This window comes from Pseudomonas sp. FSL W5-0299, from assembly GCF_005930655.1.
Classification (GTDB): Bacteria; Pseudomonadota; Gammaproteobacteria; order Pseudomonadales; family Pseudomonadaceae; genus Aquipseudomonas; species Aquipseudomonas mandelii.
Genome location: NZ_RXHX01000044.1, coordinates 1 through 47,515, shown reverse-complemented (window position 1 = coordinate 47,515; position 47,515 = coordinate 1). Strand labels below are relative to the sequence as shown.

The 47,515-nt window shown below is 58.9% G+C and carries 44 protein-coding genes and 1 pseudogene; 20 read left to right on the top strand and 25 right to left on the bottom strand.

Annotation, left to right across the window (positions count from 1 at the left end; genetic code table 11):
* Positions 1-367 precede the first annotated feature (367 nt).
* Both FHL16_RS30350 and FHL16_RS30345 read left to right on the top strand, forming a co-directional pair.
* Entirely contained in the window at positions 368-1,342 is a 975-nt protein-coding gene (locus tag FHL16_RS30350; protein ID WP_077750202.1) for a 2-hydroxyacid dehydrogenase, read from the top strand.
* Positions 1,343-1,484: 142 nt separating this feature from the next.
* Positions 1,485-1,994, top strand: coding sequence for a DUF2165 family protein (locus FHL16_RS30345; protein WP_010463155.1), 510 nt, complete (start codon positions 1,485-1,487; stop codon positions 1,992-1,994).
* Positions 1,995-2,015: 21 nt separating this feature from the next.
* Here the strand turns inward: FHL16_RS30345 and FHL16_RS30340 are convergent, their stop codons facing one another.
* Positions 2,016-2,918: a DMT family transporter gene (locus FHL16_RS30340; protein ID WP_010463157.1), complete on the bottom strand. Its 903-nt coding sequence runs from the start codon at positions 2,916-2,918 to the stop codon at positions 2,016-2,018.
* 292 nt (positions 2,919-3,210) lie between these two features.
* Here FHL16_RS30340 and FHL16_RS30335 point away from each other — a divergent pair, with 292 nt between their 5' ends.
* The gene (locus FHL16_RS30335; RefSeq protein ID WP_238706206.1) at positions 3,211-4,092 is read left to right on the top strand and encodes an AraC family transcriptional regulator; all 882 of its coding nucleotides are present in this window, start codon (positions 3,211-3,213) and stop codon (positions 4,090-4,092) included.
* 118 nt (positions 4,093-4,210) lie between these two features.
* Here the strand turns inward: FHL16_RS30335 and FHL16_RS30330 are convergent, their stop codons facing one another.
* From FHL16_RS30330 to FHL16_RS30295, 8 genes are all read right to left on the bottom strand, one after another.
* Complete coding sequence (locus FHL16_RS30330) at positions 4,211-6,640, bottom strand: TonB-dependent siderophore receptor (RefSeq protein ID WP_077750201.1); 2,430 nt, start codon at positions 6,638-6,640, stop codon at positions 4,211-4,213.
* A 217-nt stretch (positions 6,641-6,857) separates the two neighbouring features.
* Positions 6,858-7,847 carry a FecR family protein gene (locus FHL16_RS30325; protein ID WP_077750200.1) on the bottom strand — a complete coding sequence of 330 codons (990 nt, stop codon included), beginning with the start codon at positions 7,845-7,847 and terminating at the stop codon, positions 6,858-6,860.
* Positions 7,844-8,410 carry an RNA polymerase sigma factor gene (locus FHL16_RS30320; protein WP_042932359.1) on the bottom strand — a complete coding sequence of 189 codons (567 nt, stop codon included), beginning with the start codon at positions 8,408-8,410 and terminating at the stop codon, positions 7,844-7,846. The genes FHL16_RS30325 and FHL16_RS30320 overlap by 4 nt, the downstream gene beginning before the upstream one ends.
* A complete protein-coding gene (locus FHL16_RS30315) occupies positions 8,407-8,730 on the bottom strand; it encodes a DUF3325 domain-containing protein (RefSeq protein ID WP_077750199.1) in 324 nt (107 codons plus the stop codon). Before FHL16_RS30315 ends, FHL16_RS30320 begins: the two co-directional genes overlap by 4 nt.
* Entirely contained in the window at positions 8,731-10,311 is a 1,581-nt protein-coding gene (locus tag FHL16_RS30310) for a PepSY-associated TM helix domain-containing protein (RefSeq protein ID WP_077750198.1), read from the bottom strand.
* The gene (locus tag FHL16_RS30305; RefSeq protein WP_010463172.1) at positions 10,308-10,613 is read right to left on the bottom strand and encodes a DUF3649 domain-containing protein; all 306 of its coding nucleotides are present in this window, start codon (positions 10,611-10,613) and stop codon (positions 10,308-10,310) included. Before FHL16_RS30305 ends, FHL16_RS30310 begins: the two co-directional genes overlap by 4 nt.
* 265 nt (positions 10,614-10,878) lie before the next feature.
* A complete protein-coding gene (locus FHL16_RS30300; protein WP_010463173.1) occupies positions 10,879-11,286 on the bottom strand; it encodes an HPF/RaiA family ribosome-associated protein in 408 nt (135 codons plus the stop codon).
* Positions 11,287-11,499: 213 nt separating this feature from the next.
* Positions 11,500-12,447 carry a LysR substrate-binding domain-containing protein gene (locus FHL16_RS30295; protein WP_077750197.1) on the bottom strand — a complete coding sequence of 316 codons (948 nt, stop codon included), beginning with the start codon at positions 12,445-12,447 and terminating at the stop codon, positions 11,500-11,502.
* Positions 12,448-12,582: 135 nt separating this feature from the next.
* On the opposite strand from FHL16_RS30295, the gene FHL16_RS30290 reads away from it, so the two are divergent.
* The 3 genes from FHL16_RS30290 to FHL16_RS30280 all read left to right on the top strand — a co-directional run bounded on the left by FHL16_RS30290 (position 12,583) and on the right by FHL16_RS30280 (position 15,857).
* Complete coding sequence (locus tag FHL16_RS30290; protein ID WP_077750196.1) at positions 12,583-13,959, top strand: L-serine ammonia-lyase; 1,377 nt, start codon at positions 12,583-12,585, stop codon at positions 13,957-13,959.
* 62 nt (positions 13,960-14,021) lie between these two features.
* The gene (locus FHL16_RS30285) at positions 14,022-15,323 is read left to right on the top strand and encodes an HAAAP family serine/threonine permease (protein ID WP_010463179.1); all 1,302 of its coding nucleotides are present in this window, start codon (positions 14,022-14,024) and stop codon (positions 15,321-15,323) included.
* 216 nt (positions 15,324-15,539) lie between these two features.
* Positions 15,540-15,857 (top strand): DUF3509 domain-containing protein, encoded by a 318-nt coding sequence (locus FHL16_RS30280; protein WP_010463182.1) that lies wholly within the window; start codon positions 15,540-15,542, stop codon positions 15,855-15,857.
* Here FHL16_RS30280 and FHL16_RS30275 read toward each other — a convergent pair.
* Positions 15,854-16,354 (bottom strand): phosphate-starvation-inducible protein PsiE, encoded by a 501-nt coding sequence (locus tag FHL16_RS30275; protein ID WP_077750195.1) that lies wholly within the window; start codon positions 16,352-16,354, stop codon positions 15,854-15,856. The genes FHL16_RS30280 and FHL16_RS30275 overlap by 4 nt on opposite strands.
* Positions 16,355-16,700: 346 nt before the next feature.
* On the opposite strand from FHL16_RS30275, the pseudogene FHL16_RS30270 reads away from it, so the two are divergent.
* A pseudogene (locus tag FHL16_RS30270) lies at positions 16,701-16,940 on the top strand (YebG family protein); the annotation flags it as partial.
* Positions 16,941-17,116: 176 nt separating this feature from the next.
* Here FHL16_RS30270 and FHL16_RS30265 read toward each other — a convergent pair.
* On the bottom strand, positions 17,117-18,136 hold the full coding sequence (locus tag FHL16_RS30265) for a Glu/Leu/Phe/Val dehydrogenase family protein (protein WP_010463187.1): 1,020 nt from the start codon (positions 18,134-18,136) through the stop codon (positions 17,117-17,119).
* Positions 18,137-18,319: 183 nt separating this feature from the next.
* Between FHL16_RS30265 and FHL16_RS30260 the strand changes: the two genes are divergently transcribed.
* The gene (locus tag FHL16_RS30260) at positions 18,320-19,123 is read left to right on the top strand and encodes a SirB1 family protein (protein WP_077750194.1); all 804 of its coding nucleotides are present in this window, start codon (positions 18,320-18,322) and stop codon (positions 19,121-19,123) included.
* 113 nt (positions 19,124-19,236) lie between these two features.
* Here FHL16_RS30260 and maiA read toward each other — a convergent pair whose 3' ends face one another.
* From maiA to hmgA, 3 genes are read right to left on the bottom strand one after another with little or no spacing between them, the layout of a single operon-like run.
* A complete protein-coding gene (maiA, locus tag FHL16_RS30255; RefSeq protein ID WP_077750193.1) occupies positions 19,237-19,872 on the bottom strand; it encodes a maleylacetoacetate isomerase in 636 nt (211 codons plus the stop codon).
* A 12-nt stretch (positions 19,873-19,884) separates the two neighbouring features.
* Entirely contained in the window at positions 19,885-21,189 is a 1,305-nt protein-coding gene (fahA, locus tag FHL16_RS30250; protein ID WP_077750192.1) for a fumarylacetoacetase, read from the bottom strand.
* A 3-nt stretch (positions 21,190-21,192) separates the two neighbouring features.
* Positions 21,193-22,497, bottom strand: coding sequence for a homogentisate 1,2-dioxygenase (gene hmgA / locus FHL16_RS30245; protein WP_010463195.1), 1,305 nt, complete (start codon positions 22,495-22,497; stop codon positions 21,193-21,195).
* Positions 22,498-22,662: 165 nt separating this feature from the next.
* Between hmgA and FHL16_RS30240 the strand changes: the two genes are divergently transcribed.
* Entirely contained in the window at positions 22,663-23,466 is an 804-nt protein-coding gene (locus FHL16_RS30240; protein ID WP_010463197.1) for an IclR family transcriptional regulator, read from the top strand.
* 52 nt (positions 23,467-23,518) lie between these two features.
* Here FHL16_RS30240 and FHL16_RS30235 read toward each other — a convergent pair whose 3' ends face one another.
* The 4 genes from FHL16_RS30235 to FHL16_RS30220 all read right to left on the bottom strand — a co-directional run bounded on the left by FHL16_RS30235 (position 23,519) and on the right by FHL16_RS30220 (position 33,284).
* The gene (locus FHL16_RS30235) at positions 23,519-27,016 is read right to left on the bottom strand and encodes a dermonecrotic toxin domain-containing protein (protein WP_077750191.1); all 3,498 of its coding nucleotides are present in this window, start codon (positions 27,014-27,016) and stop codon (positions 23,519-23,521) included.
* A 387-nt stretch (positions 27,017-27,403) separates the two neighbouring features.
* Positions 27,404-29,959: a LuxR C-terminal-related transcriptional regulator gene (locus FHL16_RS30230; protein WP_077750190.1), complete on the bottom strand. Its 2,556-nt coding sequence runs from the start codon at positions 29,957-29,959 to the stop codon at positions 27,404-27,406.
* Positions 29,960-30,099: 140 nt separating this feature from the next.
* Positions 30,100-31,467, bottom strand: coding sequence for a DUF1329 domain-containing protein (locus tag FHL16_RS30225; protein WP_077750189.1), 1,368 nt, complete (start codon positions 31,465-31,467; stop codon positions 30,100-30,102).
* Between the two features lie 23 nt (positions 31,468-31,490).
* A complete protein-coding gene (locus FHL16_RS30220) occupies positions 31,491-33,284 on the bottom strand; it encodes a DUF1302 domain-containing protein (RefSeq protein ID WP_042932362.1) in 1,794 nt (597 codons plus the stop codon).
* 716 nt (positions 33,285-34,000) lie between these two features.
* On the opposite strand from FHL16_RS30220, the gene FHL16_RS30215 reads away from it, so the two are divergent.
* Complete coding sequence (locus tag FHL16_RS30215) at positions 34,001-36,208, top strand: S-type pyocin domain-containing protein (protein WP_238706205.1); 2,208 nt, start codon at positions 34,001-34,003, stop codon at positions 36,206-36,208.
* Position 36,209: 1 nt separating this feature from the next.
* A complete protein-coding gene (locus FHL16_RS30210; protein ID WP_010463210.1) occupies positions 36,210-36,470 on the top strand; it encodes a bacteriocin immunity protein in 261 nt (86 codons plus the stop codon).
* A gap of 41 nt (positions 36,471-36,511) precedes the next feature.
* Here the strand turns inward: FHL16_RS30210 and FHL16_RS30205 are convergent, their stop codons facing one another.
* The 5 genes from FHL16_RS30205 to FHL16_RS30185 all read right to left on the bottom strand — a co-directional run bounded on the left by FHL16_RS30205 (position 36,512) and on the right by FHL16_RS30185 (position 40,413).
* Positions 36,512-37,423 (bottom strand): SDR family oxidoreductase, encoded by a 912-nt coding sequence (locus FHL16_RS30205; RefSeq protein WP_077750186.1) that lies wholly within the window; start codon positions 37,421-37,423, stop codon positions 36,512-36,514.
* 111 nt (positions 37,424-37,534) lie between these two features.
* A complete protein-coding gene (locus FHL16_RS30200; protein WP_010463214.1) occupies positions 37,535-38,437 on the bottom strand; it encodes an alpha/beta fold hydrolase in 903 nt (300 codons plus the stop codon).
* On the bottom strand, positions 38,437-39,219 hold the full coding sequence (locus FHL16_RS30195) for a class II aldolase/adducin family protein (protein ID WP_077750185.1): 783 nt from the start codon (positions 39,217-39,219) through the stop codon (positions 38,437-38,439). Before FHL16_RS30195 ends, FHL16_RS30200 begins: the two co-directional genes overlap by 1 nt.
* 131 nt (positions 39,220-39,350) lie before the next feature.
* Positions 39,351-40,037 (bottom strand): LrgB family protein, encoded by a 687-nt coding sequence (locus tag FHL16_RS30190; protein ID WP_010463218.1) that lies wholly within the window; start codon positions 40,035-40,037, stop codon positions 39,351-39,353.
* On the bottom strand, positions 40,027-40,413 hold the full coding sequence (locus FHL16_RS30185) for a CidA/LrgA family protein (protein WP_010463220.1): 387 nt from the start codon (positions 40,411-40,413) through the stop codon (positions 40,027-40,029). Before FHL16_RS30185 ends, FHL16_RS30190 begins: the two co-directional genes overlap by 11 nt.
* Positions 40,414-40,509: 96 nt before the next feature.
* Here FHL16_RS30185 and FHL16_RS30180 point away from each other — a divergent pair, with 96 nt between their 5' ends.
* Entirely contained in the window at positions 40,510-41,406 is an 897-nt protein-coding gene (locus tag FHL16_RS30180; protein WP_010463222.1) for a LysR family transcriptional regulator, read from the top strand.
* Here FHL16_RS30180 and FHL16_RS30175 read toward each other — a convergent pair.
* Complete coding sequence (locus tag FHL16_RS30175) at positions 41,387-41,842, bottom strand: flavodoxin (protein WP_077750184.1); 456 nt, start codon at positions 41,840-41,842, stop codon at positions 41,387-41,389. The two genes, FHL16_RS30180 and FHL16_RS30175, sit on opposite strands and share 20 nt — an antisense overlap.
* Before the next feature lie 99 nt (positions 41,843-41,941).
* Here FHL16_RS30175 and FHL16_RS30170 point away from each other — a divergent pair, with 99 nt between their 5' ends.
* On the top strand, positions 41,942-42,421 hold the full coding sequence (locus tag FHL16_RS30170) for a PAS domain-containing protein (RefSeq protein ID WP_010463226.1): 480 nt from the start codon (positions 41,942-41,944) through the stop codon (positions 42,419-42,421).
* A gap of 54 nt (positions 42,422-42,475) precedes the next feature.
* Positions 42,476-43,081, top strand: coding sequence for a hypothetical protein (locus FHL16_RS30165; protein ID WP_010463228.1), 606 nt, complete (start codon positions 42,476-42,478; stop codon positions 43,079-43,081).
* A gap of 2 nt (positions 43,082-43,083) precedes the next feature.
* Here the strand turns inward: FHL16_RS30165 and FHL16_RS30160 are convergent, their stop codons facing one another.
* Positions 43,084-44,043: a MerR family transcriptional regulator gene (locus FHL16_RS30160; protein WP_042932936.1), complete on the bottom strand. Its 960-nt coding sequence runs from the start codon at positions 44,041-44,043 to the stop codon at positions 43,084-43,086.
* A 210-nt stretch (positions 44,044-44,253) separates the two neighbouring features.
* Between FHL16_RS30160 and FHL16_RS30155 the strand changes: the two genes are divergently transcribed.
* The 6 genes from FHL16_RS30155 to FHL16_RS30130 all read left to right on the top strand — a co-directional run bounded on the left by FHL16_RS30155 (position 44,254) and on the right by FHL16_RS30130 (position 47,312).
* Positions 44,254-44,823, top strand: coding sequence for an antibiotic biosynthesis monooxygenase (locus FHL16_RS30155; RefSeq protein WP_077750183.1), 570 nt, complete (start codon positions 44,254-44,256; stop codon positions 44,821-44,823).
* Between the two features lie 81 nt (positions 44,824-44,904).
* The gene (gene folM / locus FHL16_RS30150) at positions 44,905-45,615 is read left to right on the top strand and encodes a dihydromonapterin reductase (RefSeq protein ID WP_077750182.1); all 711 of its coding nucleotides are present in this window, start codon (positions 44,905-44,907) and stop codon (positions 45,613-45,615) included.
* Positions 45,616-45,637: 22 nt separating this feature from the next.
* A complete protein-coding gene (folE, locus tag FHL16_RS30145) occupies positions 45,638-46,213 on the top strand; it encodes a GTP cyclohydrolase I FolE (RefSeq protein ID WP_010463237.1) in 576 nt (191 codons plus the stop codon).
* Positions 46,214-46,215: 2 nt separating this feature from the next.
* Positions 46,216-46,587, top strand: a complete 372-nt coding sequence (gene folX / locus FHL16_RS30140; protein ID WP_007970304.1) for a dihydroneopterin triphosphate 2'-epimerase — start codon at positions 46,216-46,218, stop codon at positions 46,585-46,587.
* Positions 46,588-46,684: 97 nt separating this feature from the next.
* Positions 46,685-46,981, top strand: a complete 297-nt coding sequence (locus FHL16_RS30135) for a DUF1244 domain-containing protein (RefSeq protein ID WP_008150700.1) — start codon at positions 46,685-46,687, stop codon at positions 46,979-46,981.
* Complete coding sequence (locus FHL16_RS30130; protein ID WP_077750181.1) at positions 46,974-47,312, top strand: HopJ type III effector protein; 339 nt, start codon at positions 46,974-46,976, stop codon at positions 47,310-47,312. Before FHL16_RS30135 ends, FHL16_RS30130 begins: the two co-directional genes overlap by 8 nt.
* Positions 47,313-47,515 lie beyond the last annotated feature (203 nt).

Genomic DNA, 47,515 nt, shown 5'->3' with positions numbered 1-47,515 from the left:
ACGCAGTCGAACACGCTGCATGTAGGTCGTCGCGAAGCAGACCGGAGGGCAGTGTCCCCGGATGGATACCGGAGCGAAGGAACGCCGAGCCTTAGCGAGGGGCCGGACGTTTGGGGCGAGCCTTTTTTTGCTTACTTTTTTTTGGCGTTTGAAAAAAAAGTGAGTCGCCGTAAGGGCGAAACCGCCAGCCGCCGTAACCGCAGGAATGGATATGTACCCGGTCAACCACAACATGGTCGCCCGAAGGCCGCCATCGCTGACAGGCCAGCGCCCACAGAAACTCCCGGGCAATCCGCGGACTCGCGCAACAACGGGGAAGAATGTTAGCGTGCTTGGCATTCACCAAGCCCCGACGAGCCCTCCTCCCATGAAAAAGACCGTCCTCGCCTTCAGCCGCGTCACCCCGGAAATGGTCGAGCGCCTCCAGCAAGACTTCGACGTCATCGTCCCCAACCCGAAAAACGGCGACATCAACGCCCAGTTCAACGAAGCGCTGCCCCACGCCCACGGCCTGATCGGTGTCGGCCGCAAACTTGGCCGCGCACAACTGGAAAACGCCGCCAAACTCGAAGTCGTCTCCAGCGTCTCCGTCGGCTACGACAACTACGACGTCGCCTACTTCAACGAACGCGGGATCATGCTGACCAACACGCCGGATGTCCTCACCGAAAGCACCGCCGACCTGGCCTTCGCCCTGCTCATGAGCAGCGCCCGCCGCGTCGCCGAGCTCGATGCCTGGACCAAGGCCGGACAATGGCAAGCCACCGTCGGCGCACCGCTGTTTGGCTGCGATGTACACGGCAAAACCCTGGGCATCGTCGGCATGGGCAACATCGGTGCGGCCATTGCCCGTCGCGGGCGGCTGGGCTTCAACATGCCGATCCTCTACAGCGGCAACAGCCGCAAGACTCAGCTGGAACAAGAACTCGGCGCGCAATTTCGCAGCCTTGACGAACTGCTGGCCGAAGCCGATTTCGTTTGCCTGGTGGTACCGCTCAGCGAGAAAACCCGGCACTTGATCAGCCACCGCGAACTGGCCCTGATGAAGCCGAGCGCCATCCTGGTCAACATCGCGCGCGGTCCGGTCGTGGATGAGGCCGCCCTGATCGAAGCGCTGCAAAACAACCGCATTCGCGGCGCCGGGCTGGACGTCTACGAGAAAGAACCATTGGCCGAGTCGCCGTTGTTCCAGCTGAAAAACGCGGTGACGTTGCCGCACATCGGCTCCGCCACCCATGAAACCCGCGAGGCCATGGCCAACCGTGCGTTGGCTAACCTGCGCAGCGCACTGCTGGGCGAGCGCCCGCAAGACCTGGTCAACCCGCAAGTGTGGAAAGGCTAACTAAAACGGGCAGAGACTTATAAAGTCTCTGCCCGCTCCTTACATAACTTGCAATTCAGTCAGCCCACTAAAATAGTTCAAGCGCTATACACTCACTATCACTTATCCGACCCACGGAAAACAGTGATGGAGCACTCTAGCCTTGAACAGTATTACTACCGACAAGATCATCAGATACAGCAAGCTGGCACTAATGACTTATATAAGCTTTTTTGGCCTGCTGGTGATGTACAGCAACTTCACCGACTACGCATCCAACTATGAGTACGTCAGTCATATCCTGAGCATGGACACCACCCGGGAAAACATCAACCTGAACTACCGGGCAATCACCTCACCCATGCTCCACCACCGAATCTATTGGTTCATCATTACACTTGAAGTGATCTATACGGCCTTCTGCCTGATTGGTGCCTATTACCTTTTCCATTACAGGAATGCGCCGGCCGAGGAATTCCATGAGGCCAAGAAGTTTTCAATCATCGGATTATTGATCGCCATATTTGTCTACTACGTTTGCCTGCAAGTGATCGGCGTTGAATGGTTCAACATGGACGAATCACAAACCTGGAATGCCAAGGACTGGGCCCGGCATATTGTCGACTTCATACTTCCGCTGCTGATATTCGTCGCACTCCGGACCGAGCGCTAAGCGCACTCGGCCCCGACGTATTCAGGCGAGTTTGCCATTGCCTTGCGCTATCGGCGCCTTGGGTTTGCGGAACACCAGTACGTTGCCAAGCATCACCAACACTAGCCCCACCAATGCCGGCGCGGTCCATTGATAGCCTTCGGCAAACGCCGAGACATTCAGCGCCACGACCGGGAACAGCACGGTGCAATAGGCCGCTCGCTCCGGGCCCATACGCCCGACCAGCGTCAAGTAAGCGGTGAAGCCGATGACCGAACCCGGAATCACCAGGTACAGCAGCGAGCCGATATAACGCGCGTTCCATTCCATGTCGAACGGAATGCCCCTGACCAGACACCACACCGACAACATCGCGGCGCCATACGCCATGCCCCAGGCGTTGGTGGTCAACGGCTTCAAACCGGCCTTCTGTTGCAGGCTCGAGAGCATGTTCCCGGCCGAGAAACACAGGGTGCCGAGCAATGCCAGGCCCAGGCCGAGCAAGGTTTCCGGGCTGGCGGTGTGGCCGGCCAACTCAGGCCAGAACAACAGGCCAAGCCCGGACAAGCCCAACGCACCGCCCATCAAAACGTTGCGGGCGATTTTCTGGCCGAAGAACACCCGTGCATTGAGCGCGTTCCACAACGTGGCCGTGGAAAACACCACGGCGACCAGCCCGCTGGGAATCCACTGACTGGCCGTCAGGAAACACATGAAATTGATGCAGAACAGGCACAAGCCCTGTGCCAGACAGATCAAATGCCCGCGACGGTTCATCACTTGCAGGCGCCGGCTGAGCAGCAACAGGACGAACAGCACCAGTGCCGCGAGGCCGAAGCGATAAACGATCGACACGGGAATGGCCACCACACCCAACTGCCATTTCAAGGCAATCCAGGTGGTGCCCCAGATCAGCACGGTCAATAAATACAGCGAAAGGTTCATGACTAAGGCTCCTCAATAGGAACTCAGTGTCCTGCGCCCAGCGTGGGCGCACTTGCATAAACTTGCGCTTTTGTCGTGGCAGAGGCTGGCAGCACAGGGCCTACGGAGTAGGATGCAAGGCGTCGGAGAGAAGCGATCATGCCCGCACGAGTGTCCTGCCTCTCAAATACGTTCCTCTTGTGACGAGGGGCTGTTGCTGTCAGGCAAGGCGCCGCGACGAGTCATGGCCCGCTATGGCGAGGAGCGGCAACGCAGCATGGCGGCAACAGGCACCGTCACAAAGGAACAATATTTGAGAGACAGGACACTTGATACCCTGCAAGTCTTTCAAGCCCTCAACCGCTCGCCCAATGCTCGTCTGGAGCAAAGCGCCGAGCTCGGTGACGGCATGGCTGCAGCCTTGTGGACCAACCATCACGACGCCCAGGATTACGAAGCGCCGAGCCACCACACACTGTCGTGCTACATCGCCGGCGGCACCGGCACGTTCCGCCGCGATCAGCCCGGCACCAAGGGCGGCCCGGACAAGCTGTGCATCCTGCCGGCCGAGCATCAGTCGGGCTGGGTGATCAACGGCGACATTCGCCTCGCCCATGTGTATTTCAGCCCCGAACAATTCGCCCTCGGCTGCGTCACGCTGCTGGACCGCGAGCCTCGCGAACTGCAATTGCGCGAAGCCACTTTCCTTGACGATCCAGCGCAGGCCCGACGCTTTCGGCAGATGCTCACCCTCAGCTGGGACGAACCCGGCGAGCGCCTGCTCACCAGCAGCCTGGCTCACGAAATGCTCAGCCACGTGTTGCTCGGCCAGGTCGGGATGCGTGAGGGCTTGCGGTTAAAAGGCGGATTGGCGGCGCACCAGCGGCGGCAGTTGGTGGAGTTCATCGACAATCAATTGGCCGAGGCGATCAGCCTAGGGCAATTGGCGGCGTTGTGTACGCTGTCGGAATATCACTTTGCGAGGATGTTTCGGGAGAGCTTTGGCTTACCGCCGCATCAGTATGTGTTGGCGCGCAGACTGGGCCGGGCGCGGGAGTTGTTGCGTTCGACATCGCAGCCTTTGGGAGAGATTGCATTGGCGTGCGGCTTTGCCAGTGCGAGCCATTTCACCAATCGGTTTCGGCAGGTTTTGGGTGGAACGCCCGGCGAGTATCGGCAGGCGTTTTTGCGTTAGTCCCGACATTTGCAGCGCCCGTCATGCCGTCTTCGCGGGCAAGCCTCGCTCCTACAAGGACAACGTAAAACGTGTAGGAGCGAGGCTTGCCCGCGAAGAACGATTACGCGGTCTGCGATCAGAATTCCAGTGTGCTGGACAACGAGATCTGCCGCGAATCCCCCATCGACACAAAGAACCGGCTCGCCGCCGAGGTGTAGTAGGTGCGGTCAAACAGGTTCTTCACGTTGAGCTGAAACTTGACCTTCTGCCCTTCGACTTTGGTGTCGTAGGTCGCGAACGCATCGGCCACGGTGTAGCTCGGCAGGTCGAAATCGTTGACCGCGTTACCCGCCCGCTCGCCAACATACCGCGCGCCCGCGCCGACCCGCAGTTGATCGCCGCCCACAATGGTGCCGAAGTCGTAGACCGCCGACAGCGAGCCGCTGTTCTTCGCGACGTTTTGCAGTTTTTTGCCCTTGTAGGTCGGGTCTTCGGTGACCTCGGCATCGGTGTAGGCATAGCTGCCGATCAGGCTCCAGCGGTCGCTGAGCTGGCCGCTCAAATCCACTTCAAGACCCCGGGAGCGTACCTCGCCGGCGGCGCTGTAAATCGTCACCGGGCCTTCGGAGTTGGCCACCAGCACGTTGCGTTTCTTGATGTCGAACAGCGCGACGTTGCCGGTCACGCGCCCTGGCATGTCGAGCTTGGCGCCGATTTCCCACGACTTGGCTTCTTCCGGCGCGACGCTGCCGTCGAGCACGGTGCTGCTGCCGCTCAACGGCGCGATGGTTGAGTTGGGTTTGAACGATTCGGTGTAGCTGCCGTAGAACGACAGTTCATCGGTGAACCGATAGACCAGACCGGCGCGCGGCACCCATTTCTGACCGTTGCTGTCGGTGTTGGCCTGGAACGGCACGCCTTTGCCGGCGTATTGGTCGTATTCCTGGAAGCGTGCGCCTGCGACGAAAATCCATTGATCGGTGAGGTGGATCGAGTCCTGCAGGAAGATCGAATCGCTGCGCAGTTCATCGGTCTGCGCACTGTCCGCCGGGCTGACCGTGGTGCCGGCGACTTCGCGGCCGTAGACCGGATTGACGTAGCTGAAGGTGCTCAGGCTTTTCTGGCGGATCAGGTCTTCGCGGTAGATCTTGCGGTATTCGTCATCGATGCCGAACACCAGGTCGTGTTGCATACCCAATACGTTCACCTTGCCTTCGAGGCTGGCGGTGGTGAAACGGTCGGTGCTGATCGCGTTTTGAGTGCCGTCCATACTGCGGGTCAGCGTGCCGCGTCGGGTGTCGATGGCGGTGACGCGCACCTGGCTGGCGTCGTAGGTTTCACGGTTCCAGCTGTAGCCGAAATGAGCGTTCCAATTGTCGTTGAGCTCGTGATCGGCCTCGAAGTGGTAAAGGTCCGAGCGGCCTTCCATGTTGTTGAAGGGCTCGTCCAGGCGTTCATTGCGCGAGATGTCCAACGGATGGTTGGTGCGCGGATCGATGACCGTGCCGCGGTCGAACGGGGTCAGGAACTCGCGGTGTTCGTAGGAAAACAACAGCGTGGTGCTTTCGCCGAACCACGCCAGCGACGGCGCCACCAGCGTATCGCGGTGGGTGCCGAAGTTGCGCCAGTAATCTTCGTCTTCGTGGTCCAGCACCATACGGTAAGCAAAGCCGGAATCACCCAGTGCGCCGGTGCTGTCGAGGCCACCGCCGCTGCCGTTTTTACCGTCGCCGTAGGTCGAACCGCGCAGTGTCAGGGCGTTGTATCGCTCAAGCTCGGGTTTCTTGCTGACCATGTTGACCACGCCGCCCGGGTCCTGGATGCCGTACAGCAGCGAGGCCGGTCCCTTGAGGACTTCGACCCGGTCCACGGTCGCATTCATGCCGCGGCCCTGCACGATCGGCATGCCGTCGCGCATGATCGAGCCGTTGCGGTTGTCGCCGAAACCGCGGGTCATCACCGAGTCCTGGGTGCTCGCCAGCGTGTTGCCCTGAGTGATGCCGCTGACGTTGGCCAGCGCATCATCCAGATTGCGCGGCGCCTGATCGCGAATGACCTGGGCCGGAATGACGTTGACGGTCTGCGGGATGTCCTGGAGCAAGGCCGACGAGCGCATCACCGAGCTGGTGGGCGGCGGCTGATAGCTCATGGACTGATCGGCCACCGAGTTGATGGTGGTGGTGCCCAGATTCAATGTGCCGGCGCTGGGCAGCGGTTCAAGCACCAGGGTGTGAGCATCGCTACGGCGGAAGGTGAAGCCCGAACCGCTGAGCAAACGCTGCAGGGCCTGCTCGGCGCTCAACGGGCCATTGACCGCCGGGGCGGTGAGCCCGTAAGGCGCTTCATCGGTGTAGACCACGCTGATTCCGGTGACGCGGCTGAAGTCGCTCAAGGCCTGGGGCAGCGGCTTGGCAGCGATGGCGAAGCTGAACGGCGTAAGCGGCTGCGTATTGCCCGCCTCAGCGGCCGATGCGACGCTCGAAGGCAGCAAGGCCAACGCCGACATACTCAGTGCAGAAGCACCCAACCACTGTTTGACCGAACCCGGTTTTGCCTTGGACTTCATTGCTCATTGACCTGTGTAGAACCTACGGGATGCGAATGACTCGCAGTTTCAGTCACTACACGGATGGGGGTTGGGTTTACCTCATCATAATTTTGAAAATAATTTTTTGCGGGGTGATGTGGCGTTAAGCCTGACGCCTTCGCGGGCAAGCCTCGCTCCTACAAGGATCGCGCGAACCTGTAGGGGGGCGGACTTGCCCGCGATGGGGCCGGCAGCCTCACCGCAAAATAATCAGATGCCCCATCACCTTGGTCTGCTCAAACCCCAAAACGCCCTGCAACGAACCCAACACCGCCTGCGGATCCTTGCTCGGAAAACTGCCACTGACCCGCCGCGCGGCCAGTTCATCGTTGAGCAGCACAATCCGCCCCGGGTAATAACGCCCCAGATCCTGCACCACATCGGCCAGGGTGACCTTGTAGTAATTGAGCCACCCCTGACGCCAGGCCAGTTGCGCTTCACTGTCAACCACACGCAGCTTTTGCGCCGAACCTTCGCCATACGCCACTTGCTGGCCAGCGGTCAGAATCTGCTGCTCGGCGTGCCTGTCCGCTGTCACGCCGACCCGTCCTGACAGGACCGTGACCTGCGCACCATGGGGCTGCAAACGTACTTCGAACTGAGTGCCGAGCACCCGGGCCTGGCCCTTTTCAGCGTCGACCACAAACGGATCGCCCGTGTGGGTCACGCTGAAGAATCCGGCACCGCGACGCAGCTGAACGTGGCGCTCGCCGCCACTGAAATCCACGGCAATGGCGCTGTCGGCGTCCAGCGTCACTTGCGACTGATCGGCCAGCGTCACGGTGCGAATTTCACCTGGCGCAGACACATAGTCCGCCCCCAGATCATCGATCCAGCGCATCGGCTGCCAACCCGCGCCGATGCCGATCATCAGCACCAGGCACGCGGCCATGGCCAGCACGCCAGACCAGCGCCGCACGCCGGTGCGTCGGGATCGGTTCATCGCATTGAGGTAACCCTGCAAGGCGAAAGCGTCTTCATCGGCCAGGGTCCGTGCGGGCATTTCGCTCAACTCCCACAGCACTTGCGCCTGGGCGTAAGCCTCGGCGTGGGCGGGATCGGCCTGGAGCCAGCGGCTGAAAGTGAGTTGATCGCCGCTGCTCGGTTGGTCATGCAACAGGCTCAGCCAGGCGAGTGCAGCCTGCTCTTGAGCGGGCGTCGGGGTGACGCGGTCGAGTTGATTCACGGTGCTTTCCCTGGCGTGCGCGTTGGCGGTTCCCGCAAACTGGCCTTGCAGGCATCGAGGGCGCGCATCATGTGTTTTTCCACGGCGCTTTGGGACAGGCCCATGGCCTTGGCGATCTCCGCGTATTTGCGGCCATGGATGCGGTTGAGCAGAAAGATTTGCCGGGTACGTTCCGGCAATGCGCGCAACGCCGCTTCGACGTGACGCAGGTCGTTGCCCGCCTCCAGCGCCGCTTGTGGTTCGCTGCCCTGGCTGTCCGGTTGATCCGGCATCCAGCCTTCGTTGACCCGCACCCGCGTGCCTTCGCTGCGCAAATGGTCGATGGCGATGTTGCCGGCGCAACGCAGCAGGTAAGTGCTGAGTTCCTCGACCTGCACCAGCGGACGCCGCCAGAAACGCAGAAACAAGTCCTGCACCAGATCGGCGGCGGTAGCGCGGCAGCCGACACGCCGGCTCACCAGCGCTTCCATCTGCGAACGCTGGGAAAGGAACACCTGAAGGAAATGCGCACGGGCGCCGCGATATTCGTCGTCGCGGGATTCCGGGGGATCGCTGGTCATCATTGCGCCAACACGGCGACGGGACTGGCAAGCAGGCTCAACCCAGCCAACGCCAGGGCCAGTCGCGGGCGATAAGGCATCAACAACACCAGCATCAAGGCGCTGAGCATCAACACCGCAAACCACTCCACCAACCCGAGCCCCCAACCGGTTTTCGCCACCGCCGCCCATAACGAAACTGCCAGCAGCAACCAGCCGCCCAGCTTGAACGTTTTGCGTCGCCGGGCAGACGGCTGGCGCCCCAGCAGTTCGCCGTGATGCCGATCCATGGATAAACACAGCGCGGTGAAACCGCCGTAGCAGAGCAGCAGGGCCAACAGCATTCAGTTCACCTTTTGCTCAAGCATGATCAATCGGGCGCGTTCTTTGGCGACGCGAACGGTCTGCCCGGTGCGCTGCATTTTCCAGGCAGCCCAGGCCAGGAACAGGCCACTGACCAGGCAGGTCAGATCGAACCCGGCGAGCGTCCAGTCACCTTGAGCCAGCGTCACGCCCAAGTGATACGGCGTGGTCAGCGCGTTCAACAGCGGCACGCCGCAGAACAGCATCGCGGCCAACGCCAATTGCTCGATCCAGGCCGCGCGACCACAACGGAACACTGCGTGAACCACGCTCAAGCCCCAGACGATGAAGAAGCTGTTCACTTCCCAATCCGCCCGGGTGGCCATCTCCACCGGCAGCAACCGATTGGCCCAGAAAAATGCCGCCACCGCGACCACCAGCCCGGACATGCTGGCAATGTTCAGCACTTCCACCAGCCGCAGTTCGAAGGGCATTACGCCGCTTTTCACATGTTTGAGCTGACGCTTGCCGAGCCAGATCACCAGACCGGTTCCGATCATCGCCGTGCTCGCCAACCCGCAGATGAAGTACAGCCAGCGCAGCACGGGGCTCGCGAAATGGCCCATGTGCAAGCCATAGAAACTGCCGGCGATGGCCATCGGCACCGGTTGCTGTGGCGTGGCGCTGAGTTGCTGGCCGGTCACGCCGTGGAAGGTCACTGCGCTGCTGGCGTCATAAATCACGCGGTCTGCATCATCCCTTGAGACGACAATCGAAGCATTCGCATCCCCCGGATTGTTCACCGTCAGCCGTTCCGCCCGGCCGCCCGACCACTGCGCGCGCGCCCGCTCCAGCAACGGCGCCATCGGTGCCAGTTCCGCCGGTTTGCCGGCCAGTTCGGGCGTGCCGGAGGCCGGGAATACCTCCGCGTAAAACGCGCGGGGATCGCCTTTGTACGAAGCCAGGATGCTCGCCGGCATCACCATCGCCATGAAAATCACCAGGCTGCTGTAGGTGATCATCAGGTGAAACGGCAACACGAGAACGCCCACCGCGTTGTGCCCGTCCAGCCAGGAACGCTGGCCTTTGCGCGGGCGGAAGGTGAAGAAGTCCTTGAAGATTTTCTTGTGGGTGATGATCCCGGTGATCAGGCCGATGAACATCACCATGGCCGCGATGGTCGACAACCAGCGGCCCCACGGATAGGGCATTTGCAGCTGGAAGTGGAAGCGATAGAAGAAATCGCCGCCCATCGATTCGCGGCCCTGCACTTCGCTGCCGGTTTGCGCGTCGAGCAGTTTCTCGGTGAATTGCCCGCGCTCGCCGGGCTTGGCCGGGGTCTGTTGCCAGCGCACTGACAGGCCCGGTTCCCGGGCACTCGGCAGGTCGATCAACCAGCGCGAGGCGCCGGCCGCATGTTGCTGGAGGTAGTCTTGCGCCAGGGTCAGACTGGCTTCGGAGGTCACCGCACGCGCCGGTATCTCGGGCTGCATCCAGTGACTGATCTCGTCCTTGAAATAGGCGAGCGTGCCGGTCAGGAAAATCGCGAACAACAACCAGCCGAAGGTCAACCCGGCCCAGGTGTGCAACCAGGCCATCGCCTGACGAAATCCCTCTTTCATGCGTGGCCCATCCAATTAGCCAACCCCGACACCGCCGCCAGCAGCAGGCTCGCCACGATCAATCCGAACCAGGCTCGCCAGGCACTGCGACAGGCAAAACACCAGAGCACCGCGATCAGGTAGGCCAGAAAAGAGCTCATCATCCCGGTCACCACCGCTTCGGCCCGGGCCATCGGCAACCATGAGCTCAAGCTGACACTGGCCAGCGCTGCGACGATATAGCCGCCCAACACCGCGGCCAGCACTCGGGAAGTGACGGCCAATCGATAAGGAACGGGGAGCGTGCGGGTTTTGCCTTTCATGGTTCGACCTTGAAACCAGGTGAGGCCGCATGAAAGTCATGGGGCCAACAAGACCGCAATATTAATGATAAATATTCTCATACGCAAAAGAGTTCCGATGAGATCGCTTGTTCCGGACAGTCCGATTGCGATGCGAGGGGTGCCGAGCCGCTGATCCGCGGGCTCGGGAACGATCAGTTGATTGATCGGCAAAACGAAAACGGGCCTGCATGTGCAGGCCCGTTTTTAAGGGTGGAGAGCGGAAAGGTTAAATGTGGATCAGGCTTCAGCCGTTTTGCGCAGCCTGTTCGTTCTCGAGAAATTCATCTTCCAGCAGCGCATCGGCAGTGGGTCTTTCGAACGGCACCAAAGCGGCACGTGGTTTGCCCCGCAGTTTGCCGAACAGATGCTCAAGCGCATGTTCGAGTTTTTCCGCCGCACCGTCGATTGCTTGCTCCAGGGTGTCGGCTTTATGAGTGACAGAAATCGGTTGGTGGCCTTTTGGCCGCGCTTCCAGTTGGCAGCGCATGTCATGGGGACCTGGCTTGTCGCCATTCTCGTCCCGCAGATGAACCTCGACGCGTGTCAGGTCCTCTTCATAACGTTCGAGCGTGCTCTCAATGGTAGTACGTACCCACTCCTCCAGTCGGATGCTGCTTTGAATATGGTTATCACTGTTGACTTGGATTTGCATAGTTCATCCCTTATTTCAGCTAGCTCGCGAGAGGCGCATCGGCTGGCCCTTGGGCGTCATCACCGTGACCTCTTACTTACACAATCGGTCTGCGCGAAGAACATTTCAACCCCTAAAAAAAGATAAATATGGATTCGCAAAAAAAGTCGGACAACCACCAAAAGCGCTGTTAAGGTCGGGAGTTGGGTCGCCTCTCTCCTCAGTCACAATTGCTCACATCTGTCGCTCCGCCAGCGGGTGCAGACTGCGGAAAATCCCCGCCTCTTCTACCAGCCAGTCATGCACCGCACGCACGCCCGGATGGCTCAGCGCCCCTGGCGCATAGAGCAGCACGTAGCGTTTGTGATTGGGCACCGCCAGCCCGAACGGCACAATCAACGTCCCCCGCTCCAGTTCATCGTTAAGCAACGTGCGCCGCGCAATTGCCACGCCCATGCCGGCAATCGCCGCTTCGATGGTGAGGTGATTGCGGTTGAAGGTATGCCCGCGCCGCACGTCCGCGCCTTCGAAGCCGATGGCACTGAGGTAGAACTCCCATTCCGCGTACTCGTAACTGCCGCGCCAGGCGGTGATGTCGTGCAGCAACGGAAAGTGCACCAGGCCCGCCGGACCGTGCAGCGGCGGTCGGCCACGTAGCAGGCTCGGGGCGCAGACCGGGAATATCTGCTCGTCGAGCAAGGTTGTGGATAACAACCCGGGATAACTGCCGTCATTCAGGTCGATCGCCAGGTCGAAGTCCCCTTCATGCAACGGCACGCTGCTGTCCTCGGCCACCAGGCGCAATTGAATGTCCGGAAAGCGCTGCTGCAAGCGTGGCAGGCGCGGGGTCAGCCACTTGCTCAGGAACGATGGAATCGAACGCACCCGCAGAATTCCGCTGATCATTCCGGCGTCCAGTCGTCGCAATTCCGCATCGATGCTGCCGTAAGCCTCGTTGACGGTGATGGCCAGTCGCTGGCCCTCGGCGCTCAATTCCACGCCGCGCGCACGACGGTGAAACAAGCGAAAGCCCAGCCGCTCTTCCAGTTGGCGGATTTGCTGACTGACCGCACCCGGCGTGATGTGCAGCTCTTCGGCGCAGCGGGTGAACGACAAGTGCCGCGCGGCACAGGAAAACACGTGCAGCCAGACGTAAGTCTGGGCGTGCAATTGGCGACTCATTGTTTAGTCCTGCTAAAGGCTGTCTTAGGAAGTTTCGTTGGTCATGTAGGACCGAGGTCGGCAGTATCGCCGACATTGCGCTTGTCCTACAAAAATGGCAGCGATTTCTCTTCCATTGCTTGTATAGGCTTTAGCATGGCTATCAGTGTTTTCGATCTCTTCAAAGTCGGCATCGGTCCGTCCAGTTCCCACACCGTCGGCCCGATGCGCGCCGCCGCGACCTTCGCCCAGGCACTGATTGACCAGAATTTGCTCGACGCCGTCCGTCGGGTAGAAATTCGTCTGTACGGCTCCCTTTCCGCCACCGGCGTCGGCCACGCGACCGACCGCGCCTGCGTGATGGGCCTGATGGGCGAATGGCCGGACAGCATCGATCCGACCACCATCGACAGCCGAATCCAGACCTTGCGCGAAACCGGCGAACTGACTCTGGCCGGCAACAAGACCATTGCCTTCAACTGGCAACGCGATCTCCTGCTGCTCGATGAGAGTCTGCCCTACCACCCCAACGCCATGTCGCTGACAGCCTTCGGCGAAACCGGTGAGCTGTCGGAGCAAACGTACTACTCGATCGGCGGCGGTTTCATCATCGAAGCGGCGGAAGCCGAGTCCGGCATTGCGCCGGCCAGCGATGTGGTGCTGCCCTACGATTTCTCCAGCGCCGCCGAATTGCTCAAGCTCTGCAACCAGCACGGCTTGCGGGTTTCCGAGTTGATGATGGCCAACGAACTGGCCTGGCGCAGCGAAGCCGAGATCCGTCAGGGCTTGCTGCACATCTGGTCGGTGATGCGTGAGTGCGTCGAGCAAGGCATGCGTCACGAAGGCATCCTGCCCGGTGGTCTGAATGTTCCGCGCCGCGCGGCGAAACTGCACCGCAGCCTGCTGGAAATCGGCAAACCGAATGTCATCACCTCCACGCTGTCGGCCATGGAGTGGGTGAACCTGTTCGCCCTCGCCGTGAACGAAGAAAACGCGGCGGGCGGGCGCATGGTCACGGCACCGACCAACGGCGCAGCAGGGATCATTCCGGCGGTGTTGCACTACTACATGAAATTCAACCCGGACGCGTCGGACGATGACGTGGTCGCCTTCTTTTTGGCCGCGGCGGCCGTAGGCATTCTCTGCAAGAAAAACGCGTCGATCTCCGGTGCCGAAGTCGGCTGCCAGGGTGAAGTCGGTTCCGCCTGCGCCATGGCCGCCGCCGGCCTGGCCGACGTGCTCGGCGCCACGCCCGAGCAACTGGAAAATGCCGCCGAAATCGGCCTGGAACACAACCTCGGCCTGACCTGCGATCCGGTCGGCGGCCTGGTGCAAGTGCCGTGCATCGAGCGCAACGCCATCGCGGCGGTGAAGGCCATCAATGCCACGCAAATGGCCCTGCGCGGCGACGGCAAACACTTCATTTCCCTGGACCGGGTGATCCGCACCATGCGCGATACCGGCGCCGACATGCATGACAAATACAAAGAGACTTCACGGGGCGGCCTGGCAGTGAGCTGGGTGGAGTGCTGAGGAGCATTCCCTGACCGCCTGCAACACGTGAGCCCGAGTAAGAACAATAACGAGGCCAAACGATGACCGATGTACGTACACCTGCTGCCGAAAATCCCGCTGTAGACCTGACACGCAATAGCGAAATAACCCACAAGGGCTGGAGCAAACACGACACCACCTGGATGCTCGGCCTCTATGGCACGGCGATTGGTGCCGGAACGCTGTTCCTGCCAATCAACGCCGGCGTGGGTGGCTTCTGGCCACTGCTGATCCTGGCAGTGCTGGCATTCCCCATGACCTACTTCGCTCACCGGGGCCTGACCCGCTTCGTGCTGTCCGGCCGTTCCGGGGACATCACCGAAGTCGTTGAAGAACACTTCGGCATCGGTGCAGGCAAGCTGATCACGCTGCTGTATTTCTTCGCGATCTTCCCGATTCTGCTGGTGTACAGCGTGGCGCTGACCAACACCTTGAGCAGCTTCATGGAGCATCAGTTGCACATCGCCCCACCACCGCGAGCGATTCTGTCGCTGGTGTTGATTCTCGGTCTGATGGCGATCGTGCGCTGCGGCCAGGGCGTCATCGTCAAATGCATGAGCGTGTTGGTTTACCCGTTCGTCGCGGCGTTGCTGCTGCTCGGCGTCAGCCTGATCCCGAACTGGAACGGCGCGTTCTTCGCCACTGCCAGCGAAGGCATGCCGTTGCCGCTGTTCTTCAAAACCCTGTGGCTGGCGATTCCGGTGATGGTGTTCTCGTTCAACCATTCGCCGATCATTTCCGCTTTCGCCGTTGACCAGAAACAGCGTTACGGCGAACAGGCCGAACGCAAGAGCAGCGGCATCCTCGCCATCGCCCACGCGATGATGGTGGTGACGGTGATGTTCTTCTGCTTCAGCTGCGTGCTGGCACTGTCCCCGGCTGACCTGGCGGCGGCGAAGGCGCAGAACATCTCGATCCTGTCGTACCTGGCCAACCACTTCCAGACCCCGGTCATCGCTTATGCCGCGCCGCTGATTGCGCTGGTGGCGATCACCAAATCCTTTCTCGGCCACTACATCGGCGCCAGCGAAGGCTTTCAGGGCCTGATCGTGAAAAGCCTGCGCGGCCGTGGCCGGGTGATGTCGGCGAGCTGGCTGAACCGCATCACGGCGCTGTTCATGATCCTCAGTTGCTGGGCCGTGGCGACCTTCAATCCGAGCATCCTCGGCATGATCGAAACCCTCGGCGGGCCGATCATTGCGTGCCTGTTGTTCCTGATGCCGATGTACGCCATCCGCCGCGTGCCGGCCTTGCGCCAGTACTCCGGGCAAGTGTCGAACGTGTTCGTGGTGTTGATCGGTTTGATTGCACTGTCTGCGATCATCTACTCGTTCATGCCCTGAAACGGGCAGGCAAAAAGAAGGCGGGCCAAGGTGCCCGCCTCTTTTTGGCCGCGATCATTGTTCGACAATTTTTCCGGCATGGCCCTTGCTACATCACCTGCGAGGCAAAAGGACTTTTGAAAACCTCAGCGAGCGGCTTGCCGATGGTCCGGTAACGCGAACCAACCCGATCATGGCCGGTCAACAACTGCACGTTCAATCAGGCGGTGACGCATCATGGACAACCCTTTTCAGCTCATTACCGATGCCTTTGCAGCGGATTATCAGATCAACCTGAGCATTCAGGGTCTGGACGGCAGCATCATGCTGACCCTCTCCAACAGCGGCCATGTGGTTGCCAAGCGGATGATCAGCGCCGAACAGCGCAATGACCCCAAGCGCCTCAAGCGCCTGGTGCAAAGCATTCAGTTCGGCATCGCCATTGAACAGGGCCACAGCGCCGTGGCCATCCTCGAAGCCATGACCGATGGCGACAATCGCAACCTGCCGCCACCCTTGGCCAAAGCCCGGCCTCGCCCGACTATGGGCCTTTAAATCTCGCCCTTCTCGACGTCTGGATGCTCACCGGAACCCGTACCGATCTTGCGTTGCGGGTGCTCGATCTTCACCGAAGGGAACTGCGACGAAGCGTAACGCACCACCAGGATCGCAAACGCCAACAGCAGAATCCCGCCGCACAGGTAGATGATCCCCAGGTCCGGCGGATTGTGGTGCGAGACGTTGGAGATCAGCAGCCGCGTCAGCGCCGTGATCGCCACGTAGATCAGGAAACGTACCGGCATGTGGTTGGTCTTGAAGTAAATCCCGACCATCGCCCCCAGTTCCAGGTAGATGAACAGCAGCAGGATGTCATCGATCTTGATGTGCCCTTCTTCGATCATCCCCAGAAATTCCATCACCGCCGCCCACGCGGTCACTGCACCGATGGCGAACAGCGCCAGGTAATGGAAGGTCTCGACGAACAGGTTGCCCAAAGACTCTGCCAATTGATGCACGTTCTGCCGCAGGTTCTCGGCCCAGTTGATTTTCACGATGATTCTTCCTTAGCTCGGTTCGAGCGGATAATGCGGTTTTGACGTGACGGTTGTTCTGCATGCAGAAAAAAGGCCAGGGGCTGTTGGGTGAGATGGCGATGGGCTGCCACGGGGCACTTTTTTGGTGTCTCGTCGCCCCCCTTCGCGGGCAAGCCTCGCTCCTACATATCACATCGACCTTTATTGCCCGCGAATGGAGCAACACGGTTTAACTGACAAATGCTGATTTCGGTCTACATTAAAAAGCCACTACCCAAAGCGCGGGGATTCGCTTATCCTTTTCGCTGTATATAAATACAGTGGTCGAAACAGACAACTAATGTGAAGGCATGTGAGGTGGTGAATGGCCGTCGAAGTGGTATACCGCAGCAGCCGAGATCTGGAGCGCTTGTTCATGGATAAAGCCGAAGCTGACCGTCATGACAAAATGCTCGAACTGGCTGAATTGCTGGCTGAAGTGTTGCAGAAAGCCGTTCCGTCCCTGACCGAACAGCAAGTGGAAGAAGCCGGGATCTACATGGCAAAGAACCGCGATGTATTTGCCAAGGCATTCAAGAGCCAGCCGGACGCGTTGTCCGAACTGCTGAATGCGCCGGTTGAAGTGGTTGAAAAGGTTGAACCGGTCGAAGAGGGTGAAGCCGCTGCGCCGACCAAGCCAGCCAAAGCCGCCAAGACACCGAAGTAAACAATGCCCGAATTGAATAGGCCCTGAGTCCAATGGACTCAGGGCCTTTTTCATGTCTGCAGTAAAGGCATGGCTCAGCGGTACAGCACTTTTTCCGCCAACTCGTCCGCCACCCGTGCCGGAGAGCGTTTTTCCGCCTGGGCATGGGCGAAGACTTCGGTCAGCCGCGAGGCGATTTTCGACAGGTGGGCGGTAATGGTTGTGAGCTCTTCGCCACGGTGTTTGAGTGAAACGTAGATCAGCCCGCCGGAATTGATCACGTAGTCCGGCGCATACAAAATGCCGCGCCGCTCCAGTTGATCGGCGACTTCCAGATGGGTCAGCTGATTGTTCGCAGAACCGGCCACTGCCGAGCAGCGCAGTTGCGTCACGCTGTGGCTGTTGAGCACACCGCCCAGGCCGCAGGGCGCGAGAATGTCGCACGGTGTACTGAGCAACGCGTCATTGGCGATCGGGTGAGCGCCCAATTGCTCCATCGCCAATTGCACCTTGCCATGATCAATATCGCTGACCAGCAGTTCGGCACCGGCCGCATGCAGCTGTTCGGCCAAGGCATAACCGACGTTACCCAGCCCCTGGATGGCCACTCGCAGGCCTTCGAGGTTATCGCTGCCCAGACGGGCCATGGCGGTGGCACGGATGCCGGTGAACACCCCCATCGCAGCGTGTGGCGCGGGGTCGCCCGCCGAGGTGGTGCTGGTGACGTGTTGGGTCTGTTGGGCGATGCAATCCATGTCCGCCACCGAGGTGCCGCTGTCGATCGCCGTGATGTAGCGCCCGTCGAGCTGATTGATGCAGCGGCCGAAGGCTTCGAACAGCGCCGCGCGGTTTTCCACATGGACCGGTCGAACAATTACCGCCACCCCGCCGCCCTGCGCCAGGCCGGCCAACGCAGCTTTGTAACTCATGCCCTGCGCCAGGCGAATGGCATCCTCGACCGCAGACTCGTCGCTGGGATAGGCAAGGTAACGACACCCCCCCAGGGCAGGCCCCAGGCGGCTGCTATGAATGGCAATGACCGCCTTCAACCCGGTGACCGGGTCGACGCTCAGATGCAGCGATTCAAGGCGAGTGCTTTGCATGAGAGCGAACATCGTCGGGCTCCCGAATCACTTCTTGTAGTCGCCAGTATAGGCTTGCGCCCAAAATTTGCAGAAGCGCACCGGAATAAGCGGCGCTGCATTGCAGGCTTTCGGGCATAACCTGCGACCTCATGTGTGCGGTACTGGACGAATGCCGGCGACGGGGCTAAAACGAGGCATTGCCCGGAGATTTCGATGACGCCGCGCCAACGTTTTTTTGACTGCCTGCAACGATCACCACCCGCGCTGTTCGAGGCCGCGCTGTGGATGGCGGCCGAACATGACAAAGAGGTGGATGCCGAGAAGGTGCTGGGAGACTTCCGAGACCTGCAACAGCGGGTCAGCCATGGCTTGCCGATGCTGCCGGTGAGCGAACTGGCCCAGCCGCTGCTGCGTCGCATGAATGACCTGGGGTTCGCCCAGGACGATTTCACCCCGTTGCGCCCGCAAGTGGCCCTGCTCAACAAAGTGCTGGAACTCAGGCGCGGCCAGCCGTTGTCCCTGGGGCTGATCGCACTGGAGTTGGCCAAGCGCCTGGAGATCCCTTTGGTCGGGGTCAATTTCCCCGGTCATTTCCTGCTGCGGGTGCCGGGCGCCGATCATCTGCTGGACCCCTGCGGTGGCCGCCGCTTGTACCCCAATGATTGCCGTGAACTGCTGCAACGCCAGTACGGCCCGAACATGCAACTCAACGCCGAGCACATGCTGACCGCCGACCCTGTGCAGATGCTGCAACGGCTGTCACGCAATCTGCGTCAGTTGCACCTTGCCCACGATGACTACATCGGCGCCTTGATCGACGCTGAACGCGTGCTGGCACTGGGCAACGCCAACGCCGCCGATTACCTGGCCCGGGCCAGCCTCTATCAACGGCTGGACTGCCCGAACGCCGAGCGTTTCGACCTGGAGCATGCGCTGCTGCTCAGTGATGACCCGATCCAGCGGATTCGCCTGACTGAACGACTGGGGCATTTGCCGCCCAACTCAATCGTCCACTAACGCCCCCTGTAGGAGCGAGGCTTGCCCGCGAACCGGGCGCCTCGGTCTGTCAGCACGACCTTGTTATCGTTCTTCGCGGGCAAGCCTCGCTCCTACAGGGGGCGCGTGGGGCTTTAAGGGGTGTCTGGCTGGTTCGCCGGGCGGGCCTTGATGAAGGCGGGATGGGTTGCGGCCAACGCCGCCACTCGGCGAATCCGTGGATACGCCTCAAGCGAAATATTGAAACGTTCGGCGGCATAGAGCTGAGGGATCAGATATACATCCGCCAAGCCTGGTTCATTGCCAAAACAGTAACCGTCATCACCGATCAACTGTTCCACCGTCGCCAGCCCCTGGCTGATCCAGTGCCCGATCCACTCCACCACCTGCGGTTCATCGTGGCCCAACTGCCGCAGCTTGTTGAGCACGCTGACGTTATGCAGCGGATGCAAGTCGCAGCCGATTACCGCCGCAACACCACGCTCATGAGCGCGCGCGGCCAGGTCTTTGGACAGCAACGGCACCTGTGGATAACGTTCCTCCAGGTACTCGATGATCGCCGGCGACTGGATCAACAGTTCGCCTTCATCGGTTCGCAAGGCCGGCACGCGCCCTTGTGGGTTGATGGCCAGATACGGCGCTTGCCGATGCTCGCCACCTGGCGGTGCGATCAGGTTGACCGGCAGTGCCTGGTAATCCAGGCCCTTGAGCGCCAACGCGATGCGCACCCGGTACGACGACGTCGAACGGTAGTAGGTATAAAGCTCCATGACCGGATCCTCTTAGCGCGCCGCGATCACTTTGCCACGGCATTCGCCGAAACCGATGGAGGCAAAACCGTCGCGGCTGCAACGGGCGCGCAGGATGATTTCGTCGCCGTCTTCGAGGAATTTGCGCACCTCGCCCGACGCCAGCTCGATCGGCTTTTTCCCGCCTTCGGTGATTTCCAGCAAGCTGCCGAATTGACCGCTTTCCGGCCCCGACAACGTGCCCGAACCAAAGAGGTCACCGGCCTGCAACTGGCAGCCGTTGACGCTGTGGTGCGCGACCATTTGCGCCACGGTCCAGTACATATGTTTGGTGTTGCTGAGGGTCAGGCGATGGGCCGGGAGTTTTTGCTCGCGCAGGCCTTCGGTGAGCAACAGCACTTCCAGCTCGATATCGAACGCTCCTGCGGCTTGATCGCGCTTGTCGAACAGATACGGCAGCGGCTGTGGATCGCCTTCCGGACGTGCCGGTTGAGCACGGCGGAACGGCTCCAGCGCTTCGGCCGTCACTACCCACGGCGAGATGCTGGTGATAAAGCTTTTTGACAGGAACGGCCCCAGCGGCTGGTATTCCCAAGCCTGGATGTCGCGCGCCGACCAGTCGTTGAGCAGGCAGAAACCGGCAATGTGATCGGCCGCATCACCAATGGCGATCGAGTCGCCCATCTCGTTGCCCGGGCCGATCCAGATGCCCAGTTCCAGCTCGTAATCCAGACGTGCGCACGGGCCGAAGGTCGGCTCGGTCTGACCGGCCGGCAAGGTCTGGCCTTTCGGGCGGCGAACGTCGGTGCCGGAGGGGCGAATGGTCGAGGCACGACCGTGATAACCAATCGGTACGTACTTGTAGTTCGGCAGCAAAGGGTTGTCGGGACGGAACAGTTTGCCGACGTTCTGTGCGTGCTCGATGCCGACGTAGAAGTCGGTGTAATCGTTGATTTTCGCCGGCAGGTGCATCTCGCAATTCGCCGCCAGTGGCAGCAGTTTTGCGCCTTGGGCTTCGATCTTGCCGTGCAGGGTGCTGCCTTCAGCGAACAGTTCCAGCAGACGTTCGCGCAGCGCCACGCGAGCCTCACGGCCCAATTCGAAAAACGCATTGAGCTGGCCGCCACGGGTGGCTTCTACGGCGGTTTTTGCCAGGCCGTCGAACAGGCCGACGTCCAGTGCCGCTTCCAGATCAAAAATATGTTCGCCAATGGCCACACCGCTGCGCGGTGCCGAACCTTTTACGCTGAACACGCCCAGCGGCAGGTTTTGCAGCGGGAAATCAGCGTGGCCGTTGGCGGAAGAAACCCAGCTACGAGTGATGGAAGTCTGAGTCATGGGTTATCTCCGGGTCGGGTCGAAAGTGGCGGGCAGCGAGGCCCAGCAGGCGTCGTAATTAGTTTGCAGTTGCGGGCAATCCAGGGCGAAACGGCTCGGGCGCAGCACCTGGCTGGTCTCGAACATGAACGCCATGGTGTTGTCGATTTTCGCCGGCGCCAAGTCAGCGTTGATTGCCTTGGTGCAGGTTTCGCCATCCGGGCCATGAGCACTCATGCAACTGTGCAACGACGCACCGCCGGGCAAGAAGCCCTCGGCCTTGGCGTCGTACTCGCCCTTGATCAGGCCCATGAATTCGTTCATCAGGTTGCGGTGAAACCACGGTGGCCGGAAGGTTTTCTCGGCCACCATCCAGCGTGGCGGGAAGATCACGAAGTCCAGATTGGCCAGACCGTGGACACTGGTCGGCGAGGTCAGGACGGTGAAGATCGAGGGATCCGGGTGATCGAAACTGACCGTGCCGATGGTGTTGAAACGGCGCAGGTCGTATTTGTAAGGCACGTTATTGCCGTGCCAGGCGACCACGTTCAGTGGTGAATGATCGAGCTCGCAGCCCCACAACTGGCCGAGGAATTTCTGTACCAGGGTGGTCGGTTGCTTGAGGTTTTCGTAATGCGCGACGGGGGTCAGGAAGTCTCGCGCGTTGGCCAGACCATTGCTGCCGATCGGCCCCAGATCCGGCAGGCGCAGTGGTGCGCCGTGGTTTTCAGCGATGTAGCCGCGAGCGTACGGGTCAAGCAATTCGACGCGGAATTTCAGACCGCGCGGCAGCACGGCGATTTCCAGCGGCTCCAGGTCCAGCAGGCCCAGTTCGGTGGCGATGCGCAGGCGACCCTGCTCGGGCACCAGCAACAGTTCACCGTCGGCATTGAAGAACACGCGTTCCATGGAACGGTTGGCGCGGTAGCTGTAGATGCTGATCCCGGCGGGTTTGTCCGCGCCCGAGTTGGCGGCCATGCTCACCAGCCCGTCGATGAAGTCGGTCGGCTCGGTCGGGATGTCCAACGGATTCCACCGCAGGCGATTGGGAGTCACTTCCCCCAACGGACCACCGGCCAGTTGCCGCTCCAGTTTGACGAACGCCGGGTGATTGGCCGACGGCTGAATGCGGTACATCCAGGTGCGTCGCGCTTCGCTGCGGGCCATGGTGAACGCGGTGCCGGAGAACAGTTCAGTGTAGAGGCCGTAAGGGGCTTTTTGCGGGGAGTTCTGGCCGACGGGCAGTGCGCCGGGCAACGCTTCGCTGCTGAATTCGTTGCCGAAGCCTGACTGATAAGCCAGCGCTGGCGCCGTTGAATCGAGGTTCATGGAGCCTCCTGAACAGGGAGTAGGCAATGGCCTGTCGCTCTGCTGCAGAGGTCTCGGCACGCCAGGGTTATTTTTATCGTAATTCGATTACGCATAACGTAATTTGATTGGTATTGACCGTCAAGCTATAAAGACGCCCATTCGTCCCGGGATCACATCGCCTCCATGGAAACGCCGCGCAACAACGATAAGCAGAAAGTCCGCTCGGCCGAGGTCGGTACCGACATCCTCAAGGCCCTGGCCGAGTTGTCGCCCTCGACCTCATTGTCGCGCCTGGCCGAACACGTGCAGATGCCAGCGAGCAAGGTCCATCGTTATTTGCAGGCGCTGATCGCCAGCGGTTTTGCCGAACAAAACGCAGCGACTAATCACTACGGCCTAGGCCGTGAAGCCTTGCGCGTCGGCCTCGCCGCCCTCAACAGTATGGACGTGCTGAAAGTCGCCGCCCTGCCCTTGGCCGAGTTGCGCGATGAACTGAACGAAACCTGCTTTCTGGCCGTATGGGGCAATCAAGGCGCGACCGTGGTGCACATCGAACCGGCGGTGCGTGCGGTGACGGTGGTGACGCAATTGGGTTCGGTGCTGCCGTTGCTCAGTTCGTCCACCGGCCTGGTGTTTGGCGCGTTTCTACCCAAGCGCGAAACCGTGGACTTGCGCGATCAGGAACTGAAAGACACTGCCGACCACGCCTTGGCGAATGATCAGGCGTATGCGCAGTTGTGCGAACAGATCCGCGAACGTGGCCTGCATCATGTGCATGGGTTATTGATGCCGGGGGTGGACGCCTTGTCGGCACCGGTATTCAACGCGGTGGGGAACGTGGCGGCGGTCTTGACCATTGTCGGCCCGACCTCACTGTTTCACGCTGACGAAAACGGCCCGGCGGCGCAGCGATTGCTGGCGGCGACACGGGCCGTGAGTTGGCGGATGGGGTATGAGACACCGCCGATGTCTGAAGATCGGAACTGATCAGCTCCGATCATTTATGCTCTGGATAACGCCTTGATGTGGGTCCCGACCATCAACCGATCACGCGGGTCGAACTCTCGGGGGTCCAGTGCGGCACAGCCACCGCAGTGACATAACTGATTCCAACCGGAACGCCCGTGACGGCCGAGAGCACGTCGGTCAGATCCCTGATTGTGGACAGCAGACCAAGTGCAGAGGCCGCCGATCCTACCGAAGCGACCTTACCCAGGTACATGAGGATTGCCCCACGCCATGCGGCAGCAAAATGCGCATTGGCGCCTGCAGAATCCCCATGGCTGGATGCAATGATGCCTTGCACGATCGAATGACTGATCTTCAACACACTGACGGCGAATCCCACCGGCGGGACAAAGATCGAGATCACATCCAATGCCACTTCGAGAAGAATCTTAGTCTCCTGCCAAAACGCTTCGACTGGCGTGGTGGTCAGGACATCCAGATCATCAAGTGCTCGATTAATCAGACTTTCGTACTCGGCCTTGAAGTTGTAGACCGGATGGGTTCCGCCCAACCCCGGTACTGGCAGCGAACCTTGCGGATCTCCGGACTTGCTGATGTAGGCGCCGACCCTGTCCTGCCCACGTAAACCGGCCAGACTCCGAAGATGCTCGCCCAAAAGTCGATCGTTCTGGATAGCCTTGGATAAATCACCGACCCAGATAAAGGACTTGCCAGGCGAATTCGGGATATAGGCAAACTTCACATGCCCCTCACCAAAAACGTAACCCCCCGCTATGCGGGCACCTTCAAGCCAGAATTCATAAACCCCTTCGCCAGGTTCACTGCCGGGTGAAACACCGTCTGGCGTCCTTGTGTCTCGATCCAGCCCCTTGATTGACTCGATCAGCCAATCATAATGCGCCGACGGCAACGTGCCATTGAGCTTTTGCGTCAGTGCCGCCCTGAACATCTCGTTTTTCTTGAGCTCCCGATACAGGTTTGCCCGCAGATCAATATCCGGCGTCCATAGAAAGTTTGATTTCAGATAATGGCTGTAATGCTTGCCTGGCATCAAGTCGATTAGCTGATTGAGCGTACTGGAATTCAGCTCAGTCATTGGCTCGCCCGTGTCCTTCCACCAGAACTCAGACACCCGGATACTGTCTCTAAGCGTATTCGATCCAGGCAGCAAGATTTTCTCGAACACATTCGTATCGCTGCGCCACAGATGCCAATTGATAAATAACTGTGTCAGCGTCATTGCGCCTTTATGAAACTTCACCATGACTCGATCAGGATCGATTCGGCGATCGCCCGCCCGGCCCAGATACTCATTCAAATGGTTCATGACCAATTCACGAGAAAACTTTTGAAGGCCCTCAATATGAAATATGTCTTTTGACGCGTTATAGATGGCCTTGAAGTCCGTGGTCAAACGATTGAACAGCCGGCGATCAGACGTAGGGGCGTTTCGGTACCAATGGGGCGTGACGGCCTTTTCTTCCGCGTCTTCCCAGTCAAGGACACTTTGAATACTGCCCTTTAACATTTCACTTTCAACCCAGGCAACAAGATTGACCTGGTCCCACCATGCTCTGCCCTGAATCCTCTCCCTCGGTTCACCACGCGGCCATTCCTTGCCGAACACTTCATGTTCCAGGTTATGTCGATCACTCACATGCACTTGGGTTCGAAGGTAGGTGCGTCCCTCTTCTTCAAGGGCCCACAACCCTATATACCGTTGCAGACTGTCCAGATCGGAGAATTCGTACCAGTCTTTATTCATCGGGGAGCCCGGTGCATAGAGCACGTACGTTTTGAGATTCGAGTCTCCTGCTTTCCTCCGGTAGACAATAAGATCCTTCAAGGGCTTGAAGTTATAGAAAGCGCTTAACGCAATCCCAGACGCTTCAATAGAGGGATCACCAAAGTTGTAACGCTGAACAATATCCTGCGCAGTCGAGGTGACATGTTTTTGCAAGATGGCGCCGAACAGGGTCAAAGCCGTCTTTCGACCCAACACTTCCCGCATCGCTTCCTTGACGTTCTGCTGGCCATACACTCGCTGCCGTGCGGGGCTGTACGCCAGACGCAGATCCAGCGTTTCAATGGCTCGCATTATGTTTTCAGGCGTCAGTCTGGCGAGGTCATAGTTTTTCTCCAGCGTAATCGTGTAGCGCCCAGCCTGATCATGTGCCCCATACATGAACGCTTGGGTCAGTGTTTTCCGCTCAATGTGTTCTACCCGTTTGCCATTCGCCATCCTGACCGAGTGCTGAATATTCACGAACACCGTGTCAGGATCGATTCGCTCGTCGGTTCCCGGCGAGATAAACGCCTCCACGGCCTGTCGGGCATAAGCTGCAAGAGTCACCACGTCTTTGGTCAACTCATGAAGCTGAATCTGGCTTTCAAGCAAGTTCTTCTCCAGACCGACATATAGCTGCTGATTGGTGACATAGGCCTTCTTAAACCACTCGGGCCGAGCGTTCTCCAGCATCGCCTTGATCAAGAGCACATTTCGCGCATTTTCAGAGCGTACAAATGTATCCATGGACAGAACAGAATCCAGCGGTACCCACGCCGCCTCGGTATGCGCGCCGACGGTCACTAATTTTCGTACTTGATAGATGACATCACGACTTTGCCTCGCCAGCACGCCGTTATTGCAATGCTCAAACAGATCTTCAAGGATTCTCGCGTAGCGAATCGCTGGAACACTCGATACCAGAGCTCGCTCGTCCTCCGGCAGCCCCTGCAAAAGTTCGGTGCGGTTTGACGCATCGGATAACCGCTGTTGCAACGTTTTATGAAGGTCACTTACGGTGCCGAATTTTTCCAATCCACCGAATGGTGAATAAAGAACAACCTCTTGACTGACTGCTGGATTCAGTTCATTTGCAACAGCGCCAGAAAGAGAAATCACAAAGGTGGATGCCAGCGTCGAAAAAACCCCCTGTTGTTTTTCAACCGAGACGGCATAGCAGGTACTTGGCAGCCCCGAACCGATTAAACCATTGATGGTCGCGACGTCGCCTTTGGACACCAGATTCTCGCTAGCCGCCAGGTCCAGTTCGCGCCAGAAAAGTCGCGCCTGAAGAGTGCGCAACTCCTGTTTAGGCGACGGTAAAGGACGATTTTTACTATCAACCAGAGAGGATACGCGCCAATATTCACCTAATACGGAACTGCATTTCTCAGGCAGGTTTTGCATCAGTTCGGCGATCATTTTTCCGACGTTTGCCACATCCAGATATTTCAGCCTGAAGGTTTCTGCGCCGATATTATCCAGCTCATACATCCCATATATATCAGCAGTGTATTGGGGTGGCCTGCCGCGCTTTAAGCACTCAAAAAACACATCTAGCAGGTTGCCGGTGGGTTCCGCAGATGTTGGACTTGCACCCGAACGAAGATTTACAAAACGGCGTGCCATAGAGCCCTCTGAATCCATCTTCTGAAATTCGGTCGTCAGGACAACCTGAAGAACCGCCTTGAACGAAGGAATTTTCCTGAGTGCTTCGAGTAAATTGTTACGTGCTTCACGTACTTGTTCCAGCATTGCATTTGTTGCTTGCTCGTCTTGCATTAGAAATCTCGTTAGTTTGATCATAAAAAACGGCACGTTGCTGCCGATTAACTTGAGACCAAACTAAAACAGATCGCCTTATTATTAAAAACTCAAAAAATCTTTCAACATTTGTACAAGCAACTTAAACACAGAAGCGACACATAAAGAAAAAACGAAATAGATGAAACCGTACCCCTCACAACAAAGCGACGCACTCAGCCACCGCTGAGTTTTACACTGTGACAACCGCCTCACCCCACCCTTCAATCAATCATTAAAACACCAGACCTTACATATAAGATGAAACATCTCCCAGTGCAATTTTCCCAACCTGAAAACAACGTAAAACAGAACCGACTATTCGCACTCTGTGGGCGCCCCCCTCAATAAAAAGTTTTGCGCTCTTCAATCCAATAAACCGACACTCTTGGCTTTCGCAACCGCCTGAGTCCGGCGCTCCACGCCCAACTTCCCGTGAATTCTCCGTGCATGTGTTTTCACCGTATGCAAGGAGATAAACAACTGCTCGGCTATTTGTTGATTCGAATTGCCCAGAGCAATCAGCTTGAGCACCTCCACTTCACGTTGACTGAGCGGATTGACTTCACTCACCTGCAGATTTTTTTCCGAACGATCCCAACCATCATCCAGTACTGGCAGAAGATCAGGCTTTCGCAATTGCAACTCAACGAGCGCTTGGCGAAGCCCATGGTGCTCAGAAAGATTCAACCCTTTGCGCAACCAATCTCGGGCACCGACGCTGTCACCGTTCTGCCACGCGACTTCGGCTGCGCCGAACAGCAATTCGACCTCCAGCGCCAGCATGCCTGCGAGCTGCGATTGTTCCAGTGCCTCGGCGAAATGGCTCAGCGGGTCTTTGGCCTGGTGCAGGTCGACCTTTGCCAACACCAACAGATAATCGATCCGTGCGATCAACATCAGGGTCGCGGGAGGCGCCTGCCGTGCATGCGGGCCACGATAGTGGCGCAGTACTCGACTGAGCGCCTCGTGGGCCAGTTCCGGGCGCCCCTGCTGTAGCCAAAATTGACTGCTGATCTGCAATAGCACACCGCGGTAAACGGTGTCGGGAATCTGCCGTTGCTGCATCAAGCGCTCGGCATCGCGAAGATAGACAAATGCTTGGGCATAGTCGCGCTGATTGGCCGCCACCTGCGCCAAACCGAGGAAACCGTAAAGCACCCGTTTGTCGTGGTTGCGCATACAGATAGACAGCCCCGCTTCGAAACACGCAACAGCCTGCGTATCCAAGCCCTGGCACAAACTCAAGCGCCCACGGTGCAAGGCAATTCGCCCCAGCAGGGGTTCGGCAAGCCGCTGCTGTTGAGTGAGCATGTTCTGAACGTTGGCGAGCAAATGGTCGGCTCGCTGAGGAGCACCACGTTGCTCCAGCAATTGCGCATGATCAAGTTCCAGCAGCCCTTCGAAAACCAGCGAGCCTTGCGCACGCGCCAGGCACAACGCATCGCGATTGATGGCTTGCGCCACTTCGAGCTCGCCCCTGAGCAGGGCCTGTTGCGTCAAACCCGACAGACACATCAAGCGCACGGGCCAGAGGTCAGGACCGAGCACGTTCAGCGCATCGAGAAAATGCGCGCTTGAACTGTCCATCCGCCCTTGAAGATGCAGCAGCCAACCCTGCTGCGCCTGCCACCGTGCGATCAGTTGCCGCTGCAGAATCGCCGAGGGCTGCGGGATGAATCGTGACAACTGCTCGATGCAATCGGCGGCTTGCTCAAACCGCCCGGCAAACAAAGACGCCGCCGTGATCAACCCGACCAGTTGCGGCGAACCGTACATCAGCGCGTCACCTTGTTGCTCGTACAACCGCAACAACAGCACGACGGTCTGCTCCTCGAATAAATGCTCGAAACTGAAATGCTGCAACAGGCTGACCGCGACCTCGAACTCTTCGGCCAGCAAGGCCTGTTCGAACGCAGCTTTCCAGTCCTGCTCGGCGGCAAACCACTGACAGGCACGGCGATGCCAGGAACGTCCGGCCGGCCATTGTTCATCGCGCATCAATTGCGTGAGTGGGGAGAAGATCTGCAGCCAGTCGGCGGAGTCCTGCCAGGGCTCGATAAAGCACCCCAGATCCTGCAACGTCTTCAGGCATTGCGCGCCCTCCCCTGCGCCAAACAGGTGATCGCACAGCCGAGCGTTGAAGCGTGGCAAATGCGCGAGTACCCGCCAGGCTTCCGTCAACTCCGGGGTCAGGCCGGAAAACAGTTCGTGCTCGAGGTAATCGAGCAATGTGTCAGGTCGGCTGTGATGCGGGTCGTTGCGCGACCAGTCGCATTTTTGCAGCAGCGCAATGCGTACACCGGCGCACCAGCCGCCACTGCGCTGGATAATCTTGCTGGCAGCGGTGCTGGCATCGGCCGGTGTCAGGTGGCGCAACAGCGAGGCAATCTCCGTTTGATTGAAGGCCAGCGTGGCGCGCTCGCATTCGTACAATTCATCATCGAGCAGCAACCGCGGCCAGTTGCATTGCGGGCGACGGCGGGCACCCAGCCACCAGGTCAGCGCCGGGCTGCTGACGGCCAGCATGCGATCCAGCAGTTGATCGAGTTCCGGGTTCGGAACGCGGCAATAGTCATCGAGAAACAGCCAGGTCGGCACCTGCAATCGAGCCAGCGCACCGAGCATCGCCGGCTCTTCTGCCGAAGCCAGCCCCAGCGCTTCTGCCACTCGCTGACGAAAATCCACCGTGCTCATCGCTATGCCAGATAACGGCAACCAGCACACCCGGCATGGCGGCGGCGCCTGTAAAAGGCAGTCGGCGAGCAGCGCAGTCTTGCCACTGCCGGCGGGCGCGCAGAGTAATTTCACCCGGGACGTGGACGCTAGCAAGGGACCGGTCAATCGATCACGCGACAGGTGATGAGAGGACAGACGGGGCAGGAATCCAGAACGGTCAAGACACGGGGTCATGGCGGTCATTGCGGCGTGCCTATTTATAATTGTCCGGCAACCCTAGCCCTCTCCAACCCGCTTGTTGAGAAGTATTCAGAACGCTGATTGGCAGCCATAAAAAAGGCGACCCACCGGTCGCCTTCTGCACTGCGAATGTATCAACGCCCTTACCGGACGCCCTCGGCACGCAACGCCGATGGCGTGTAGTCCGCCGCCTTGGCTTCGAAGCCGAATTCAAAGCTGTGCTTCTCTTCGTTCTTCATCCCCAGCGCAATGTATCGACCGGCAATGATGTCGTAGAGCGCTTCCAGGGTGTACGCCTGGGTCTGGTGATCGTAGTAATACTGGGCGTGCCCCTCGGCCACTCGCCACAGTTGACCACGACCGTCATAGTGATCCACCAGCGCCACTTGCCAGCTGTCTTCGTCGATGTACATGTGGCGTTTGGCGTAAATGTGTCGCTCGTTCGGCTTGACCGTGCCGATCACTTCCCAGACCCGGTGCAGCTCATAGCGGGTCAGGTCCTGGTTGATGTGGCCGGCCTTGATGATGTCGTCGTACTTGAGACTTGGCGAGTCGAGTTTGTAGCTGTTGTAGGGGATGTACATTTCCTTCTTGCCGACCAGTTTCCAGTCATAGCGATCCGGCGCGCCGGAGAACATGTCGAAGTTGTCGGATGTGCGCAGGCCGTCAGCGGCAGTGCCCGGCCCGTCGTAGGCGACTTGCGGGGCGCGGCGCACGCGACGTTGGCCGGCGTTGTAGATCCATGCCAGGCGCGGTTCTTTCACCTGATCGAGGGTTTCGTGCACCAGCAGCACGTTCCCCGCCAGACGCGCCGGTGCCGTTACCGACTGCTTGAAAAAGGTCAGCACGTTGGCGGCTTTTTCCGGGTCCAGGTCCTTCATCAATTGCGGAACGGCGATCTCTTCCTCAAAGCGGATCGGCGTGTAGCTGCCGTTGGTCTGCGGCGTCACCTGGGTAATGATGCGGCGCAGGTTACCGCCGTGATATCGGGTGATGTGGTTCCACAACACTTCCACGCCGTTCTTCGGAATCGGGAACGCGTAGTAGCGGTTGCCGGTGAAATTGGCCAGGCCGTTACCGTCGTTGATGCTGTTCACGTTCAGCGCGCTGCGCTTGGCCGACTCGTAGATTTCCGGTGGCACGGCCACGGTGCGGTGACTCGGGTAAACCGGGATCTTGTACGTTTCCGGGTAGCGCTTGAACATCGCCACCTGGCCTTCCGAGAGTTTGTCCTTGTACTTGTCGACGTTGGCGGGGGTGATCACGAACAGTGGTTTTTCGCTGGCGAACGGGTCAGCCAGGAAGCCTTTGCTGTCCACCGCGCCGGCGTTTTTCGGGAGGCCACCGGTCCACGCCGGGATCGAACCGTCGGCGTTACCGGCCTTCTCGGCGCCGAGCGGCGTGAGGGAAGTACCGAGTTTGTTCGCTTCGTCCGGCGACACCGCCGCCATCACGTTGGCCGCCAGCAGGCTCAAGGCCAGGGCGCCGCATTGCAGAATCATCTTGCGCATCAAATTCATCCTTCTCAGCCAGATCAGAAGTTCACGCCGAAGCTCAGTGCCAGGAAATCGCGGTCTTCCAGGGTGTTGTAGTCACCACCGAAGAAATCGGTGTAACTCAGGCTCGCGGTATAGGTGTTGCGGTAGTCGGCATCGACACCGACGCTGACCGCCTTGGCGCCTTCGTTGAACAGCCCGTTGGGGCCATAACCCGCGACGTCATGGGACCAGGACAGGTTGGGCTTGAGGTTGATCCCGCCGATCACGTTGGCGTAATCGAGGATCGCCCGGGCACGGTAGCCCCAGGAGGTCGAGGTGACGAAACCGTCGGTATCGCCGCCGAAACCATACTGGCCGTACACCGAGTCGCGGCCGTAACGCAAGTTGCTGCGCGACTCCAGGCCACCGACGTGAACCACCGCCGCTTCGCCGACCAGGGTCAAGCGCTGGGCACCCCACACTTGATCGTAGAATTGCGTGAGGGTGCTCTGGATCTGCGTGATTTCCTTGCGGCGATAGCCTTTGTTGTCAGCGCCCGGGGTGGTGGCGATCGGTGATGCAGCGCCACCGGCAATCGGGTTGAGCAAGGCCAGGGTCAGGTCGTTGGTGCTGACCTGCACGGGTGCATTCGGCCGATAGCTGATCTCGCCGCTCCACGCGGTGCCGGTCGGCAAGGTAGTGGAGAAGCTCGCGCCGTAAAGGCGAATGTCTTCCGGGTATTCGAGGTAGTACTGACCGCGCCCCAGCATCACGCTTTGCGCCAGTCCCGCACCGCTGCCCGGCGCCAGACGGTTGGCCACACTCACCATCCCCGGCAGGCTGGCCAGTGTCGACAGGCCGGCCGTGGTGGTGCCGACCGTCGGCGTGCGGCTGTGGTAGTTCATGAAATACAGGCCGTACTCGGTGTCGTCACCGAGCCAGCGCAATGCTGTGCCCCACTGCCCGGAATCCCGCGCATCACGGTCGCCACCCCGGGGAACGACCACGCCCTCGCGGGTCACCTGGAGTGGCTGACCGAAAGCCGATGCCAAGGGCGCCAAGGGTGCAATCGCCGGACTGCCGACGGTGTAATTGTTGTTGCAACCATCCGCCACCACGTCGTTGCCGAAGAAGGTGCCGCAGTTGTCGACGACGGTCTGGTCCCACTCCAGTTGATAGAAACCTTCCACCGAGAGCTGATCAGTCAGGCCCTGGGAGGCGAACAGCATGTTCACCGGAATCAGCCCTTCCTTGATCTCGGCGCCCGGCCGACGGAACGCTGAGACGTCAATCGGGTTGATGCTGTTGATCGAGTTACCGATGAAGGTACTTTCACCCCAACTCACCACCTGCTTGCCGGCACGCACGGTGCCCGGCAGATCGGCGATGGAATAGTTGTGATAAACGAAGGCATCGAGAATCTGCGCACCGGAGGACTTGGCGCCTTCCTTGCGGCCACTGTCGCTGATCGGCTTGAACTCGCGGTCTTCGTCCTTCAGCTCGAAGTCGTACCAGTACTTGCCACGGACGAAGACGCCGGTGTCACCGTATTTCAATTCGAGGTCGTGCAGGCCCTTGAAGATCTTGGAGAAGGTTTCGCCTTTCTTGAAGTTCAGCCGGCCGTCATCACCGGTCGAAGACTGACCGGTCCCGCCGTTGACGGTGCCCACCAAAGATCTATCGGCATCGCGCATGCCCCAACTCGCGCCGACGGACAGCGAGGAGTCGAACGTACCCTCGATTTCGCCAATGTTGAACGCAACAGCCTGCGCCTGGGCACAGCAGCCCAAGGCAACCGCAGCGGCCAGCGCTTGCGGTGTGAAGATGGCGCGCATTGTTGTTTTTGTCATGCGTCTTCCCCGGTGAGTGACAGAAGGCCCCACCCTACTGCCGCACGTTGGGAGCGATAAGCGCACCAAGGAGGTATTCGTGGTGTACCTCTAAAGGATGAATGGCCGGATGGGACGGGGGTTTGCGCCGGGTATGGATGGGCTGGATGGGGGACTATCAGCAGAATGCATGGCAGCAGCTGCTACAGGGGACGTGGCGCGTCGGACTATTGCTCAGACTGCAACAGTGCATGTCGCGAATCGCTGTTTTTCCTTTCAGCTCAACGGCTTATTCTTGCCGGGCTTTCACGGCAAACCGCCAGAAAGCGCGAATCGATGGCGTGTGTTCAGTCCACGCCATTGGCGACAGAATCCAGATGAATCGACGCTTTTTCGATTGATCGCCCTGTGTTCACTGACGTTGATTTGTAGCTCCTTGATCCAACGTCTTGCTTTGGCCGCTGCGTTTGCAGCGGCCTTTTTTATGGGCGACATTCCTACAAGATATTTCCTATAACAACATAAGAAATATCTCTTTACGCAAAAGACAATCCTGCCTTTATTCCTGCCTCATCGAAATTTCTCGCTGCTTTATATGTAAGGTCTGACGCAAGTCTCGGACCCAGATTTTCTACTTCTGTTGTAATTTTTAATGGCACGACGCAATAACCGACAACTATTTTTTAATGGCTGACTGGCAACACGTCATCCATATGCACATTCAAAAGGATATGAATATGCAAAAGCCTCCAAGGCCAGGTTCTCTTGATATTCGCACGCCCATCCATACGATAGGCGTTGCTCCGGACCACATGACACCCGCGCCTCTAACATCAAACATTGTCACAACGGGTCCACATGGGCACGGAATACCTGTTTATTACCAAAATCTCAATACCATTAAAGCCACCTCCCAAGCGCTGGAGCAAGAATATCAAACCAAGTCCAGCCAATTGCCGCAAACCATTGAAAATGAACTGGCCGCCACTCGGCTTGAGGGTCCAACTGATCCACTTCCACCTGCACAATCGATAATTCGCGAACTGGATGTACGAAACAGACTCACTGCTCGAAAAACAGCCGAGTTCCACAATAAAACAGCTATTGCCCATTCTTTTTATGGAGGAGATCCATTTAACAGGCACATCAACGAATTCATGAAGAAGGCTACAACTATCGAAAAGAGGCCTACACCGGACGGCGCTGCCATGCAGGCGTTGTTTCAGTCTCTTCGGGCGGCCCACGATGCAAGATTGTTGGCTCAAGGTCTCGAATTGCTCAGGCAGCAAAACGTCAATGTGCAGAACTTCCTCAGTGCTGTGCAGGCCAATGAGCAAGCCCAGCGAGCAGCTGCAGAGTTGCTACGCGTAAATGAGGAAGCAGCAATCCGGGCTCGAGAACAACAGAGACTTGCAGCATTGGAAAACGCGCAGCAGGTCGCTGCGGAACAGGCTCGTCTTGAAGCGAAAGCTCAGGCTCAGGCTCAAGAACAGGCACGTATTGCAGAATTGAATACAGCCCTGGCCGAGGCTGAGGCTAATGCGAAAGCAGCTGCTCAGCATTTCGCAGCCGAACAGGCTCGTCTCCAAGCTGAAATGGAACAGCAAATCGAGCAGATACAAAGGCAGCTAGAGACGGAAAGACAGCGTCTGGAGACTCGCCTCAAAGTCATTGATTCAGCTACTGCCGTGGCTCAACGCCACGTTCAACGGGTGAATCTGATAGTTCAGCAGTTGAAGGAAAGGCAAGCGCAAGAGCGCGAGCGGCAACAGGGTCGTCTGACGGCAGAGGATGAGACTCGACGAAAACTTGAGCAAGCCCGCCTCTTGGGGTCAGAGGAAACGGAGGCCAGGTGGCAAAGCCCTACGTTTGCCAATGTCGGTTCGACCGCAGCATTCGGCCCAGCGTTTACCGGCACGACCGGAACTATCGGCAATAGCCCTGCGACCTCTCTGGCGTTAAAGACCGCGCTTCGCACAGCCGTATCCGCTGTCACCGCAACTCTTGCGACAGCAGCCGCTCCAGTTCTCGTAGGATTCGCCGCCCTTTTCGCTCCATCACGGCTAGGTAACGGTGATCTGTTTTCTGTCAGTGTTCCGCTGTCAGAACTTTCGCCAGTTCCAACTGCCCATCTGTACGAACAAGCAGTCGCCGGGGGAACAATCGACCTGCCGGTTACCCTCGGTTCGAAGTCAATAGGTCATAGGGTTGAGATCGTCGTTGTCACCACAGACGGCGTGACAGTTCCCGCCAGTGTGCCGGTGAATCTGGCCCACTTTGATGCTGGCAAGAATGTTTACGTATCGGGCAGCACTGTCGCCAACGGTCCAGTCATCACCTGGACACCGTTGGTGGAACCCATAAACCCCTCGACTGATCTTCCGCTGACCGAAACAGATCTGCCGATCTATGAAGGCGCTACTGTCACTCCCAACACCGGACGAGTGAATCCATTTCCAGAGCTGGATCGCTACGGGTTTGGCGGATTCATCACCGTCTTTCCGATCGACTCAGGCCTTCCACCGATCTTCACCCTGCTCAGGGATCGACGGCAGGATCCTGGTATTGCCAGCGGGAATGGAGAGTTCGTTTCAGGAATCTGGCTAGGGACGAGGTCACGGTCGGGAGGTGCACCGATTCCCAAGCAGATTGCGGATAAACTTCGGGGACGGGAGTTTTCGAATTTCAGAGCGTTCAGGGAAGCGCTCTGGAGAGCGGTTTCAGACGATTTGGAGTTGGCGACACAATTCACAGCCAACAATGTTCAAGAAATGAGTAACGGCCGAGCCCCTTTTTCTCGTAAAGCGGACAGATTAGGTGGCCAAGTAAAACTTGAGCTACACCATGTGAACCAAATTTCAAGAGATGGCGAGATATTTGACATGGACAACATCCGAATCGTCACCCCGAAACGACACTCAGAAATACACAAAGGAGATAAATGACATGAGCCTCTTTGACCTCTCCGACTACACCGAAACAGAATTCCTTAAGTTCGTTTCCAGAATCTGCCAATCAGAATACCCGACAGAGAAGGAACAGATTGATGCAGTACTTTTGTTTGAAGAACTAACAGAGCACCCCGACGGATCCGACTTGATTTACTACGCAGATTCAGACGAAGAATCAACACCCGAAGCTATCGTTGCGAAAGTTAAATCTTGGCGAAACATAAATGGCAAACCAGGCTTCAAACCCGAAGAATAAACATAAGGGAGCAAGCATTCATGCTTGCTCCCCTTACACTCTTAAATCGAATACCTCTGCAAATTCCCCATCATCTCCTTCAGCGCCTCAATATTGTCCTTCGGATGCGCCGCCCCTTCGAAATCACAAATCTGCTCCCACTGCGCCGCCACATCCTCCGGCGAGAAGCCCACCCGCGGATCAAACCCGGCGCCCAGGCTGCGCTCCCAGCGCACCTTGCCCATCCAGCCGCCGCCGACTTCAAACAACCCGGACGTTTCCTGGCAGTTTTGACTGGCCAGGTACACCACCAACGGGCTCACCAGTTCCGGCTTGAGTTGCTCGAACACTTGCGGCGGAATCAGGCCTTCGGTCATGCGGGTGCCACCCGTCGGTGCGATGGCATTGACCAGGATGTTGTTCTTGCGACCTTCGATGGCGAGTGTGCGGGTCAAGCCGTAGAGGCCAAGCTTGGCCATGCCGTAGTTGGACTGGCCGAAATTGCCGTAGATGCCGGAGGTGGATGCGGTGAAGATCACGCGGCCGTAGTTTTGCTCGCGCATGTGCGGCCAGGCGGCGCGGGTGACTTTGTAGGCGCCTTCGACGTGAACGCGGTAAACCAGGTCCCAATCGGCGTCGTCCATTTTGTGGAAGGTCTTGTCGCGCAGGATCCCGGCGTTATTGACCACGACATCAATGCGGCCGAAGGCGTCGAGGGCATGCTGTACGATTTTGTCGCCATCGGTAACGGAGTCGTGGTTGGCTTCGGCGATGCCACCCGCCTCACGAATTTCCGCCACTACGCGGTCGGCTGCCGAGGCGTTGGCGCCTTCCCCTTGCGCCGAGCCGCCGAGATCATTGACCAGCACTTTGGCGCCTTGTTTGGCGAACAGCAGCGCGTGAGCCCGGCCCAGGCCGCCGCCGGCCCCCGTGACGATCACAACTTTATCTTCGAAGCGCACAGACTCATTCATGGGGGGAACTCCAGCAGACCAAGGACAATACGTCCGAGTGTCAGGCACCAGGCTGCTGGTCACAATAAACACAGGTAAAGCTGAATAGTGCTTGATAAGGCTGGGGGATAGTCAGGAACAGGCCGCCCTGCGCGGCGGAGAAATCAGCCGATCCCGAAACGCCTGATAATGCTTGAGCACCTGCGCCGGCGCTTCAGTCTGCGGGTAATGGCCAATATCAGGCAGCAGCACCGTGTCCGGGTTGGGGACCAGTTCCCGATAGCGCTTGACCATGTGCGCACCGGAAATCGGATCGACTTCACCATCGATGACCCGCAGCGGAACCTCGCCACGCTGCATGGCGCTGACCCAACGCTCGCGCTGAACACGCCGCTCAGGAATATAAGCGATGAGCTTATGCATGATTCGCGGGCCGTGATTGCTGTCGATCAGGCCCCAGAAATCGTCCATCTCGCTTTCGGTGGGTCGAGTGTGCGGACCAAATATCTGCCGGAAACTTTTCACCAGTCCGTCGCGGGTAAAAGCTCTCCCGATCATCCAGCCCAAAGGGCTGAGCAACAGTTTTTGCATCAACACCGGGCGATGGGTTTCAGGAAACAGGCCGCCGTTGAGGAAAACACAACTGGCGATATCGACGCGCGTCTCGTAATGCCGGGCCAACAGTTCCTGAGCCACGCTGTCGCCATAATCGTGGGCCAACACATGCACCGGCTGTTCGACGTTCAGGTGCGCGAGCAGCGCCTGTTGCAGATCGGCCTGCTCCAACAGGCTGTATTCATGGTTGACCGGTTTGGCCGAGTCGCCGAAGCCGAGCATGTCGCAGGCAATTACCCGATAGCGCTGCGCCAGCGGTTGCCACAAGTAATGCCAGTCCCAACTGGCGGTCGGGAAACCATGGATGAGCAGCAACGGCTCACCCTGCCCCGCCGTCCAGTAATGGATGGTCTGGCCACGGAATACGAACGTCTGGCCGCGCTTTCGCCAGACACACAGGGGGATCTCGGCAAGTGCCATTAGAATTTATAACCCGGGTCTAGTTGATCGAGTTTGCGCAGCAACGCCGGCCAGGCCAACGCGCCGCCCATCCCTTGAGCACTTTTGGTCACGCCGGCAATCATCGCCTTGGCGCCCGCCAGAATCTGCGGCTCGATAGCAATCAGCTCGGCGCCACCATTCTGCGCCAGCACCTGGATATCGCAGGCGCGCTGAAAGGTGAACATCATCAGGAACGTGTCGGCGATGGTGCTGCCACAGGTCAGCAGGCCGTGGTTGTGCAGCATCAGGAAATTGTTTTCACCCAGGTCGGCTTGCAGGCGCGCCTTCTCTTCATGGTTCAGGGCAACGCCTTCGTAGGCGTGATACGCAAGGCTGGACAGCACAAACAATGACTGCTGACTGATCGGCAGAATGCCCTGCTTCTGTGCCGACACCGCCACACCCGCAGCGGTGTGAGTGTGCAACACGCACACCACATCGTGACGCACTTCATGCACGGCGCTGTGAATGGTGTAACCCGCCGGGTTGATTTCGTAAGGGCTGTCCATCAGCTTGTTGCCGGCCTGATCGACCTTGACCAGACTCGACGCAGTGATCTCGTTAAACATCAGCCCGAACGGGTTGATCAGGAAATCTTCAGTGCCCGGCACCTTGGCCGAGATATGCGTAAAGATCAGATCGTCCCAACCATGGGAGGCCACCAGACGATAACAGGCCGCCAGGTCGACGCGGGTCTGCCACTCGGCGGCACTGACCTGGTCTTTGACACTCTGGGGGGATTGGACGGGAGCAACTTTCACGGCAAGGACCTCCTGTTCTTATAGTTTTACTGTCGTTACCGCAGTCTAGTCGCCCCCGGATTTCGCGTAGTTGCATTGGCAGCCAGCTTGGTGGCCTAACGAGTCAGTTCAGGAGAAAGACTGGATCCATGTCAAAGGACCGCCGCCAACAAGGGGGCGGCAAACAGGTTCAAAAGCCCTGTCAGAACCATGACCAGCCCCGCAACCGAGCCTTCCTCACCGCCCACTTCATGGGCCCGACTGACACCGGCACCGTGCGCGCCGACGCCAAACAACGCACCGCGCGCAAGGGCGCTGCGCAACGGCAGCCACTTCAGCAGAATGCCGCCGAGCATCGCCCCGAACACACCAGTGAACATCACGAACACCGCCGTCAGTTCCGGCACGCCACCGAGGTCGTGAGCCAGCGGCATGGCAAACGGCGTGGTGATGGAGCGTGGCACCAGCGACATCGTCACCGAACTGTCCAGCGCCAGCGCCTTGGCCAGACCGAACGAGGTGCCGATGGACGCCGCACTGCCCGCCAGCATTCCGAGCAACAACGCCGACCAATACCGCATCAGCATCTGCCGCTGTTGCCAGATCGGCACGGCGAACGCGACGGTCACCGGCCCCAGCACCCACATCAGCCAATGGGTGTTGCTCGAATACTCCGAGTACGCGGTATGCAGCGGCACAGCGAGGGCCAGCAGCAGCGCCGGAACCAGAATCAGCGGCGACAGCAGATAACGCCCGGTGCGCCGGTAGATCCAGCGACTGAATAAATAGGCCGACAGCGTGAAGGCCAGCCAGAACATCGGCATCAGCTCAAGCTTCATGGGACCTCCGCAACCGCACCACCCCTTCCACGGTAAACGCGGTGACCAGCATCACCATCAGCGTACTCACGCCGATCACCAGCAGAATCCGCCAACCGTCGTCGCGCATCAGGCTGCCGTAATCGAGCAGGCTCATCAGCGCCGGGATAAAAAACAGCAGCATCTCGGCCATCAACAGGCCGGCCCCCATTTGCAACGCCGCCGGTTTGATCCCGCCAACCGCGAAGGCCAGCAGCAACAGCGCCATGCCGATGACGCCACCCGGGATCGGCCAAGCCAACCCCGCGGCAATTTCGCAGCCGAGCAGGTAGATGCCGAGCAGCACGGCCAGTTCAGCGGTCAATCGAGCCAGGCGTTTGAAGATGGATGAATTCATGGTTTCGGTCCTCACAGATGCTCATTTTACGGAGCGGGCTGCTATCCCCGAAACGAATTGTTAGACTCGGCTCTATTCCAATCTGGAATCAGGCGCATGGAATTCAAGCAGCTACGCAGCTTCGTCGAAGTGATGCACCAAGGGGGTTTCACCCAAGCCGCCAAGACTCTGCACATCAGCCAATCAGCGGTGAGCAAGCAGGTCGCTCAGCTGGAACAAAGTCTGGGCACACCGTTGCTCGAACGTTTGGGGTCGCAGCTGCGCCTGACCGCCGCCGGCAGCGTGGTGCTGCAACGGGCCGAAGGCATGCTGCGGCTGCGCAACGAGTTGCTCAGTGAGTTGGACGATTTGAGCCAACTGGCTCGCGGGGAATTGCGTCTGGGACTGCCGCTGCTGGGCAGTGACGCGCTGTTCGCCGGGCTGTTTGCCGAGTACCGGCGGCGCTACCCGAACATCAGCATTCAGTTACTGGAGGGCGGTAGCCTGAACATCGAACAGGCGGTGTTGAGTGGTGAGCTCGAACTCGGTGGCAGTCTGTTGCCGAAGGATCCGCAGTTCGCCTTTCAGCCTTTCTGCGATGAGCCGCTGGATGCGCTGCTGCCCGCCGATCATCCGTTGGCGACCAAGACAGTGATCGGACTGGAGGAATTGGCCGATACGCCGTTTCTGCTGTATCAGCGCAGCTTCGTGCTCAACGACCGGTTGCTGCAGGCTTGTCATCAGCTGGGGTTCACACCCAAGGAAGGTGGGCGCAGCGGCCAGGCGGATTTTCTTGCCGCACTGGTGGCCGCCGGCCAAGGCGTGGTGCTGCTGCCCAGCGTGGTGGCGCGTGGGCTGGTGCGGCCAGGCGTGGTGCGCCTGACCTTGAATGCCCCGGATTCGTTACGCTGGGACATTGCCTTTATCTGGCGGCAGGGTGCGTACTTGTCGAAGGCTGCACAAGCCTGGCTTGCCCTGCTGCGCGAGCGGCCGGTCAGCTCCGCAGCACCCTGATCAACTCGGCCAGCCAAGGCTCGGCATCGGTTTCCGGAGTCACACTTTCGCTGGCGTCCAGACGCAACATCGGCAGCACTTCACGCAGGCCCAGTTCGGCGAACAACTCACGCATCTGCTCGCCGCCGCCGCAGAACGTATCGCCGTAACTTGCATCGCCCAAGCCGATCACCGCTCCCGGCAAACCGCGCCAGGCAGCAGGTAATTGGTCACGGATCATCCAATACAGGGGTTGCAGGTTATCCGGCAATTCACCCATGCCGGTGGTCGACGTCACCGCCAGAAATGCTTCCGGGCCGAAGGCCTGGACATCGGCCAGTGTCGCGCGCGGGTTGTGCCAGGTTTCGAAACCCGCGCCGTTTAAAAGAGAGGCGGCGTGGCGGGCAACTTCTTCTGCCGTGCCGTACACCGAGCCGGAAATGATGGCAACTTTCATCAATCGATCCTGAAGCTGTAAAAGACACAGATATTAACAGCACGGGCTCGTTTGATCTTTTAGAATGCAAATCCCTATCAATACGGAAAGGATTCTCCGATGATCAACGCTCAACTGTTGCAAATGGTAATCAACGCCTCCAACGACGGCATCGTGATTGCCGAAAAGGAAGGTGACCAGGACAACATCCTGATTTACGTAAACCCGGCGTTCGAGCGGCTGACGGGTTACACCAGCGAAGAAATTCTTTACCAGGATTGCCGTTTCCTGCAGGCCGGTGACCGGGATCAAAAAGAAGCCCTCACGGCGATTCGCAAAGCGTTGACCCTTGGCGGCTCCTGCCGGGAAATCCTGAGAAACTACCGAAAGGACGGCACCCCGTTCTGGAATGAACTGTCCCTTTCTACAGTGAAGAACGAAAGCGATGGGCAAACTTATTTTGTAGGCGTGCAGAAAGACGTTACGGTGCAGGTCAAGGCACAGCAGCGAGTTGCGCAACTGGAAGCACAATTGGCTGAGATGCAGGCCGAGCTTGCCGCGCTTAAAGCGACGAACGGTAAAAACAAAACAGCGAATTAATGGTCATTAACTACAATCACCGATGACTTTGTAACTATTCCTTTCGAGCAAGCCATGCAACGCGACGCACTCCTGACACAGGATGAGCTGGATTTCATCCAGACCATGCAACACAACCCCCAGCTCAATGTGCGGGATGCGACGTCGAGTCTGCTCGTCAACGGTGGATCGCAAATCCGTGATTTGCTCACACGCCTGGCGGCCCATGAGCAAGTCACCATCCAGGCCAATTTCGAAAACCAGCAAATGACCTTTCCGCTGCATCTGGTGGAAGACGAATTTCATGCGCTGCATTTGCGTCTGGGCGTGCCGAGTATTTATGAAGACGGGCCAATGGTACGACCATGGCGCCTGACGCTTGAAGAGCCGGTGGCGCTGGAAAATGCCAAAGGCCAGCCCGGCACGATGTGGGTGCATGAAATATCGTTCAAAGGGGTTTTGCTGGAAGTTCGCAACAAGACCAAACCGCCCAAACACTTCGCGTTGTGGTTCAGTCCGTCAGGCTATGAGCGGATTGCATTGCGCGGCACCTTCGAGCGTGAAACCGAGCAAGGTTTCTACGCTTACGAATTAAGCCAGAGCGACAAGGATGAGACCGAACGTCTGCGTCAGTACATCCTTCAGCAACATCGTCTGACACATCCCGCCCTGCACATCTGATCTCAGGTATCCAGGTTTCCTGCCAGGAACTGTTTCAAACGCTGACGCATCACCATCCCCTCATTTCCCAGACAACCGATCGACGATCCGGCCAGGCTGTCCTGTGCCAGGTCCGACGCATCGCCAGCCAGCAGCAACTGACAATCCAGGCTCAAGGCCAGTCGATTCAGACGTCGAGGCAACTCGGGGGCAGGCGCGTGGTTGGACACCAGCACCAGTGCCGTGGGCTTGATACGCTCGCAAACCAGGGTCAACTCGTCGAAGGGCTGACCGATCGCCAGCAGTTGAATAGCCGAGTCGACACTGCTCAGGTACAGCGCCGTGACCAGCACTTCGAGTTCATGAGCCTGATCGGCCAAGGCGCAGACAATCACGCGTCGAGGCTGCATGACGCGCACCAGCAACATGCGCTGCAACACACGAGAACGCAGGAAACCATCCAGAAACAGCCATTCGCTGGTCTGACCGAACGCGTGATGGCGCTGCAGCATCAGCTTCCAGATCGGCATCAGGATGTCCTGGAACACCACGGTCAGGGGGTAACTGGAAAAAATCTGTCCATAGACTTGCTCCAGTTTAACCTCGTCAAACGCCGTCACCGCCACCTGAACCTCCTGCTGCCACTGGGCGTAGTCGGCTTGAACGAGTTCGTCGGGAATGATTTTCGCCAGGGCTTTGAGCGGCTCGGTCTTGGCCAGTATCTTGCCGACCTTGCTGACCGCGACGCCGCGATCAATCCAGCCGAGAATGCTGCGGACCTTTTCGATATCCGCCATCGAGTACAGCCGATGCCCGCTTTCGGTGCGTGTGGGCTGAATCAGACCGTATCGTCGCTCCCATGCCCGCAACGTAACGGGGTTGATACCCGTCAGGCGCGCTACTTCACGGATGGGAAACAGCTCTTCCTGTTCCAGTGCAGCTCCTCGCTGCAAATCTGGGACACCTTCAGTCAGGACAGGCATGTGGCAATTGAAGTCCGCGCGCAAAATTGGATCCCATTCTAACTCTTCCACCCCATGCTTGTTCAAGACTGATAAACGACGAATGTCGCTGGCGTATCCGTCAGAATCAGGAATAATCCTTGCTTGTCTCAAGACGCAGCCCATCACCCCGGCGCTGCGCCTGGCGAAACTCTTACCCGGAGTGACGCATCTGTTATACGGAGATTCACCATGTCTACCTCACCCGTCACGCTGATGGTTGCGCGCCGCGTCGCCGATGGGCGTTATCAGGACCTGATGGCCTGGTTGCGCGAAGGCGAACAACTGGCCACCGACTTCCCCGGTTATCTCGGCTCAGGTGTGCTCGCTCCGCCGCCCGGCGATAACGAATTCCAGATTATTTTCCGCTTTGCCAACGAGCAAACCATGCACGCCTGGGAGCATTCCGCTTCGCGTACCGCATGGCTGGCGCGCGGCAGCGATCTGTTTGCGCACAAGACGGAACATCGCGTGAGTGGCATTGAAGGCTGGTTCGGCGCGGTCGGCCAGCGCCCACCCCGCTGGAAGCAGGCGGTGGCAATCTGGCTGGCATTCTTTCCGGTTTCCCTGCTGTTCAACTTTGTAATGGGGCCGTTGCTCGACGACATGAGCCTGCTGCCCCGCGTGCTCATCAGCACCTTGTGCCTGACGCCGTTGATGGTCTACTTCTTCATTCCGCTATCGACCCGCCTGCTGGCCAGCTGGTTGAACAGCACGCCAGCACGCCCGTTGCCCGCCAAGCCCACTCCCCAAAACCACTGATCCCCCTTGTGGGAGCCCCGCAATAGGTGAATGCCGCTGCGCGCTGGTATAGTTTTGCTCTTACCGCGACGCGAGCCGTTCATGACCTCTTCCGCAGCTCCGATCCTCATCACCGGTGCCGGCCAGCGTGTCGGCCTGCACTGTGCGCAACGTTTGCTCGAAGACGGCCATCCGGTGATCTTCAGTTACCGCAGCGAACGCCCAGGCGTGCAGACATTGCGCGACCTGGGCGCCACCGCGGTATTTGCCGACTTCTCCACTGAAGCGGGGATCCTCGCGTTCATCACCCAACTGAAAACCCACACCGACAGCCTGCGAGCCATTGTCCACAACGCTTCGGAATGGCTGGCCGAAACCCCGGACACCGACGCCGAGGCCTTCACCCGCATGTTCAGCGTGCACATGCTGGCGCCCTACCTGATCAACCTGCACTGTGTCGACTTGCTCGAACGCTCAAGCCCCGCCGACATCGTGCACATCAGCGACGACGTGACCCGCAAGGGCAGCAGCAAACACATTGGCTACTGCGCCAGCAAAGCCGGGCTCGACAGCCTCACCCTGTCCTTCGCCGCGAAATACGCGCCGACAATCAAGGTCAACGGTATCGCGCCAGCCCTGCTAATGTTCAACCCCGACGACAACGCGGCGTACCGCGCCAAGGCCCTGGCCAAGTCCGCGCTGGGCATCGAACCCGGCAGCGAAGTGATCTACCAGAGCCTGCGTTATTTGCTCGACAACCCTTATGTCACTGGCACGACCCTGACCGTCAATGGCGGACGGCACCTCAAATAAGCAGCCCCCGCGAGGATGTTCCATGACGTTATCCCTGCACCAGAACGCCCTGTCCGAGAGCTATCGCGAAATTCTCATCGGTCTCGGCGAAAACCCCGACCGCGAAGGACTGCAAGACACCCCGGTTCGCGCAGCCAAAGCCATGCAGTACCTCTGCCACGGCTACGACCAGAGTGTCGAGGAGATCGTCAACGGCGCACTGTTTGCGTCAGACACCGACGAGATGATCATCGTCGCCGACATCGAACTGTATTCGTTGTGCGAACATCACCTGCTGCCCTTCATTGGCAAGGCCCATGTGGCTTATATTCCGACGGGCAAGGTGCTGGGCCTGTCGAAGATCGCGCGGTTGGTGGACATGTTCGCCCGCCGCCTGCAGATACAGGAAAACCTCACCCGACAGATCGCCGATGCGGTGCAACAGGTGACTGACGCGGCCGGTGTCGCGGTGGTCATCGAAGCCAGGCACATGTGCATGATGATGCGCGGCGTCGAGAAACAGAATTCGACCATGAACACCTCGGTGATGCTCGGCGCCTTCCGCGAGTCGAGCACCACCCGCCAGGAGTTCCTGCAATTGATTGGACGGAGCAAGTAGCAATGCCACAACTTCAACCAGGAATGGCACGCATCCGGGTCAAGGACCTGTGCCTGCGGACCTTCATCGGGATCAACGAGGATGAAATCCTCAACAAGCAGGATGTACTGATCAACCTGACCATCCTGTATGCCGCTCAGGAAGCGGTGCGTGACAACGACATCGATCACGCGCTGAATTACCGGACCATCACCAAGGCGATCATCGCCCACGTGGAAGGCAATCGCTTCGCCCTGCTCGAACGCCTGACCCAGGAGATCCTCGATCTGGTCATGGCCAACGCGTCGGTGTTGTACGCCGAAGTTGAAGTCGACAAACCCCACGCCCTGCGATTCGCCGAGTCGGTGTCGATTACGCTCGCTGCAAGCCGCTAAGCTTCAAGCTTCAAGCTTCAGGCGTTAAGCTACAAGCCATCGCAACCCATCTTGCAGCTTGAAGCTTACCGCTCGAAGCTGCCTCGCAGAGGCCCCCATGACCGATCAACAACGCCTGGAACTTGAAGCCGCCGCCTTTCGCCGGCTGGTCGCCCACCTGGACAGCCGCAAGGACGTGCAGAACATCGACCTGATGAACCTCTCGGGCTTCTGCCGCAACTGCCTGTCCAAGTGGTACAAGGCCGCCGCCGACGAACGCCAGATCGAGGTCAGCCTCGATGACGCTCGCGAAGTGGTTTACGGCATGCCTTACGCCGAGTGGAAAGCCCAATACCAGCAAGAAGCCAACGCCGAACAACAAGCGGCGTTCGCCAAAGGAAAACCCAATGAGTGATTTGAACACCCTGCGCGCCAGCCTCAAGAGCGGTGAGCATGTTTTCGCCGACACCCTGGCGTTCATCGCCACGGGTTACGACTACCAGCCTCAGGCTTTCAACAACGGCGGCGTAGAAAACGCCGCCGGGCAGAACGAAGGTTCGTGCAAGACCCTGGGCCTGGCGCTGCTGGAAGGCCTGACCGATGAAGAGGCGCTGTTGGCCTTTGGCGAGCATTACCGCTCGGTCGTGGCCACGCCTGAAGGCAACGACCACGGCAACATTCGTGCGTTGATTGCGCAGGGTCTGGCGGGCGTGAAATTCACCCAACAGCCGCTGACTCGCCGTTAATCAAAGTCCGCGAAACGCTTCACGAGCGACACAGAACCTGTGGCGAGGGAGCTTGCTCCCGCTGGACTGCGTAGCGGTCCCTCTTTTTGGGGCCGCTGCGCGCCCCAGCGGGAGCAAGCTCCCTCGCCACAGATTACGCTTTGCCTGCCCATCTCTTATTCGCACACATCCCGACTTTTAAGATTGACCCGTCCACTTTATTT

Excerpts from the sequence above, each read along its gene's own strand:
- folM (WP_077750182.1), top strand. The coding sequence starts at position 44,905 with ATGACCTCTTCCGCAGCTCCGATCCTCATCACCGGTGCCGGCCAGCGT.
- hmgA (WP_010463195.1), bottom strand. The coding sequence starts at position 22,497 with ATGAACCTCGATTCAACGGCGCCAGCGCTGGCTTATCAGTCAGGCTTC.
- fahA (WP_077750192.1), bottom strand. The coding sequence starts at position 21,189 with ATGACTCAGACTTCCATCACTCGTAGCTGGGTTTCTTCCGCCAACGGC.
- maiA (WP_077750193.1), bottom strand. The coding sequence starts at position 19,872 with ATGGAGCTTTATACCTACTACCGTTCGACGTCGTCGTACCGGGTGCGC.
- FHL16_RS30330 (WP_077750201.1), bottom strand. The coding sequence starts at position 6,640 with ATGAAGTCCAAGGCAAAACCGGGTTCGGTCAAACAGTGGTTGGGTGCT.
- FHL16_RS30295 (WP_077750197.1), bottom strand. The coding sequence starts at position 12,447 with ATGAGTCGCCAATTGCACGCCCAGACTTACGTCTGGCTGCACGTGTTT.
- FHL16_RS30180 (WP_010463222.1), top strand. The coding sequence starts at position 40,510 with ATGGAATTCAAGCAGCTACGCAGCTTCGTCGAAGTGATGCACCAAGGG.
- FHL16_RS30315 (WP_077750199.1), bottom strand. The coding sequence starts at position 8,730 with ATGCTGTTGGCCCTGCTGCTCTGCTACGGCGGTTTCACCGCGCTGTGT.
- FHL16_RS30235 (WP_077750191.1), bottom strand. The coding sequence starts at position 27,016 with ATGCAAGACGAGCAAGCAACAAATGCAATGCTGGAACAAGTACGTGAA.
- FHL16_RS30215 (WP_238706205.1), top strand. The coding sequence starts at position 34,001 with ATGCAAAAGCCTCCAAGGCCAGGTTCTCTTGATATTCGCACGCCCATC.
- FHL16_RS30165 (WP_010463228.1), top strand. The coding sequence starts at position 42,476 with ATGCAACGCGACGCACTCCTGACACAGGATGAGCTGGATTTCATCCAG.
- FHL16_RS30175 (WP_077750184.1), bottom strand. The coding sequence starts at position 41,842 with ATGAAAGTTGCCATCATTTCCGGCTCGGTGTACGGCACGGCAGAAGAA.
- FHL16_RS30135 (WP_008150700.1), top strand. The coding sequence starts at position 46,685 with ATGACCGATCAACAACGCCTGGAACTTGAAGCCGCCGCCTTTCGCCGG.
- FHL16_RS30170 (WP_010463226.1), top strand. The coding sequence starts at position 41,942 with ATGATCAACGCTCAACTGTTGCAAATGGTAATCAACGCCTCCAACGAC.
- FHL16_RS30260 (WP_077750194.1), top strand. The coding sequence starts at position 18,320 with ATGACGCCGCGCCAACGTTTTTTTGACTGCCTGCAACGATCACCACCC.
- FHL16_RS30340 (WP_010463157.1), bottom strand. The coding sequence starts at position 2,918 with ATGAACCTTTCGCTGTATTTATTGACCGTGCTGATCTGGGGCACCACC.
- FHL16_RS30300 (WP_010463173.1), bottom strand. The coding sequence starts at position 11,286 with ATGCAAATCCAAGTCAACAGTGATAACCATATTCAAAGCAGCATCCGA.
- FHL16_RS30185 (WP_010463220.1), bottom strand. The coding sequence starts at position 40,413 with ATGAATTCATCCATCTTCAAACGCCTGGCTCGATTGACCGCTGAACTG.
- FHL16_RS30130 (WP_077750181.1), top strand. The coding sequence starts at position 46,974 with ATGAGTGATTTGAACACCCTGCGCGCCAGCCTCAAGAGCGGTGAGCAT.
- folE (WP_010463237.1), top strand. The coding sequence starts at position 45,638 with ATGACGTTATCCCTGCACCAGAACGCCCTGTCCGAGAGCTATCGCGAA.
- FHL16_RS30220 (WP_042932362.1), bottom strand. The coding sequence starts at position 33,284 with ATGACAAAAACAACAATGCGCGCCATCTTCACACCGCAAGCGCTGGCC.
- folX (WP_007970304.1), top strand. The coding sequence starts at position 46,216 with ATGCCACAACTTCAACCAGGAATGGCACGCATCCGGGTCAAGGACCTG.
- FHL16_RS30320 (WP_042932359.1), bottom strand. The coding sequence starts at position 8,410 with ATGATGACCAGCGATCCCCCGGAATCCCGCGACGACGAATATCGCGGC.
- FHL16_RS30200 (WP_010463214.1), bottom strand. The coding sequence starts at position 38,437 with ATGGCACTTGCCGAGATCCCCCTGTGTGTCTGGCGAAAGCGCGGCCAG.
- FHL16_RS30280 (WP_010463182.1), top strand. The coding sequence starts at position 15,540 with ATGGACAACCCTTTTCAGCTCATTACCGATGCCTTTGCAGCGGATTAT.
- FHL16_RS30190 (WP_010463218.1), bottom strand. The coding sequence starts at position 40,037 with ATGAAGCTTGAGCTGATGCCGATGTTCTGGCTGGCCTTCACGCTGTCG.
- FHL16_RS30160 (WP_042932936.1), bottom strand. The coding sequence starts at position 44,043 with ATGCCTGTCCTGACTGAAGGTGTCCCAGATTTGCAGCGAGGAGCTGCA.
- FHL16_RS30265 (WP_010463187.1), bottom strand. The coding sequence starts at position 18,136 with ATGTTCGCTCTCATGCAAAGCACTCGCCTTGAATCGCTGCATCTGAGC.
- FHL16_RS30225 (WP_077750189.1), bottom strand. The coding sequence starts at position 31,467 with ATGCGCAAGATGATTCTGCAATGCGGCGCCCTGGCCTTGAGCCTGCTG.
- FHL16_RS30310 (WP_077750198.1), bottom strand. The coding sequence starts at position 10,311 with ATGAAAGAGGGATTTCGTCAGGCGATGGCCTGGTTGCACACCTGGGCC.
- FHL16_RS30350 (WP_077750202.1), top strand. The coding sequence starts at position 368 with ATGAAAAAGACCGTCCTCGCCTTCAGCCGCGTCACCCCGGAAATGGTC.
- FHL16_RS30240 (WP_010463197.1), top strand. The coding sequence starts at position 22,663 with ATGGAAACGCCGCGCAACAACGATAAGCAGAAAGTCCGCTCGGCCGAG.
- FHL16_RS30230 (WP_077750190.1), bottom strand. The coding sequence starts at position 29,959 with ATGACCGCCATGACCCCGTGTCTTGACCGTTCTGGATTCCTGCCCCGT.
- FHL16_RS30305 (WP_010463172.1), bottom strand. The coding sequence starts at position 10,613 with ATGAAAGGCAAAACCCGCACGCTCCCCGTTCCTTATCGATTGGCCGTC.
- FHL16_RS30205 (WP_077750186.1), bottom strand. The coding sequence starts at position 37,423 with ATGAATGAGTCTGTGCGCTTCGAAGATAAAGTTGTGATCGTCACGGGG.
- FHL16_RS30290 (WP_077750196.1), top strand. The coding sequence starts at position 12,583 with ATGGCTATCAGTGTTTTCGATCTCTTCAAAGTCGGCATCGGTCCGTCC.
- FHL16_RS30155 (WP_077750183.1), top strand. The coding sequence starts at position 44,254 with ATGTCTACCTCACCCGTCACGCTGATGGTTGCGCGCCGCGTCGCCGAT.
- FHL16_RS30285 (WP_010463179.1), top strand. The coding sequence starts at position 14,022 with ATGACCGATGTACGTACACCTGCTGCCGAAAATCCCGCTGTAGACCTG.
- FHL16_RS30210 (WP_010463210.1), top strand. The coding sequence starts at position 36,210 with ATGAGCCTCTTTGACCTCTCCGACTACACCGAAACAGAATTCCTTAAG.